Here is a 57,671-nt window from a genome sequence, read left to right as displayed (position 1 = left end):
AATTAAATAAATATTATTTTACTGTTATATATATATATATATATATATATATATATATATATATATATATATATATATATATATAAATTCTCTCTTGTATCATCTTCATAAATTATAGTAGTTTTGATAAGTTAATTATAAAGAAATTATTAATATTTTATTAATTTTTTTGTAATAAAAAATATTATTTAAATGTTGTAAGTTGTAAAATAACCTATAAAAAAAGACTTTTTATTTTAAAAGTCTTTTTTTATAGGTTAAGCTAACACCTTAATTATTGTTTTTCTTACAGTATCTTTGTTTGTATCAAATCTAGGTCCGTGAGCTTCATCAGCTAAAAATAAAGCAAACTCATCTTCTTTTAATTTAATAATATTATCTTCAAAATTAAGAATATCACCTTTATAAAAACCTACATCAGTTTGATCTGAATATTCTTGTTGAGCGGAAGTTAAGTGATCTTTCGCTAAATGAATGAATTTTTCAGTGTTATCACCTGCAAAATGAATATCAATGTATTTTTGATGAAGTTCAAAAACAAAGTTTTCCCTGTTTAAAGAAGACATTAGTTTATTAACAAAAAATACTTCTTTTTCCTTTATAGGAGTAATGCCTTCGGGTTGTTTTCTTCAATCGTTTTCTTCTAATCATTTAACAACAAGTTCTAATCTTGGATTAATTTTTGTATATTTATGAAGGTTTTTAATTTTGTCTATAATCATATTAAATTACACAAGCCTCGCATTCATCGTAGTTTTCTGAGTCTTCTAAAACCTCTTGTCTAATACGTACATAATAAATAGAACCACAACCTTTTTTAAATGCTCTAATGTAAGCTTTGTTTAAATCTCTAGTAGTTGCTGTGTCTTTTAAAAATAAAGTTAAAGAAATGGATTGGTCAATGTGCTTTTGAGCTTCTGCTGCAATGTCAATAATTGGATCAGGACCTAATTCATATGCACCTAATGAATAGAATTTCATATTTTCTTGATTCATTTTGTAAGCAGGAACATATACTCTACCAATTTTTCCTTCTTTTCTGGTTTCAACAGGAGCAACTACAGGTTGTAGGCTTGGTGTACAAGAAGAAAGGTAAGAAATTGAACCTGTTGGAGCAACAGCCATTAGATGTGAATTAGCAATACCAACTCTTTTAATGTTTTCAACTAATTCAATTCAGTCTTGTTTTGTCGGAATAGTAACTTGATATTTTTCAAACACTTCTTTAATTTTTTGTGTCTTTGGTTGATATTCTTTTTCAGATACTTTTGTATATTTGTCAAAATATGAACCATCAGCAAATTTGGATTCTTTAAAATGTTCAAAAGCACCAAATTTTTGCGCTAGAATAGAAGAAGATTTAAATGCGTGATATGCCATTGTGTAAAAGAAAATATTGGTAAAATCAAGCGCTTCTTTTGAATCATAGTAAATGTGATTAGTAGCTAAAAAACCATGTAAGTTCATAGCACCAAGACCAACAGCGTGGTTTTTGTTATTTCCATTTTCAATAGAAGGTGCTGAAGAAAGATCAGAGGTTCTAGAAACATGATCCAGAGAAACTATTGCTTGATAAACTAATTCACCAAATTCTTTTCCACTTTCCATTGCTTTATCAATATTTAATGAACCTAAATTACAACAAATATCTTCACCTTTTTTAGTAAAAGTTAAATCAGGAAGATATTCAGAAGGAGTTGAAGGTTGTACAATTTCTGAACATAAATTAGACATTACTATTCTATTTTTATGTGCATTTCTTCTATTAACTGTATCATCAAATAAAATATATGGATAACCACTTTCAAAATGCAATTCTGCTATAGTTGTAAAGAGTTTACGTGCATTTATAAAGTTTTTTTTAATGTTAGGATTTTCAAGCATTTTGTAATATTCTTGAGTGATTGAAATATCAGAAAAAGCTTTTTTGTATTCTCTTTCAACATCGTAGACACTAAATAAAGCCATATCTTTGTTATCTTTTGCTAATTCAAAAGTAATATCCGGGATAACAACACCAAGTGAGAGTGATTTAATTCTAATTTTTTCATCAGCATTTTCTCTTTTAGTATCTAGAAAACTTAAAATATCAGGGTGATGCACATTTAGATAAACAGCTCCAGCACCTTGTCTTTGACCTAGTTGATTAGCATATGAAAAAGAATCTTCAAGTATTTTCATAACAGGAATTACACCTGTTGCTTGATTTTCGATTTTTTTAATTGGTGCACCCATTTCTCTTAAGTTAGAAAGTAAAATAGAAACACCACCACCTCTTTTGCTAAGTTGTAAAGAAGTAGTAACTGCTCTAGAAATGGATTCCATATTATCTTCAATCCGAATTAAATAACAAGAAACGTATTCACCTCTATTTTTTTTACCAGCGTTTAAAAATGTAGGAGTAGCTGGTTGAAAACGACCTAGCATTATTTGTCTTAGAATGCTTGAAGCGCTTTCTGAGTTACCTTTTGCTAAAAACAAAGCATTTAAAAGAGCTCTTTCTTGAAAATGTTCTAAATATTCTTGCGAATCATTAGATTTAAGAGCATAACTTGAATAAAATTTAAGAGCCCCCATAAAAGAAGGAAAATGGTGTTTATATTTGTATGCTTCTTGAGTTAGTTTTTCAAGTTCTTCAAAAGTGTATTCATTAATTACTTTTTCATCATAATAATCATTTTCAATTAATCAAGTAATTCTTTCTCTTACTGAGTTGAATTTTCTATATCTAGGTTCAATATGATGTTTTATATAACTATCAGCTGCTTGTTGGTCAAATTTATAAGATTCTTTGTATTTTAAGAATAATTTTGACTTAGCGTTTAAAGTAATGTACTCTTCTGAAACACTTCCTGTTAAAGTGTTGTTATCTACTTGTTTTTTAGTCATAATACAAACCATTTCCTTCTTATATTTTTTAAATTTATCTTTATTTTGCTTGATTTTTTTATTAAATGGAAAAATTAGGAACTTTTATTTCAAAATTTCTTAATTATATTTTGAACATTTATTACATCTGTTTGAGTACCTAAGAGTTCAAATTGATATAGTAAAGGTACTTGTAATTTTTTAGATAAGATGGTGCCAGCGATTGCAAATGTATCACCAAAATTTGTATTACCTGAAGCAATAACACCACGGCAAAATTTTCTATTAGATTCATTGTTTAAAAATTGAATTACTTGTTTAGGAACAGCTCCTGATGTTTGATCTCCACCACCACTGTATGTTGGGCAAAACATTACATAATCACGATTAACATTAATTTTTTCTTCCATTTCAACTGGAATTCTTACGTTATCAAAACCTAGTTTTTGAATAAATCTATGAGTGTTGTTAGAAATAGATGAAAAATAAACTAAAAAAATTTCTCCTTCTGGTTTTTTAATTAATTTTTCATCTACTTCAATAATATCTTTGTGCATAATTTAAAAATCTCAATCTTCGTCTTCTGTTTCTTCACTTACACCCATAACATAAGATGAACCATTTCCTGAAAAAAAGTCGTGATTTTCATCTGCTCTTGCTGAAAGTTGGTTGAAAATTTCAGGTTCTATTCTTGTTTCTTCTTCTGTAAATGGAGAGTCATAACCTAGGTTTTGTAAGAATTTTCCTGCATTGTAAACACTAAATTTAATAGCTTCTTCTGCAAGTCCTACTTCTGAATAAAGTTCATTTAAATAAGTTTTTTCTAAATCAATTAATTCATAAAGTAAGTCAAAAACAAATTTTTTCATTTCTTCTTGTTTTTTAAGAGGTAGTTTTTCTACTTTCTTTTGATATTTATATCCTGAATAGTAGTTGTGAATAACTTTATCTCTTAAAATTAATCTGATGATATCTGATGTGTTAGGAAGTTTTGATCTAGCGGATAAATAAAATGGAAGATAAAAACCACCATAAAGTAAAAATCCTGGCATCATAGCTGCTGCAACTTTAGATTTTAAAGGATCTTTTCCTGTGTAATATGGAATTAATGCTTGTGCTCTAGCTTGTAAACTTTTTGTGTTGATTACTCATTCATGAGCTTCTTCTATTTCTTCACTGGTACATAAAGTGGAAAAAATTGTTCCATAAGATCTAGCGTGAACACCTACCATAAAAGCAAAGTTAGCATAAATTACTTGTTCATGATCGGTTTGTGAATAAGGAATCTGAGCTACATCTCCAATTGTTGCTTGAATAGTGTCTAAAAGAGTTAAACCAGTAAAAGTTCTAGTAATAACTCTTTTTCATGTTGGACTTAGAGTTCTTCAAGTTTCTAAATCATTGGAAACAGGAATTTTTTCAGGAAGTCAAAAATTTTGAACTACTCTGTTTCACACTTCAAGATCTTTGTTATCATTAATTACATTTCAATTTACTGAACGCATTTTGCCATTGAATTTGTTTAATGCAAATTCTAATGGTGATACAGACTCTTTGTAATATGCATTTTTTTGCTTTTTACTAGCTGCTTGCATTTTATTTCCTCCTTTTTAGCTAAAAATATATTAATTTGTGAATTATAAACTTTTAGTTTAGTGAATATATTTCACAAATTAATAATGTTTTTAAATATTACCAAAAAAAAGATTTTTATTGTTAAAAAATATTTAAAAAAAGTTAAAAAAATAATTTTATACAAATTTTATTTTTCTACCCCCAAATATATATAATAAAAAATAACTACTTCTAATAAAGGAATATAAAAATGAGACAGTATTTAGAGTTTTTAAGGCACATTTTACAAAAAGGAATTAAGAAAACCAATAGAACTATAGTAGATAGTATAAACACTTTTGGTTATCAAATGAGATTTGATTTATCTGAAGGTTTTCCTTTAGTAACTACTAAAAAAACAAATTTTGCTTCAATAGCACATGAGTTATTATGGTTTATTAAAGGTGATACTAATATCAAATATTTAGTCGATAACAATGTAAATATTTGAAATGAATGACCTTATGAAAATTATAAAAAAAGCAAAGAATTTCAAGGAGAAAGCTTAAAAGAATTTATTGTAAAAATTAAAGAAAATCCTTCATTTGCAAAGCAATTCGGTGAACTAGGTCCAGTTTATGGTAAACAATGAAGAAACTTTTTAGGCGTAGATCAACTTAAAAAAGTAATTCAAGAAATCAAAACAAATCCTAATTCAAGAAGATTAATTGTTTCTGCTTGAAATCCATTAGAAATTGATAGTATGCTTTTACCACCTTGTCATAGTTTATTCCAATTTTATGTTGCAAACAATAAACTTTCTTGTCAACTATATCAAAGAAGTGCTGATGCATTTTTGGGAGTTCCTTTTAATATTGCTTCATATTCCTTGCTAGTTTTTATGATTGCACAAGAATGTGAATTAGAAGTAGGTGAGTTTATTCATACAATTGGTGATGCTCATATTTATGTAAATCACATTGATCAAGTAAATTTGCAACTTACTAGAATACCACATAAATTACCAAAACTTAAGATAACAAAAAAACCTTTTTTTGATATTCAATTTGAAGATTTACAATTAATAGATTACGAACACGATTCATTTATTAAAGGAGAAGTAGCAGTATAATGATAATTTCAATTTGGGCGATGACAGAAGATGGTTTAATAGGCAAAGATAATTCAATGCCTTGGCACATAAAAGAAGAATTTGCACATTTTAGACAAACAACATTAGATAAAACTTTATTAATGGGTAAAAACACATTTTTATCTTTACCTAAAATTTTTGATAGAAGAAAAATGTATGTAATTAGTGATGATCCTGAGTTCAAAGTAGAACATCCTGAAGTTCATATAATCAATGATTATTCTTGATTAATCAAAGAATATCAAAGAAATCCAGATAAAGATTTGTATATAACAGGTGGCTTGATGATTTACACAGCTTTAATACCTGAATCAGATATTTTAATAGTGTCGTTTATCAAAGGAAAATATGTAGGAAATCGTTATTTAAAAAACATAAATTGAGATCTTTTTGATCTTGTATACGAAGAAGATAAAGGAAGTTTTGTGGTAAAAACCTTTAAGAAAAAAGTAAAATAAAAGCTTTTATCTTTCTTTAGTTAAAACAAGAATTTTTGAGCTTTAATTAGAATAATTAAAGTTGTATTTCATTTGTGCTCTTTGTAGAGTTCTTCTAAAAAAAAAAAAAAAAAGCGAAATAGTAGTAAAATATTGAAGAATTCAAGGGGGTTGCAATGAATTTTTTAAAGAAAACAAAAAAATTTCTCAAAAAATCTAAAAACCAACAAGTATTATTTTCTTTTGTAACTGTCTTAAGTGTTCCATCTGTTGTTGGAATCATTTATTATGTTGCATCAAAAAACACAGATTCTAAAGAAGATGTAAAAATTTTAGATAAGCTCAATGCTAACAGTGTAACCTTACAATCCATAGAAAATGCCGATACTAATAAGGCATTGGATGCTTTAAACGACAAAAATTTAAAACCTAATCCTAAACCTGAAGAGAAAAAACCTGATCCAGTGCCAACTCCTCCGGTTGTAGTTAATCCGCCAAAAACCCCGCCAAAAACTCCAAAACCAGAACCAGCTCCTGAACCTGAAACACCTCCAGTAGTAGAACCAGCTCCTGAACCTGAAACACCTCCAGTAGTAGAACCAGCTCCTTCAATACAACAAACTTTTAAAGATGATGAAACAGGTTATGTTACTTTAAAATGAGAAGGACACGATGTAAGAGCTTTAGTTCGTAAAAAACCAAATAGACAATATTCAACCTATGATAACCAAAATGGTCTAGCTAACAGAATTCCATATCAATCACAAGTAATAGATGAAATTATTAATATTGAAGTAACTCCAGAGATACAAGCACAAAACCTTAAAAATACAGCAACTGCATTAAAAAACTCAGTTCAAGGTTCTGCTTTTAGTATCTATGCAGATACAATTTCACAAGGTGATAAAGCAGTGGCTGCTGTAGTGGCTCAAAATTATGAAAATTACTACAAAAATATGTTTTCTAAATGACAGCAATTATTTGATAATGGAGATAAAGTTAGAGAGTTTTTAACAAAAGAGGGGTATGATTTATATCCAACTATCAAACAAACATATGAAAATGATCTTAAAAAAGCAAAAGAAGCAATAGAAAAAGCAAATCAAGAGATGGAACAATTGCAACGAGAACGTCCACCAAGAAATGGTTTTGATTCAAATGGTCGAGAAACTTTCACAGATGAAAATAAACTTAAATTAGAGAAATGACAAGTCAAATATAATGAGCAAAGTGATAAAGTAAAAGCAGCTAAACAATTAGAACAAGATGCTAAAAATGTTAAATATGCAAAACTTATTTATTACCTTGATTATAATAAATTAGTTAAAGGTTCAAAGGAAAACGAAGAATATCTGAAAAAAGGATTCACAATAAATCCAGATAATACTAATATTACTGTTGATGCTGATGGAACATTACATTCTTATTCTTGAAGCCCTATTTTAAATCAAGTAACATCTTTACTTCAAAGAGACAATGAAGAACGCCGTGCCTTTGGTTATTCTAGTTATTATGGAAGATCAGGGGGTGACATTTTAAACGGAACATATGAAGGTTGAACTAAAACAGATGTTACAAATGGAGAAGAATATAAAAAATATAATGTTTCTAAATCAGATGGAATTAATATTTCAAAACTAACTAAAAATGCAGATAACAAAGCAAAAACAAGCAGAAATGAAGGAATAGTTGTAACTGTAGATTTTTCAAATCCTTCTGGTTATGAAAGAGTTAGAAAATTAATTAAAGAATTAACAGCAGATCATAAAGAAATAACTTCATATAGATTTTTCCACATTGGTAAAAATGATGCTAATCAGAAATTTAAAGACATTTTAGCTGAGTTACCAACAAAACTTCCACAACTAGAACTCTTGATGGATTCTACTAACACCTCAGCTCTACTAGCTTTAGAAAATAAACAAATTGATGAGCTCTCTATTTATACAGAAGGTAACTCACTTTCTGATGATTGAGCAATAAATCCATGAGCTTTAAAAAATGTAGCTTGATATAATACGAATGATTACAATGTAAGTTTTGATTACGCGCCAGGAGCTAAAGTAGCTACAAGAGTAACCTTTAATTCACTTGCTTTTGATGATTCCGATTACACAGGAGGTCACGAACCAAAAGATTATAAAAGAATTAATGATGGTCTTCGTATGGCTTACTGAACAAGAAATAATGAAAAAGTATTTCAAGGTGGATGAGGACCTGGACTTCAACCAGATGTTAATGAATCAGAAAATTCATATCCAACTGGTTTAGATTTAACAAGAGTTACTAAAATGAAATCATTAAGAGGATTAAACTTTACTGATACTCAAAAATCCTCTAACTCAAAACCAAGAAAATTAACAAGAATTGGACTATATAACAATAGTAATACATTTGAAATCGATGTTGATGAATTAAATAATGCACATTTTGATGTTTTAGACACTTCAGTTCCAATGGCTCAGCCAAAACCAAAAATATTCTTTTCAAATGATGGTGCAACCAAAAGAATTAAAGTAGTGGCTAAAGGTTCAGTTCATACTCTAACATCAACAGGTGCCTCTAATTTAAATATTCTTTTAGAAAATGGAAGACAAAAACACGATGATACTAAATTGTTTACAAATAGATCTATTATTGTTGATAAATCAGATTCACAATTAATAAATTCATTAAAAAATCAAGGATTTAATGTTGATGAGTCAGGAACATCAAGTTTCCATTTCAACTAGGAGGTTATTATGAAAAAAAATCGCAAATCAAGAAATTTACTGTTAAAAAATTTACTAATATCATCAGCTTTTATTATGCCAATATTGGTAGTGTCTTGTAGTGATACAAGTAATAATCCAGCTAAATCAGAAACAAGTTCACAATCATCAGACAAAACAAATCCAGATACTTCTGATCCAAATACAACAACTCCTTCAATTTTGTTTAATGCAGATAAAACACCAAAAGAAATCACAACTATTAATTTAGAAAAATTACCTATTATTTTAAAAAGAGTCGATCATTTTTCAAATTATTCTAATTTATCTACAAACTCTATAAATACAAGTTTAGCTGATTTAAATAAACAATTAGAATTTGCTACAACAAACAAAGATGATAATGATCAAATTCAAATCCAAGTAGAAAATAAAAAATATTTAAACAATAATCCTGAAACTTCGCTTGAACAAGGTAAATTAATTTTTTCATTAAAAATATCATCTAAAAAAAATCCAAATATTTCAATTACAAAAGATGTTGAAGTTGGAGGATTTAGACAATCTAGAAGCTCAGAAATTAATTTGAACTGAGCAAATAGATTTGCTCCAGGCTCAGAAGATGAGTTCAAACAATATTTTGCAGAAAATAATTATCAAAGATACGAAACTGATGCAAAAAAATATTTCCAAGCTTTAAATGGTCAACTTTCACTAATTGAAGGAAAAAGTCCTTTTGATATTAATTCTTGAAGACCTGACGTAAAAAGAACTCCAGAAGAAGTTAAAAAATATGACGAACTAGCAAAACAACTTAAACTAGATACATATGATGATGCTCTAAAAAAAGGTTTTACAATGCCAGTTTATGATGATAAAGGAAATGTAGAAGGACTCAAACTTTATGATCCAGCTGAAATTCCTAAAGGTCCTGCTTGATGAGATGTAATTGGTAGAAATGAAAACCAAACAAATGGACTTGCTAGATATATTCCAAATGAAAAATATAAACAAGCTGCCTTACAAACTTATTCAATTCAATTAAGTCATCCAGCAAGAATAGATGAAATTAATCCTGATGAATTAAAAGCCTTTTTAGAAAGCCAAAAAGAAGGCAATAATCGACTGCAAAAAACTGCTCGTGGAACTATGTGAATTTTAGATTATGCAATTCCAACTGATGGTCACCAGCCAACAAAATGATATTTTGGAACAAATAATCACGTAGTTGAAGAGTATAAAAAAGATGCTACTGGTTTTAGCATGTCAGTACTTAAACCTAATGTTGCTATTAGAACAAAACTAAGAACAACAAAAGGTGCAACCGATGAATCTTATATCACAGCAAGTTTTTCTCGTGATGATTTAGTATCTGGTGCAAAAAATGATCACGCTGACAAAACAGCAGATTACATATCACCTGCAGATTATGGAATTCCAGGTATTAGAATAGTTTATCGGGCAACAGATTATTTAAATACCTCTCCTAAAGATTACCTTTCTAAAGTAGATCAAGAAAATGAAAAATACAAAAATGCAGAAGAATTTTTAGATTTTGCTGTTCTTGAAATAGATTTTAGTAAATTTAAAGTACCTGATGGGTACAGTTCAAGAGATGAGTTTATTAAAACGATAACAAATGATTATTATCATAATACTTCCCAACACATTAAATTCTTAAAAACCTCATATTTAAAAGATTATTCTAGAGCTGATACTCAATTAGCAAAAGAAGATACAAGTAAAAAATCAAATACTGATCAATTCTTTATTGTTGGTTATCCACAAGCAACTGGGGATTATTTCCTAGATCAATATCAAGATGCATATGACTATAAAAACAATAAAATAGGATATTCTCTTTGAATGAATTCAGAATCTTCTTTTTACAATAATTTAAGCAATGATGAAAACAATGCAAATAGTCCTGAAAACCAAAGAGCTAACAAAGGAAATTATTTTTCTTTAAACATTGGATATAGAAGTTTTGCTGACAAACCAGGATTAACAGATGCTTTTATTGCTACACCAAAAGTAGGAAAAAAGCTTCATAAATCAACAGTTATGTCTGATCCTATTCATACTAAAAAAGTTACAAAAGAAGTAGAAGAAAACGGTAAAAAAGTCACAAAAGAATTAGGTGAACTTCAAGTTGCCAATACAAAAAATTACATAGCTTTTGGACTTGAATACTTACCAAGACATTATGCACCTGTTGGAGGCGCTTCAGGATCATCTATACGTAATCAAAACAATGAATTAGTTGGTGTTTACTTTGCTTCTAATGAAACAGCCAAAACAGGTTTAGCTGTTGCCTTTAGATCTGAAGGTTTTGATTACAAAGGTTTATATGGTAAATATAATTTACCTCAATATGACTTAATTTACGGTGGTGGAAAAGAGCAAAAAACTTCATTTAGACAAGCATTAGAAACCATTTATGGTACTAATTTCAAAACCTCATTGTTTAAAAATGGAGTAAATCAAATTCCTGACGATTATAAATTTAAAAACACCGACATAACAACAAACACAAATCCTTCTACACAAAAAAAGTAGTAAATTAGCATAAAACAAACAAAAACAAGAAAGATTAAAATGATACTTTCCAAAAAATCTAAATCGAGCACAACTTTAGAACATAAAAAAATTTACGATGATAATGAACTGTTTAAACACAGAGATAACAAATTAAATATTATTTTAAAATATTCAATTTTATCTGTTTTGTTTATTTTAGTTTTTATCTCTTTAATCTTTAGTCCAATCACATTTTTTGGTGTAGATTCTAATACTTTAAAGTTTGTTTGAATTTATCAAAAAGACCTTCATATTTCTTTAAACTTTTTAAATATATGAAGGTTTTTGATACTTTCTTTTTGTATTATTTATCCTCTGGTCAAGAACTTTTTTAATATCTTTTTCCAAAAGGAATTAATTAAAAAATATACAGTTTTCTTTTTTATTTATTTGGCGATAAGTCTTAGCAGCTTTTTCTTATTTGTGTTTTATAATCCAGTTTATTATGATGTATTTGGTCAACAAAGTGAAACACAAAATGCCGCAATCATACATTCATCTTCAGTTTTTTATATTTCCATTTTATTATTATTTATTGTTTTAACCAATACTGCTTATCATTTGTTTTTATTTTACTTCAAAAGAAAAACAGAAACTCTAAAATTTAATAAAAAAAGTGTTTTAATAATTAATATTGTTTCACAATTTATCTTTGTGATTTTGTTTTTAATATTTATTTACAATATTACAAAAACACAACCAGCTAAATTTGATGACACAGGACAATTAATTGCAAATGAAGAATACATAGCAACTCAAAATTCTTGATATTTGTATATTAAAAACCTTTTTGAAGCAGATAATATAGGAAATATATTTATAATAATTATTTTAATCATCTTGATTTCTGTAATATTTTTTGGTTCAAATTTAATAAAAATTTTCTTTGTTTTTTCTAAAGAATATAATAGAACTTACTTTAAAAATCAAATTCAAGTACTCTTTGTAATTTTAGCTAGTTGTTTTCTTTGATATTTGATTATTTTAACAAGACTAGGAAATTTTTCTTCATTAGGAATATCTACTTTTAGTGCTTTACATTTTGTTCCTTTTGTAATTGTTTTATTAGCTATTTTAGCCGCGTATTTGTTTGTAAATCTTTATTCTAAAATAAAGATTCAAGGTAATGGATTCAATTTAGTAATGTTCATTGTTAGTCAATTATTAATTGTTTTTATTTTCTTGATAGCAACATTATTTTTAAGTAATGAGTTAAGTATTAGAATTATTTTCTTTCTTAGTTCATTAGTTTCTTGAATAATTACTACATTCTTTTTTGTTAGAAATAAAAAACCTAAATTAGTATCTATGCTTTTTATTTCTACATATTTAATTTTATTTGCACTAGCAATAGTGTTGCAAGGATGAGAAATACTATTGCTAAGTGTATATAACTTTGCTACTGTAGCGTTTACACCGGCTACTCATTTATCTTTAATTCAAATCATCTTTTTAATACAAGTAGCTTTATTATTAGCTTTAATGGTATATACAATTACAGATGTAGTTGTTGCAATGTTTAAAATTAATAAAATGAAACAACCAATTGATAAAGGGGTAAGTCATGAAAAATAAAATTTTAGAAATGTTTTCTTTATTTTCTTTTAAAAAGAAGAAAAATGAAGAAAAATTAGAAAAATCCAATCTGCAAGAATATTTAGTTTTTGACAATCAAACTAAGATTGAAGTTGTTGATTTATACAAAAATTACAAACTTAAAAGACAAACAACACACTTTGTATCATATGATCAGTTATATTCTTATGTTTTATTAAAAACACATCAAGGATTTCACTCAGAGTTATACAAAAAATACGAACAAAACTATAAAAATGCTTTAGCTAACAAGCGTAATTTAGAATTTAGTAATTTTGTTATTTCTTTTAATTTAGATCTTAAATACTCACAAAAATTATTAGTACCTATAGTGATTACTAAAGGTACTTCTAATGATTTAGCTATCAATTTTGTTTCATCTAGTAATTTACAAGAACAAACATTTTTTAATGTTTTAAATCAAGAAATTGTCAAACTATTAAATGCTTATAAAACCATAGAAATCTTTCCAGGTCTTTTACTTTTTAAAGGAAATGATGCAAGTGGTTCTTTAAAAACTCTTTTTAGTAAAGACTTTATTTCAGTAATTAAAAGGTAGAAAAATTTATGCACTTAAAAAAGGTTATACAAAAAAGAGATAATTTAAAAAAGATTCATTTAAAAGTAAATAGTGAAAAAAATATTTTACTTATTTCAATTATTAAACTTAATCAAACACTAAATTTTTACGTTGAAAATGTTTTATTAAATAAATATGCAATTATTAATTTATCTAATAAATTCCATATTAAAAATGAATTTATTAGTAAAGGTTTTCTAACTAATAATAAATTTTTGAACAAATTAGAAGACAAACTTTTTGCACAAAAAGAGTTATGAATTTATTTAAAAGAAGAACAAAAATACTCAACAGATAGTTATTCTAGATATGAAGATTTAATTTTAGAAAACAATAAAAAAACAAAATTAGATTTAATCACTATTGGTGAAAAAGCACAATCATTTGCTTTAAAAAACAAGCTAAATCTGATAAAACACTTTGATATTAACCAAAAAAACTTTTCAACTATTTTAGCTTCAGTAATCAAGCTTTTATACATACATAATAATTATAAAAAAGTAAAATTTGTTATTAATTCTAATAAAAATTTAAACAATACTTTTACTATCTTACCAATTGAAGATTTTGATGTGGATAGAATGCTAAATTATGATAAAAATACACATTTAAATAAATTACACGAATTTGCAATCATTCCAGACATTGATTCTTTTATTTCTACATCTATTGGAATTTATCTACAAAACTGTGTACAAGCAATGGTCAATGAATCTTCATTTTATGCAGCTAAAAATGGTTTAGTTAAAGTTAATAAAATTATTAAAGATTTAGATGAAACTATCTTAAAAGTATCAAGAAAAATTATTAAAATCAAACGTGAAAATGAAATTGAGGAAATAGTTTTATTAACTAAAAATAATTCAAGTCACACTGTGTTTGACAAAGGAGATCAATATGATAAATAAAAACATTTTTGGTCTTGAAATTCACTTTTTACACAATCAAACTTATGAAAGTAGAAAAGCAGAAGTTTTTATTAATATTGAAGATTCAGATGAGTGATTTAAGCCAAATGCCAAAACTATTGGTTCATATGAAAGAATATTAATTCATGTTAAGGATTTAATTACAAATCAAGATAGATATTTCTTTTTAAAAAACTGTAATATTTTGGTAAAAGATGAAGAAATTTTCATAAATTCGCTTAACAGAAAAAGAGTTTTTAGAAAATCTACCCACAAAACCATAGATTACAAAAAACAAATTCAAGAACTCAAACAAGATATTTTATACTTAACTTCTTTACAAAAAATTGGAATTGAAATAAATGAATATATTAAGTTAGAAAGACTAGAAGATGAATACTATATCTGAACATTATCTGACTTATTAAACTTAAAGGAGGATGAAAATGAGTAAAAAACGTATTAAAAGTCTTTTTCTTCTTTCTTTATCAGTTTCTTCTTTTGTTACCTTTTCAACAATTTTAAGTGTTGATCCCGAACCAGAAAATCCACCAGCAACGCCGCCAGAAAAACCAAAAGAAATTTCCAAGGATTTTGACACATTCAAAGATCAAGCAAATTCAGAATTTAAAAAAGCTCTAAAATCTTCTATTGAAAACACAATTGATAAATTCACTTCACAAATAAATCAATTAAATGAGAATAACAGCATATCTTTTGAAGAAAGAATCCAAAAACTTAATTATTTTTCACAAGTAATTCATTTTTTAACTTCTAATAAAGATAAAATACTAGAAAATCCCGAACAATTTGGAATGAACGCTGTATTTTTAAAAGCTCTTTCTAGAAACAAACAAAACAACAAAGGAACAATTACTTTTGAAGGTAAAGAATATTCTGATGTTATCTTTGGAAACGATGATGAAATTAGTTATAAAAATCAACTCTCCGACAAAGACAAAGTAGAAATTAAGAACAAAAATGAAGACAATTTTGTAACAAAAGAACAAATGCAAAAAGTACTTCAAGATTATTCAAAAAAATTATCTACTTCTTTTGCAGGCTTTTTATTTGAAAAAGATGAAGATATTCCTAAATTAACCAAAGATGATTTAAAACAGATTAGCACACCAAATGAATCTGGATTTACAATTAAACCTCCTGCTGGTTTTAAAACTTGAGACGAGTATTTAGAATCCAAAATAAAAAATAGATATACAAAATTTGACTTAGAACAAAACAAACCAGTAGATGACCAACAACAACCTCAAACTCCAAAACCTCCTCAAGTCACACCAACACCTCCTATCCCAGAAGATCCAACAAAATCAACACCGGATGTATCTAATAAATCACCAGTTTACAAACCTATTGATCTTATGACAAGGGTTCCGCCTTTAAAACCAGAAATTAAAGGAAAATATATTGGAAAAACAATGTCAGAAATCATAGAAGCTTTTAATTCTGATAATGAAAGTGATGAACAAGCAAAATCAGATGAATTTTTCTTTTTTAATAACCCAATTAACACTAGATACAAATATAGTGTTGTTAAAATGGAAGAACAAGCTGATGGAACTAATCCTGTAGAAATCAAAATTACAGATTTAGTAAAACCAGAAGTTAGTCGTCGTTATAAATTATTAAATATTTCAAACGATAATAAAACAGAAGGTTTCCAATATATTTATGAAAAATATATAAAAGAAGCTCAAGAACTTTTTAAAAAATTCTACGTTGCTTTAGGTATTGGGGAAAGAATGGAATTTGAAAAAATTCAAGATAATTATTTAAATACTTCTATCTTTACCTTGCTAACATCAGCTGTAAAAATTGTTTATAATCAAAACTTTTTAAAAGATCAATCACAAATTGTTTCAACATATGCAGACTCAGTTGATTCACTAACTAGTCCAAATATTGATACTCCAGTTCGTTTATTATTAACTCAAATTTTAAGCACACTAAAAAATTCTGAAGCAACTATTCAAATCCAAAATAAAATCAAAGTTGATTTATTCCAATTAATAACAGCAACAATTGAAGAAGGAAATTTTGGTTATGACAATGCTTTAATTAGCATTCAAAGAAGAATACAAAGTAAACAAAATGCTTTTGTACTTGAACAAATTAAAAGCAAATTTAACTATTATAATCAAGATTTTTCCATCGTTGAAAAACTTTATGATAAAACTAAAAAAGATGTATTTTTAGCTAAAGCATTAGCTAGTCAAAAAACTTTTAATTATATTAATTGATTTAATAAATTTACACAATTAATAGGTACGATCACAAAAGAATATAATCTTTGAAAAGCGCTTACTTCAAGCGACGATAATGCTTCAAAATATCTCTCTACTGCAGAAAGCACAGCTGAAGATACTTCAAACCCAACAACTCAACCATCTAATAACAATTCATCTGATAATCAAACAATTTCACAACAAACCGATGAACAAACTTCAGAGCAAAATAATAATGATAATACTTCAAAAACTGAAGAAAAAACAAGTGAAAACAAAGAAGAATTAAGCCCTGAAGAACAAGCAACTAAAAACTTTGCACAACAAATTCAAGAATACAAAGACATAATGTCAGAAGATCAAAAAGAACACAGTCCAATTATGTCGATTAGTGGAATAATTACAACAATTTTATCTCTTATTGGTCTTGGTTTTGCTTCATTTTTTAGATTTTTTAACAAATTTAGCAAACATAAAACAATTTCAAAATCAATGACTATACTTATAATTTTTACCGCTTTAATTCTTATTATGGGTATAGTGCTAATCGCACTAGGATTTACAGGAGGCATAATTTAAAATGACAAACCCTAAAATTACTGCAATATTTGACTATATAATAGAAGTTTCTGGAGTTTATCCATATAAACAAAGACAATTTTTTAGCGTTGTTGGCAAGCCCACAGTTAAAATGATTTTAATTTCTGCTACAGAAAATAAAGCATTTTTACTTGCTGATACAACAGATTTAAACAAATTAAAAATCAATGACGAACTCATAGAATTAGACATTCAAAGCAACATTGGAACTTCTTCTTTATTATTTTCAAAAATCATTAATATTGAAGCCAATCCAATATTTCCTAGAAAAGAAATAGTAGCTCAAGACAATAGAGTAAGATCCAAAATTTTTGGTGATGCACACAAACTCTTAACTGTTAAAACACTAAACACTCAACTCTACACTGGAATTATTCCAATTGATCTTCTTATTCCTATTGGTAAAGGACAAAGAGAATTAATAATTGGTGATCGTCAAACCGGAAAAACCCACATAGCAATTAATGCAATAATTAATAGTGCAAAAGCTGGAATTAAATGTATTTATGTTTCAATTGGACAAAAAAGAGAAGAACTTTCTTGAATTTATGAAACTCTAAAAGAGCACGGTGCATTAGCTAATACCATTATTATCGATGCTCCAGCAACTAGTGCTTATCAGCAATATTTAGCTCCTTACGTTGGTATGGCTCATGCTGAAAACCTTTCTTATTCATATGATGTTTTAATTATTTTTGATGATCTTACTAAACACGCTAATATTTTTAGAGAAATTGCTTTATTAACAGATAAACCAGTAGGAAAAGAAGCGATGCCAGGAGATATGTTCTTTGCTCATTCTTCTTTATTAGAAAGATCAGGAAGCTTTGTAAATAGAAAAACAATTACTGCTTTACCTATTATTAAAACAGTAGATGGAGATATCACAAGCTTGATTGCTTCAAATGTTATTTCAATTACAGATGGACAAATTGTTACAAATGCTGATTTATTCGCAAATGGTAAATTACCAGCTATTGATATTGACTTTTCAGTTTCTAGAACAGGATCTCAAGTTCAAAGCAGAACAATAACTAAAGTAGCTTCAGAAGTAGGAAAAATTTACAAAGCCTACAAAAGACATTTAAAACTTGCAATGCTTGATTATGAACTAAATAAAGAAACTTCTAGCTTGTTATATAAAGGAAAAATGGTTGAAAAAATGTTTAATCAAAGAGGCTTTTCTTTATATTCACAACGTTTTGTACTTCTGATGTCTAAAATAATAATGTGAGGACTTTTAAGACATGTGCAAGAAGAACAAAAAGCTATGGAATTTATTGATGCTTTTATTGAGTTAAATGAAGATGCTAAAAAATCCTTTACGCAAATTTTAAACAATGAACCATATGATGAAGAACTTGTAAAAGATTTCCTTGGTTTTGCTTTATTAGAGTATGCTAAAAAGTATAACTACAACTGAAAAATAGAAATCAATCACAATTTTGTTCCTTTAAATAATTCACAATTAGAACAAATAGCTCTAAAGTTAGGAGATAAATAATGACTGGTAAAATTATAAAATTCTGATCTGATGTAGTTGAAGTAAAATTTGATAGAGTTGATTTACCTTCATTAAATCATATTTTAACTTTACATAATAACACAACATTTTTACTTGTAAAAAGATTAGTAAATGAAACAACTATTAGAGCAATAATTATTTATTTATCTTCAGAAATCAAGATAAATGATGTTGTAACCAACACAAAAAGAAGCTTTGTTGTGCCTGTTGGTAAGAACTCTAAAAACAACATTTACAGTTTTGAAGGAAAACCTTTATTAACAAATAGAAATGCAAATTCTCCTTTATATGTTGAAGTAGATTCCACAATTAATAAATCTAGATTCTTTGATGTTCAAGCAGAAGTAATTCAAACAGGAATTAAAGCTATAGACTTTTTTATTCCAATTATTAAAGGATTTAAGTTAGGGATTTTTGGTGGAGCCGGAGTTGGTAAAACTGTGTTAATGAAAGAAATAATTTTTAATGTTAACAAAGATAAAAAATCTATTTCAAATATTTTCATAGGTTCTGGTGAACGTTCAAGAGAAGCGATTGAGCTTTTTAATGAGTTAGAATCATCTAATTTAATGAAGAATTCATCAATGTATATTTCCAAAATGAACGAATCTCCAGGTGCCAGAATGTCTATTGTGCCAATTGGAATTACTGCAGCTGAATATTTAAGAGATTACGAAAAAGAAGATGTTTTATTATTTATTGACAACATTTATCGTTTTGTTCAAGCTGAAAACGAGGTCTCAGCTTCATTAGGTAAAAAACCTTCAGTTGGTGGTTATCAATCAACATTAGATTCTGATGTTGCTTCAGTTCAAGAAAGATTATTTAAAAACCAAAATGGAGCAATTACTTCTTTTCAAACAATCTTTTTACCAATGGATGACTTATCAGATCCATCCGCAGTTGCTGTGTTTAATCACCTTGATGGAAAATTAGTTTTATCTAGAGAACAAAGTTCTAAAAACATTTTCCCAGCTTTTGATCCATTAGCTTCTTCATCAAATTCAGTTAATGAAAAAATTATAGGTAAAAAACATTTTAATGCCATAATCGAAGCTAAAAAAATACTTGCTAAATATAAAGAATTAGAAGATGTTATTTTAATTTTAGGATTTGATGAGTTGGATAAAGAAAGTAAAATTATTGTAAAAAAAGCTTTACAATTAGAAAACTTTTTCTCACAAAATTTCTTCATGACTGAACACTTTACAAAGGAAAAAGGAGTTTTTGTTTCTTTAGAAGATACAGTAGATTCAGTTATTAGAATTATTAATGGTGAATATATAAATCAAAGTCCAGAAATATTTTCTTACGTTGGTTCAAACTTGAATATTCCAACAGATGCAGAATTAGGGTTAAACAAAAAAGAGTAGATAAATTCTACTCTTTTTTATATTTGAAAATTGAATAATTTTTATTGTTCTTAGTTTTTATAGATTATTAGACAATTAGCAATATTATTTTTGACCAAAGCAAAAATAAAAAACCTCCTTTAAAGGAGGTTTCCAGACAAGGTGGCATATTTACAATATGCTTAAAACCCACATAGGCATCATCACTTATCCGTTTACATAGTAATTATATAAGAAAATTTTATTTTTCGTAAAAATTAATTTAATTTTTTTAAATCTTGTACTCTTTGGAAAATATCAAAATAATTGTATGTTTTTTCATAATTTATTTCATGAAAATCTTTATTTAAAAGAATTATACTTCTTCCTAAATCTTTTAAATACTCTTTATCTATAGTTAATAATTTTTGCCATAAATCTTTTATATTTGAAGGTAAAAACAACATCACAGGTTTATTTTGTTCATTCTTTACAACTATCATTTTGAGTCTATTATTTCATTGATCTTCATCTTTTATTGCATCAGCACTTAGAGTAAAAACATTGTAAGAAACTTTGTTATTTTGATCAATTACTGGTTCTACAAACAAAGAATTTAACATAAATTTGTTTTTAGGATGAGTTAATATGTATTTTTTAAGTTCAGGATTTAAAGATTCTCTTTGCGAAATATCTTCATTGTCATATTTTTGTTGAATTTTATCTTTTAAGTAATGTGAATCAAAAAATAAAGGAATATTGTTTAAAAGTTTTTGGTATTCTCAAACAGCTGGATTAGAAAATTGTTTTAAAATATCTTGCTTTAATACAGTAAATTTTACAATAGCTAAATCTACTCCAGATTCATAATTATATTCTCTTGTAACTTGAGTTTTATTGTTGACTTTTTTAACAACTTTATCAGTAATTGCCTTGATTTTGAAGCTTTCTCCTGATTGTTTGAAAAAAGTAATTGTATTATCTAATGGTGTGAATTGAACATTTGGATCACCATTTTTTAGAATATAAAAACTTAAAGAATTATTTTCAAAATTTTCTTTTATAGTTAATATCATTCCTATGTGGTTTTGTTCAGGAATATCTTTATTATTTCATTTTACTAAAAATGGAAAATCATTTTCAACTAATATTTTTTCAGAATTATCTTCAGTTTGGTTCTTTTTAAAGTAAAGATTATCTTTTTGTTTTTTGTCAAATAATTCTACTTGTTGACGTTCAAAAGTACTTTTGTTTATATTATTGTCAAAAACAGAAGAAGAAAGAACATGTGTATTTTTGATTTGAGTTTGATTATCATTGTCATCAAAAACATAAGTTTTATAAATTTGACTTAGTTGGAAAAGTTTATCTTCACGTTCAAGAGCTTGTTTCTTTTCTGTTGAAATTATTATGGTGCTAAATGTAATAATTGCCACAACTAAAGCAAAAATTGAAGCAATAAAATTTTTATTTTTAAAAAGTTTTTTTCTTCTTTTTTCTTTTTGTTCCATAAAATTCTCCATATTTTTGGTCTCTAATTTATTTTACTCCTAATTGTGTTTGAGTTTTAAATTTTTTCTCATTTTATTTTTTAATATTTCAAAATACAATAATTGTATTAATACTTTTTGAAAAATGAACTTTTTTAATTTAATAATTTTAAAATAAAGTAAAATCTACTCAGAATGAGAAATTATAATGCTAAAACATACAATAACGCTTTTAAAGCAAGATCAAAAAAAATAATTTTTTAGTCTTCTTTCTTCAATTATTGTTAAATGTACACAGTTTTTCTTATTCCTTTATTATTGATTTTATTAATAAACAAAATTTTATTAATAAACAAAATACAGTAAATAATTCAAATTTTATTTTATGAATTTTAATTGCTTGTTTTTCTTTTGTTTTCTTTATTATTTTTAGATTATTGTATGCTTTTCAAAGTAATAAAACCACTTTTATTATTTATCAAAAAAATGCAGATAGAGTTTCTAGAAACATTTTACAAAAATCATATGAAGAATTAGTCAAAAATAAAGATTCCTATATGTCTTACTATAACTTAAATTTAATGTTTGTTAATTCTCTAACAAGTACAATTTATTCAGATTTATTTTATGGAATAATTTCTATAGTTTTTCCTATTATATTTATATTATTGTTAAATATCCAATCATGAATTTTAATAGTACATTGTATAATTGGTTCTATTATTAGTGGAATTTTATTATTTAAATTTTCTCCAATACTTTACAAAGTACAAAGCAAAATTCAAGAACTTTTACAAAATTACATAAGCAAAGAAATTAAATTATTTGGTTTATTTAATTTATTTTATTTTTTTTAACAAAAGAAATTTTTTACAAAATATTTACAATCTCAATTATTACAAAAATACACACAGGAATACAAATTATTAAAATCATTTCAAATTATACCTGTTTTTTATTGTCTAAAATTTAGAAAATTAAAGTTGTTTAAATATATAAATGCTTCATTTTTAAAGCAAAATTTAACCTGTTAATACATCTTCAGAAAGATATTCATATTTATTGAATTTACTTTTTTCACTTGATCAAATCAAGATAGAAGAACTAATTCCTAATTGTCCAATAAACATAATTACAATCAGTAAAATTTTAGTATATATATTTAAGTGATTTAATATTCCTGTTGATAACCCAGTTGTTCCAAAGGCTGAATTTATTTCGAATAGTAAATGAAATAAATTAAAGGTTCGTGCTTTATTAATTTGGTTTAAAAATAAAGGATTTTCAACAGTTTTTGTACTTAAATTAGCAAAAGAGGAACTCCCAACTAATAAAGTAATTGTTACTAAAAATAAAGAAATGAAGAAAACAACAGAGGCTCTATCCGAGTTTTCAAAACTTATTGTTTTTTTGAAACTATGAATTGATTTTTTACCCAAAATCTTAGATCAAATTGATAAAATAATTATAGCAAGTGTTGTTGTTCTAATCCCCCCTCCAGTTGAAGATGGAGAAGAACCAATAAACATTAAAAGAGAAGAAATTATTAAACTCGGTTGACTCAAATCATAAGTATCAAAGATAGAAAATCCAGCAGATCTTGTAGAAAAAGTGTAGAAAATCAAAGCAAATACTTTGTTTGACTTTGTTCCGTAACTAAAAGCACTTTCATCTCCTCAAAACCCTTGTGATGAACTTGCTTTGTTTCAGAAAGAATCAGGATTTTGACTTTGTGTTTCAAAAATTAAAATAAGTGAAGCACCAACTATTGTAACAATTACATAAGTTAAAACAGAAATTTTAGAAAATAAAGAAAATTTCATTGCATATCTTTGATTTTTAAAAATTTTGCTTTTAATATAAAGATAAACATCATAAATAACTGGATAACCGATACCACCAATAACAAAAAGAATGATTAATCAAATTAAAATAAAATAATCTGAATAATAAGGCGCAAAAGAATATTTTCCAACTATATCAAAACCCGCATTATTTAAAGCAGTAATAGTATGAAAAATAGCATATCTAATAGAAATTGAAGCATTTTTATAAGGATTATTAAATTCAGGACTTTGTGCTGTTGATTTTAAAGGATCAAAATTTCCTTGTACATTATAAAAGTAAAAAGATAGTACAAATGAGGACAAAATTATTAAAATAATAAAAACAGTCAAACTTGAAATAATTACACCTTTGATGTCTCCAAATTTGTTGGCTCCACGTTCAGTTTTTAATAAAGTCTTTTGAAATAAAGACAATTTAAATCTAAAAATATAGTTAATAATGTAGATTTTTCAAGCAAAAAAACCAGCACCACCTATTAAGATTAAGATTGCTACTATTGCTTGACCAAATTGATTAAAAGTTGATGCTGTTGTTTTAACAACTAACCCTGTATCACTAAAAGCTGAAACTGAAGTAAATAAAGCTTCAAAAAAGGTGATTTCTTGTCCTTGTTGTAAGGAAATTTTAGAAGTTAAAAGTAATGCACCAAAAAAAATAATCAAAATATAAGTTAAGAAAATCCACTTTACTTTGTTAAATTTTAAAAAGTTATTAAACCTGTTTTTTAGAATTTCTCAAATGTTTTTAATTTTTATATCACTAAATTTCATATTTTTGAATAATAATTTTAAATTATTTTACAAATATAAAACCAATTTTTACTAAATAAAACTTTATTCTTTCTTTTTTCATAGTTTTTAATAGAATTTTAACAACTATGAAAAAAGAAAATATTTGTGTAATAGGAGCAGGTCGTTTGGGTAGAGCTACAATTACGCAACTACACAAATTAAATAAATCAGTTCTTGTAATAGATAAAGATGTTAAAAATTTAAATTCAATAAAAGATTACGCAAGTCACATAATTGAAGCAGATGCAGCAGATATCAATGCCTTAGAAGCAATAGGTTTTGAAAACATTGACACGGTTATAGTTGCACTAGCAGATAATATTGAAATCATTGCTGCTTTATTAGAATTAGAAGTTAAAAACATAATAGCAAGAGCAGTAAATAAAAGACATGCTCGGGTTTTAAAACAAATTGGAGTCAACTGAATTGTTAGCCCAGAAGAAGAAGCAGGAATTCGTCTTGCCCTTTTTTCAACTAATAATAACTTTTTTAAATATTCAGAGACTTTGCAAGAATTACCAGGAGGTTTTGTAATTGGTTCAACAACAATTACATCACCAAAATATATTGGAAAAACAATAAAAAATAGCAAATTTTCAAATTTACAAGTTTCTGTTGTTATAATTAAGCGAGAAACAACAACTATATTACCTTTTGGTGAGTTTGTTTTTAATAAGGATGATCTAGTAACATTTATTGGTCAAATTGATAATGTTATTAAGGTTTTTGAGTTAGTAAATCAACATAAAATAGTTGAAAACTAGCTAAAAAATAAAATTTTCAAAAAAAATAAAAAAAATATTTTGCATTTTTAAAAAATAGTGTAATATATTGTAAGAGCAACGATAGCAAAGGGGATCACCTGATACCATTCCGAACTCAGAAGTTAAGCCCTTTAACGCCGAAAATACTAGAGATAGGAAGATAGGAAGTTGCTTTTTTTATTGTCTTTTTTCTGATTTTTGAGTAATATATAATATAAATATGACTTTTACACAAGAAGTAAAACAAGAAATTTTATCTATAAAACATAATTTTCAAGATTTTGTTTCTTTTTTAAGTGGCATTATTTATTCTAGTGCTAAGAATGTTTTAGATGATAATCATTTAACTTATGATATTCACATTAATAAATTAACAATTTCTTCTTTAATAAAACAAAAATTAGATAAATTTAATATTAGTTACCAAAAAGATCTTAAAAATAAAAATTGAATTATTATTGATAAAAAAGATTTTAGTATTAATTTAAACCATTGTTTTTCTAAAACATTCTTAGCAGGAGTTTTTGTTGGAACTGGAACAATTTCTAAATTAGATTCCCATTCATATCATTTAGAAATTAAATTTTCACAAGAAGAAATATCAAGTAAAGTACAAAAAAATTTAGCAAAACATACTTTATTTTTCCTTGAATTAAAAAGAAACAAAAATGTTATTTTATATTTGAAAAAATCAGAACAAATTCTTGATTTTCTAGGTTTTATTGGTGCAATTAAAAGTTTCAAAAAACTAATTGATATTAAAATTCAAAGAGATTATGAATCAAATGCAAATAGATTAACAAATTTGGATATTTCAAATGCAAGAAGGTCAGGAATTGCTTCAGAAAAACACAATAAAAATTATGAATTTATAAAAAAAAGAAGATTATTACATTTATTCAGGCAAGAAGAAGTAATTTTTTTTGATTTAAAATCAAAAGAACCGAATTTATCTTTAACACAAATAGTTGAAGTCTTAGAAGAAAAATTTGGAATTAAAAAAACCAAATCTTCGCTAAATCATTGACTTATCAAGTTAAATAAAATAGTAAAAAAATATTCTTAATTTGTTATAATTATTTATTATGAATTTCTTCCAAAATGCTTTTAAAAAATCTTCTTTTGAGTTTGTTCATTCAGACGAAAAAAGACTTTCTAATAGACTTTTAAGTTATTCTCTAATGTGATTATCACTAGGGCTTTTGATAATTGCACTTTTTAGCTTTGCAATTTTAACCATTAATCCACTTAGAGAAGGTTATTTAAAATTAATTTTTATATCATTTAATAGCAGAGCTGCATCAATAGCTACAAATATAATTATGGTATTAGTGTCTGTTGGAATTATGTTTTACATAAGTAGCAAATCTAGAAGACAAAATAGTTCTCTAGGACTTTTATTAACCTTTTATATATTGTTTATACTTATTCAAGCTTTTTGAATCCCATTAGCTATTTATTCTTTTATTATTGTTAGATCAATTACTTATACAGATGAATTAATATCTGATGTATTAGCTAATGTTGATTACAAAACTATCTCATATATTTTAATTTCAATTTCAGCACCAGCTGGAATTATGGCAATTATTGGTGCATTAGGTTGATTCCAATTAATCAATTTTTCAAGATTTACAGTATTTATTTGAGCAGGTTTAGTAGCAGAATTTATTTTAATTTTAGTTTCTTATTTTGTTACAAATAGTGTTGTTAACACAGTTTATGTTGTTATTGTTTCATTAGTAACTTTTGCAATGATTGGTTATAATTTCTGATTAATGAAATTAGAAAGTCAAATTTTAATAAGTAATATGAAAAATGAACCAGAAGTTAAAAAAATATTTTTACGTGTAGGTTTAGCTTATGGAATGTTTTTATTAGTTTCTTATTTGAGATTAGTATATATTCTACTTAATATTTTTTCAAGAAAATAAAAGAAGGAAATTATGAAAAAAAATATAATAAATGTTGATATTGAAATCTCCTTAGGTTCAAACATAAAGTATGAATTTGATAGAAAAGCTAAAAAATTAGTAGTTGATAGAATTTTGAGAGCGCCTTTTGTTTATCCAGCAAATTATGGAGCTATTAAAAACACACTTGATTGAGATGGTGATGAATTAGATGTTTTAGTTTATTCTAAAGAGTCTTTTGTTCCAGGTGTACAACTCAAAGCCAGAGTTATTGGTGCAATGAAAATGGTAGATGACGGAGAAATTGATACAAAATTAATTGCTGTACATGAAGATGATTATAGATTATCTGAAATTCAAACTCTTAAAGATTTACCTTCATCTTGGTTATCAGAAGTAGAATATTTTTTTTCAAACTATAAAAACTGAAAACGTGCAGGAATCACTTCAGTAGATGGTTTTGAAGATGCAAAATGAGCTCTAGAAGAATTAGCAGAGTGTGAAAAATTATTCAGTAAATATTCTAAATTATCCAAAAAAGACTTTATTAAAAAAATGAAGGAAAAACATCCAGAAAAATATTTATAATAAAAATATTTTAAAATAATAAACAAACAACACTACAATTTTTATTGTAGTGTTGTTTCATTTACAAAACAAAAAGAAGGATTTTTATCAAAAAATGTTTAAATTAGTTTCAAATTTTCAACCAACAGGAGATCAACCAAAAGCAATTAAAGCTTTAGTGGATGGAATAAAAAATCACAAAGATCATCAAGTTCTTTTAGGTGTTACAGGTTCAGGGAAAACATTCACAATGGCCAATGTAATTGCACAATTAAATCGCCCTGTTTTAATACTTTCTCATACTAAAACTTTAGCTTCACAGTTATATACAGAGTTTAAAGAGTTTTTCCCTGAGAATAGAGTTGAATATTTTGTTTCATATTTTGATTTTTATCGTCCAGAAGCATATTTGCCAGCAAAAGATGTTTACATAGACAAAACAAGCCAAACAAACTGAGATTTAGAGGCAATGCGTATGTCAGCTCTTAATGCGCTTACTTTAAGAAGAGATACAATTGTTGTTTCTTCTGTAGCTGCTATTTATGGTTCTTATAATCCTAAAGAATATAAACAACAATTTCTTAATTTAGAACTAAATCAAGAACTAAAACCTTCTGATTTTGCAATTGAATTAGTTAAAATTCAATATTCAAGAAACCAAGTTGATACAGTTCCTGGTTCTTTTAGTGCTAAAGGTGATGTTTTTATTATTAGTCCTGCTTGAACTGATAAGTACTTAATAAAAATCGAATTTTTTGGAAATATTATCGAAAAAATTTCTAAAATCCATCCAGTGGATAAAAAAATAATTCAGACTTTTACAAGCTATACAATTTTTCCAGCTTCAGCTTATACTTTATCACCTAATACAACTCAAACTGCAATAAAAACTATTTTAACAGAATTAGATTTTCAACTAAATTACTTTGAAAAAGAAGGAAAGTTATTAGAAAAACAACGTTTGAATGAAAGAGTTTTGAATGATGTTGATTCACTAAATAATTTTGGTTTTTGCAAGGGAATTGAAAACTATGCAAGACACATAGACCAAAGAGAGGCAGGAGAACAACCTTATAGTTTATTAGACTATTTGCCTGAAGATGCACTTATTTTTATAGATGAATCTCATGAAATGATTACACAATTAAATAGAATGTATAAAGGTGATAGATCTAGAAAACTCAGTTTAGTAAATTATGGTTTTAGATTACCTTCTGCACTAGATAATCGACCTTTAAAATTTGAAGAATTTGAAAAATTTAAACAACCAAAAATTTATGTTTCAGCAACACCTTCAAATTATGAAATTGATAAAGCAGATGGCGAAGTAATTCATCAATTAATTAGACCTACAGGACTTTTAGATCCAGTTATTGAAGTTCGTCCAACACATTCACAAATTGATGAAATTTACGATCTTTTACAAGAACAAAAAAGTAAAAATGAAAGAACTATAATTCTAACAACAAGCAAAAGATCAGCTGAAGAATTAAGTAGATATCTAGAAAGTAAAAAACAAAAAGTTTATTATATTCATTCAACATTTACAACATTTGAAAGAGATGATATTTTAATTAAATTAAGAAAAGGTATTTATGATGCAATCATAGGGATTAATCTTCTTAGAGAAGGAATTGATCTACCAGAAGTTTCTTTAGTTATAGTTTTAAATGCTGATGAAGAGTCTTTTTTTAGATCTAAAACTTCATTGACTCAATTTGTTGGTAGAGCAGCTAGAAGTAATCATGGAAAGGCTATTTTCTTTGCAGACAAAATAAGTAAAAGCATGGCAGCCACAATTGCTGATAATCAAAGAAACAGAGCAATTCAACACCAATATAATCTAGATAATAACATAACCCCAAAGCCTGTTATCAGACCAATAATTCAACAAATTAGAGAAAAAGATCAAAACAAAATTATTTCTTTAATTCATAATAAAAACAAAGAAACTAAAGCAGAAAAAGACAAATTAATTGCTTCATTGAGAAAACAAATGAAAGACGCTGCTAGAGAAGAAAATTATGAATTAGCAATAGAACTTCAACAAGTAATCGTTGAATTAGAACATTCTTAAATCTTTTAAAATAATTAATAATAAAAAAACACTTGATAATTCAAGTGTTTTTTAATGAATATTTATTAATTGAAAGTTCTATCTAAATATTGAAATTGATCAGGAACATCAAATGTTTTATTTGTATTTAATATGGGTGAATTGTAATCTAATGTAAATACTTTAGTAAATTGTCTTCTTCAAGTTTTTGTTGATTGATCATATATTGGTTTAGGGAAAAGAACTGTTACTTCAAAACTAAAGAAATGAACAACTTCAGATCATAATAATCTTAAAGACATATTAGACAGTGGCTTGAAGAATACTTTTGGTTGTGTTTGATCAGTTACTCCTGAAATATTGAAAAATCTTTTTGCTAATCCAAGTTTTCCAAAGTCAAAATCAAGTCTTCCACCTTTAATTTCTACTGGTCCAAAAGCACGTCCTTCTTTTAGTGGTACAGAAATTGTTCAAAAGTTTGTTCTTCTAAATGAGTCTCTAACTTCTTTTAACAATCTTCCATTTACTTTATTTCAACTGAATTTAACTGATTTAAAAGCATCATCTTCTGTTTTATTATTTTGATTATAAATTCATAAAGGAATTGAATTGTCTTCATCTTCGATTATAACTTCTTTTAATTCGTTTTGTTCTTGAGCATATTGGTAGTAAAGTAAATCACTTGCTGAGTTTCAGTTTCCTGCTACTTTTCTATATTGAGAAGCAATTGAAGCAAAAGCTCCTGGTGTTTCATAAGCTACTCTAAATTCAACTGTTGTTGTATAAGAAAAGTTTGCAAATTTTCCATTTCTTTTTGTTGTTAATCTAACTCTATCTGGTGAATCTCCACTAGCTATATAAGAGAATTTGAATTGATCATTTGCTCTGAAATTTACATAATCTCAAAGAATATTGTTTTTAACTAATGAGTTATAAATTGGATAAGGACTATTGTATTGTAAAACAACATTTGTAGGAATAATATCTTTAATTGGTATTCAATCCCATCTAAAATCTGAAGTAAAAATTAAACGATTTACATACACAAATGAAGTTGCTTTAATTCTGTTGTTATATAGTAAATCAAAGAAAGGAGATTCAGAAAATCCTTCTTTTACAAAGACACTTCTAAAAATTAAAGCATTAACAAAAGGTAATAAAGTTTTATCAATTACTTTTCTAACTGAATTTGGATTTATAGTGGATGAATCATTGTATAAACTATTAAAAATATCCCAAATCACATTTGGTGCTTTTGAATCATTATTAAAACCAACTAGAGCTTTTGTTACAGTAATAAATGTGTGTTTGTATGATGTTCCTAAAACTTCTAAAAATGGTTTTGTGTTTCAGTCATTTCTAAATAATGCAACAACTAATCTTACTAAAGCTTCAGATAATTTATTGTTAGCAAATTTTCTTATATGTTCGTCCAAATGATTTAGAAGATATTGTGATAAACCAAATAAAGGTTCATTTGTTTGTTCAGAAATTAATAAAATTTCTTTAAAAGTGTTAAAACCTTGAGGTATTTGACTAACAACATTTTTTAGTTTTGTGTAATATTGACTTCAGTTTCGAGTTGTATCTTTTTCTTTTCTAACTTTTTCAAGTTCTCCAAATCATTTTTTCTCATATTCACTACCTTGTTTCTTGTAAATACTAATTAAACTACTTAAAACAGATTCTCTATATTCTGAACCAACATAACCTGAAGAAATAATGTAGCTAACTAAACCAAAATCTTGAGAATTAATAGCTCCTGATGTACTTAAAAAATCAGCAATTGATCTGTATCTGGTTTTAATAATATCTCTAGCTGATTTGTTATTTAAAATATCAGTAAAAATTTCTTTAAATCTTCAAGCAGTATTGAGAAAATTCATATTACTTGCATCAATGTATTTTTGAAGATTTTGCTTCATTTTTTCTTGATTTAGATGCTCAAAATCATCTTTAAATGAAGTTTTTTGAACATTTTGAATTTGTTGTAATTGTTGGCTATTATTTTGTGAATGAGGAGAAGTTATTGCGCTTGCTAATTGAACAGCAGTAGCAAGGGTTTTTAATGTTGTTTTCATAATTTTTTCTTCCTTTTAACGTATTTTCGGACAAATTATAACACTTCTTTGATTCTTTTTAATAATAACTTATTAAAAGCCAATTTTGTAATATAATTGTATTGCCATTGAAACAATAACCTTGTAACCTGGTCAGGATAGAAATAGAGCAGCCATATCGAGAAGTGTTGTGTTCAGTGGTTTTTTGTTTTCTTATTTTTTAAAAACTTTTATAATTTAATAACAATTTTTATAGATAAGAACTAATTTTAATTTTATGAAAGAAGAAATGAACACATCCCAAAACTATAATAAAACTTCTTTAAAAGAAAAAATAAGAAAATTAAAAACCAAAATTAGTACCGATATTAATAATGAAATTTTTTCTCTAAATAGTAAACCAGTTACTTTTAAAAATTTTTTAAGACAAAAACGTTGAAGCATTTTTATAATGCTAATTGCTTCATTTTTGTTTACTGTTGGAGTTCACATTTTTATACAAAAAGCCAAAGTGGTTCCTACAGGAATTGCTGCTTTGCCTGTTTTAATTAATTTAATTTGACCGAGCACAGTTAAATTTTTTTCACTTTTGTATTTAGCTTTTAATATTCCTTTGATAATTATTACTTATAAATATGTTCGAAAATCCTTCATTTTCTTGACAGTTCTTGGAATGTTGTTTCAAAATTTATGAACTTTAGTATTTGAAATAGATGTTATTAAAAAATGAATAGATGCAACCATAAGCCTTCGTAATTTAGCTAATAAACCACAAGATACTTGAGAAATTATTTTTTATACATTAGTTGGTGGAATAATTTCTGGATATGGAATCGGATTGGGTTGAAAATTTGGAGGCTCAACAGGTGGAACTGACTTCATAACAAACTATATTTCAGGAAAATATAAAAAATCAATTGGAAAAATGAGTTTCATTCTTTCTATTAGTTTTGCTGTTTTCTCAATTGTCATAATTTCTTTAATGAAACACTATAACTCTAATTATGGTGACCCTTTTACTTTTCTTCAAATAATAGGAACATTTATTTATTTACTAATAACAACAACTTTCTTAAATAAAATTTATCCTAAATACAAAAAATGATGTTAACTATTTATACAACACATGCAGAAAAAATTTTTAAATATCTAAAAGAAACAAAATACTGACATTCATTTCATTTATGAAAAGGAATTTCAGGATATACACAAAAAGAAGTACAAAAAATTGAAACCATTGTTTTTTATATAGAAATTAAAGCTATATTGCAAGAAGTAGCTAAAATTGATCCCGTTTTTTGATTCTCAATTTCTCCAATTTTAACTACATCCACAAGAATTGATACTTCTAAAATAGACTAAATAAAATGACTAAAAAATATAAACAAAGTGTACTGATAAATAATGATTCAAAAAAACAATTATTAAACTACTTTTTGAAGCACAAATTTTTCAAAGATTACGATGAAATCAAAAATGAGAATGATAATGAAATAACACTCGTTTATTCTTCTTGTTTACTTTCATTAAAATTTTGTCAAATAACACAAAATTTCTTCATTTTTCTTCATTTTTCTAAATCAGATAAAAGTGCTAGTTTGTTTAAAATACACATTTTAAGATTTTTTAAAAAACTAAAAAAATACAGTAAAGTTTTTTTGCTTACAACAGATACACTTGTTGGTTTGGGAACATTTTTGAAAAATCCAAATCTCAAACAAATTTATCTTCTAAAAAAAAGACCTCTGATTAAAAAAATAATAATTTTAATAGGAAAAATTGAACAATTAAATTCCTTCATTTCAAAAGAAAATTATCAGAAGTATCAAAAAGAATTTCAACAACATTGACCAGGTTCAACAACTTTAATAATTGAAAAACAAGGTTTTAGAATTCCTAATAATTTAGCTATTCAAGAATTATTAATTAAAGAAGGTCCAGCTTTTGTAACTAGTGCAAATATCTCAAATGAAAAAAATTTAACTTTAGAACAAGCAAGAAAAAAATTTTTTTGTATTTTTAATGTTTATAATTTAACTATTGGAAATGGAATAGCTTCCAAAATTATAGATTTAGATAATAATAAAGTATTGAGGTAGATATGAGTACACAACAAGATAACAAAATTATAAAAATAGCTTTTGCTTCAGATCATGCTGGATTTAAATTAAAAGATGAATTACTTGAGTATTTAAAAAGCAAAGGTTATCAAACAATTGATCTTGGTCCAGACACAGATCAGCAACCATCTTCTTATGCATTTTATGGTAAAAAATTAGCACATCAACTTTTAGATAACCAAGCAGATTTGGGAATTGGAGTTTGTGGTACAGGGCTTGGCATTTCATATGCACTTAACAGATTCAAACACATTAGAGCTGCTAGAGTTGTAAATGAAAATGATGCTTATTTAGCTAAATTACACAACGATGCAAATGCAATTGCACTATCAGGAAGATTTACTTCTTTTGAAGAAGCAAAAAGGTTAGTTGACACTTTTTTAGCTACTAAATACGAAGGTGGAAGACATCAAACCAGAATTAATGAATTGGATACAGATTAATGCCAGAATTACCAGAAGTTGTTACAGTTGTTAATCAACTAAATGAAAAAATTATCAATAAAAAAGTAGTTTCTGTCAAACTTTATAAAGAAAAATTACTAAAAAATTCCACAGTTGAGCAATTAGAAAACTGATTTGTAAATGAGAAAATTTTAAGTGTAAAAAACAAAGGAAAATTCATTGTTTTTTATTTTAGTAATGACAAAATTCTAATTTCTCATTTAAGGATGAATGGGAAATATTTTTTTAATAACTCATCTAAAAAAGAACCACACAATCATTTGATGATTCAATTTGATGATAATACTTTTTTACATTACAATGACACAAGGATGTTTGGTACTTTTCATATTAAAACAACAAAAGATTATTTAAACACAACTCCTTTATCTAATGTTGGACCAACTCCAATGGAAATTAGTGAAGAAGAATTATTTAATAAATTACAAAAAAGTAAAAGATCTATTAAACCAACTTTACTAGATCAACAAATTGTTTCTGGTTTGGGAAATATTTATGTTGATGAAGTTCTTTTTGCTTGTTCAATTCATCCCCTAACTAAAGCGTTTTTGATAAACAAAAATGAATTAAAATTAATTAAAAAATTCGCCACTTCAATATTATTAAAATCAATAGAACTAGGTGGTTCGACAATTAATTCATATTCCTCCTTAAATATGCAAGAGGGTAATTTTCAAAATTTTTTACAAGTTCATACTAAAAAAGGTTTTGCTTGTTCAAGATGTAATAATATAATAGAGAAAATTACAGTAGGAGGAAGAGGAACATATATTTGTTCCAATTGTCAAAATGAAAAAAAACAAAGTAAACTATAAAGAAAACTTAGAAGAAAAAGCAAAACAAATTTTAGAAAGTTTTGCAAATTTTAACTCATCATCTAAAGTTGCATATAACCATTCAATTGAAGATCAATCTTATGATTTGCATGGTCTAGATACTCAAGAAGCAGTTGCTAAAATTATGAGTATACTAAAGGATTTAGAACATAAATCCAGTGTCAAAATAGTTACAGGAAATGGATCTGGTGCATTAATATCAGAGTTATTATCTATTATTAAAGAACAAGATTTAAAATATAAACCTTGTCATAACCAACCCAAATCTTGTTATATTATTTGAAAAAAATTTTAAATTTTTAAAAATATGGTATTATATGCGAGTATTGATAAAACAATATTAATAATTATGATTATGAAATTTAGAAATTTTGAAAATAAGAAAACCAAATTTACTAACAATATTCTTATGGCAAATATTGCATTTTTTGTTTTGAAAATTTTTGAATAATATTAGAAAAGTTAATTTAAATAAAAAGCTTGTATTGTTCAAAATACAAGCTTTTTTAGTGATAAAAAAGAAAGGAGACTATATGTTAAAAAAGAAAAAATTACTATTAGGTTCATTAGTTTCAGTAATTCCCATTAGTTTTTTAGTTTCTTGCGGTGTGACTCCGATGTGACAAAAACATGAATTACTATCAAATGTTAATGCACCAGATAGTTCTTTTTATGCTTTTTATGGCTTTTCTGATTTTGCAGGTTCACCTAGTACCGAAAGTGATTATTTAACTAATGGTCCATATTTGGTTCAAACTATTTACGAAGGTGATACTGTTATGGACAAAGTAGCAAAACCAGATAAAATAGAAAAGGGAGTTACTATAAAATCTTATCAATACAATTATGTATCCCCTTCTTATAAATATTTCGCTTTAGCTGTTGCTAAAAAATTTATAGTTACAGTTGAGGATGAAAACCATAAAGATCAAGTTTATGTTTTTGATAATGATAAACATGAATTAGGAAAATTAACTGCAGGTGAAAAACCAACTCAATCAATTTATACTCTTACTTCTAACGATCCAAAGTCTATAAATTCAAAATTTTTCCGTGATACTTTATCAAAAGCAAAAAACTTACAAATTGAAATTAAAGAGAATGTTCCTTGAGTGGATTATCAAGGAAAACCAACTAAATATACAGTAAAACCAGAAGACTTTTTTTATTCTTGAAAACTAAAAAATTTATTAGATCAAACATATAGAAAATCTCATGGGGGAAGCGATAAAATTGATGAAACAGCAAAAGCAGCTATAAAAAATTTAAATCCCCAAAGTACAAGATTTGCATCTGATTTAGAAAATGATTATTTATTTAAAGTTTTTGGAATAGATAAAAGCAAATTACTAAATGAAGATACTTTTTTAACAAATTACGAAGGTAAAAAAGTATTAACCTTCACACCATTGCAAACTCCAGGACTTCAAGCTAACTATTTCCAAATGTTGCAGAAAATAATTTTTGATTCTTATTTCTTTGCACCAGTTCCTTCTGACTTTATTAATGAAAGAGTTAAACAACAAACAAAAGAAGTATCAGTTCTAAAAGAAGTAAAAGAACAATCCGGAAAACCCATAACAGTAAGAGTTAAAGAAGAACAAGGATTATATGGTGAAACAGGCGAAGCTTTAAAATATGGTTTCTACTGATATGGTCAAGATTATGATAAAGATTTACTTTATGCATCACCTTGAATTATTAACTATGGAGACAAAAATAAAATTGTATATATAAGAAATCCATATTATCCAAGAACAGGATGAAAAGAAGCAGAACCTAGTTCAGTGAAAAAAATAACTGTTAAATACTCTCAATATCCAAATGCATCAACATATACATCAGCTCAATTTAATAACTTTAAAGAACAAACTATTCCATCAGTTTCATTCTCAGGTTTATCCGAAAATGATAAAAAATATGCATTAACTCATTTTAAAGAACTAGGTGGTAGATATGGTTTAGGAAAAGCTTTAGATTCTATTGTTTGAAGAACTTATGCATCTTTATTACCAGGTTCAATGAATCAAGTAATTTCCTCAAGCAATAATTCAGATGTTAAATATACTGATCCAACAAAACTTTATAAATTTAATGATGCATTTTCAAGACTTTACTTTGGATATTCATTAGCTGAAATTGCACAAGGTGGAGCTAAAGTTGTTCCATATGTTTTTGGTGGAAGAGGACTTCAATTTAGAAGTATTATTTATTCAGCTTGAAATCTTTACACAATTAGTAGAATTATATCTAATACTTCTCTTCCTTGATACTCATTTGTTTCTCCTGATAATATTTTGGCTAAAGATAAAACTGCAAGACAACTTTATGACAAAGTATCAACCATTTTTGCTATAGACGAAAACGGAAATAGATTCTATACCAAAACTCCAGAAGAAGAAAAGAAACAAAATATAAACAATCCATCAAGTAACGCAATTCAAAGAGAAGCACCGAACTTTAAAGTTCTACAACAAAAAATGAAAAAACTTTTAGATGATTTCTATGCAGAACAAAAATTAGATCCAAAAACTAAAATTCAATGAACATTAGCAACAAGATATATAAATTCTTCAAATAAAGAAATTTCAGCATATCAAGAAGCTGCAAAAGCAATAGAATCTCTTGATCCAAGATTAAGTATTGATACAACATCAGAGGTTCCTGTAACTAAAGATAATTATTTAAACTTCTTAATTAGAGGAACAGGTCCATATCACTATGTGGGATGAAGTTATGACTACAATGGTGCAGGAACAGCTATAGATGGATTAACACAAAACGCTGGAACTGGATTAGCAGCAGCTAGTTATTTTGCTTCTTTAGATTCAAATTCTAATCTTGTCAAATCATTCCCAATGTTCTACAAATATTCAAAAGCACTAGAAGCTTTCTTCACAAAAGATGAATATAAAGGAAAAATAAGACCATTTGCTGAATGAAAAGATGCTCCAAATTCACCAAATTTTGGACTTAGAGACTTAAAAGATCCAAATGATAAAAACAGAGATGAAAAACCAGATGTATCAAAATGAATTACAAATCACATTGTTGAGGAAAAGGATCCAACAACTAACAAAACAGTGAAAAAATTCAAAAAATATGATGCAGAATTTTCATTAAATGAAGAAACTGGATTGTTCAATAACCAATTCCAATTAGCTCATAGCGATGATGAAGTTGCTGAACTTCTTTCAGAAATTACTTCATTATATAGTTTACAACCATTTACACTAGGACTTACTACAATTGGAAGCACACCAAGTGTTTTCTTTTTAAATCCTAACTTGCAAAGACCTGATACAGATAATTCTTTTCTACCACCTGACCAAATCGTTATTAAACCATTTCTTAAAAAAGAAGGAGAACAATAATGCTGACTAAATACATTTTAAAAAGATTATTACTCGCAATTGTAACTTTTATAGTAATTTACGTTATTGTTTATTTAATAATGGCTAAATTTGGTAACAACCCTTTTGTTAATACGGTTGATGCTATAAAATCCAAATCAACAGATGCAAGTGAACAATTAATTAAATTGCAAAAAGAAAATGGTTTTGATAAACCAGCAGTTGTTAGATTATGAGATTACACAGTTGGAATTTTCCACGGAGATTATGGAAAAATTTACAAATCCAGTGAAACTTCAATTCCGGCTTTATTCTTTAAACCATTAAGATACACAATTTTAGTTTCACTTCCTTCATTTATCATCAGTGTAATTTTAGGAGTTATTTTAGGAACTATTTCAGCTTACAAAAGAGGTAAATGACAAGATGCTTCAATAACATCTTTTGCTACAGTTTTTGTTGCTTTACCTTCATTCGTTTTAGCTCCTTTTATAATTTTAATAGCTCTAAAAGTAAATTTACCTTTTGAATTTAAGGATGCCGAAGATTATTCAGTAGGAACAATGATTACTTCATTAATTCCGCCAATTGTTGTTTTCGTGCTTTCTTCTATAGCAGGATATACCTTCTTAGTAAGGAACTGAGTTGTTACAACATTGTCTTCACATCAAGTATTAATTGCAAAAGCAAAAGGATTATCAAAATTCAAAATTTTTACAAAACATGTCTTCAGAAATGCTTCAATTCCTTTAGTAAGAACACTAATTTTCTCATATTTAGCTCTACTATCAGGATCAATTATTTTAGAACAATTTTTCAGAATTCCAGGTTCATCAACAATAATAGTTAATGCAATCCAAGATGGAGAAATAAATGTTTCAATGTTTTCTTTAATTTTCTTTACTTCACTTTCATTAGTTACTGATATTGTTGCCGATCTTTCATACGTATTTATGGATCCAAGAATTTCAATAGCTTCAAAATCAGAAAGAAATTACTGAGTAGAATTTAAAAAATGAAGATCAAGAAAACAAAGCAAAGAAAAATTAGAACAAGGAGAAATGAGTAATGTCTAATTCATCACAAGAATTTAACTTAAAATATCGCTTAACACAAGAAGATCTTAAGTTACTAAAAGTTTCTCCAAATCATTTCAATTCTTTTCAAATTACAGGTAAAGTTTCTGAACTTTGAAAAGATACATTAAAAAACTTTTTCAAAACTCCACTTGCTTTAATTGCAACAATAGTCTTCATTTTGCTTCTTTTAACAGCAATTTTTACAGCTGCTTTTTCTCCATTTGATACAACAAAACCAATTTCTGGAGTAGATAATGAACTTGTGTTTTCACAAAAACCAGGTACTTGAGGTGTGTTTGAAAACAATATCTCACAAGATCTTTTAGACAAAATTTTGAGTAAGTCAACACCACAACATCCATTAATTCACGGTGTTGTAGAAGAAATAGTTCCGGGAAGATATTTAGCTAATTTCAATCCATATGAAGTAATTTCAGTATTAGCAAATAAACAAATTTTTTCTATTGTAGGAACAGATGAATTTGGTCGTGATATCTGATTAAGAACTTGAGTTGGAACACTTAATGCTTTAGGAATATCAGCAATTATAGCTGTTATAGAAAGTGTAATCGGTGTTCTTTTAGGTACTTATTTAGGTTACCACATAGGAAAATGAATTGACAATATCTTCTTAAGAATAATCGATGTGTTTAACTCAATTCCTTGAATAGTTATCTTTGTTATATTTATAGGAATTTTTGGACCAAAAACAATAGTAATTATAATTCTGTTAACAGCAACAGGATGAACTGGTCCAACTTATTTAGCTAGATCTTATACAATTATTATTAAAGATGAAGAATACATTCAAGCTGCAAAAGCTGTTGGTGCTTCAAAATTAAGACAAATTTATTCACACATACTTCCAAATATTTTAGGAAAACTCCTTTCTGGTTTTGTATCTAGACTATTATCAGCTATCTCAATTATTGCTGGACTTGCTTTCTTGGGATTTTTAAAAGAAAGCGCTGATTCACCAGCTAATTTAGGATTAATTATTAACTCTTCAAGACAACTAGCAGATTCAAATATTTGAGCTTTATTATTCCCATCCTTTATATTGGTTATATTAGCTTTAAGTACAAGATTTATAGCAAACGGAATTCACGACGCACTTGATCCAAGAATTGGAGGTAGAAAATAATGTCAAATTCAGAAGTAAAAATCAACTTAGAAGATAAAGTTTTAGATTTAAAAAACTTAAAAGTTGCCTTCAAAATCAAGGGTAAAAAGTACGTTGAAATAGTAAGAGGTGTTGATTTATCTATTAGACGAGGACAAATTGTTGGTCTTGTTGGAGAATCAGGATCTGGTAAATCTGTTACTTCAAAAGCGTTATTAGGTGTTAATGAATTTGCTAAAACAACAGCTGATAAAATGTTAATTAGTGGTATTGATGTTGCTAAATTTACAAAAGATAAACAATGATTACAAGTTAGAGGAAAAAAAGTAGGATACATTCCACAAGATCCTTTAGTTGCTTTAAATCCAACTAGAACTATTGGAAAACAATTGCTTGATGTTCTTGAAAAATCAGATAGATTTAAAACAAAAGAAGAAAAACAAGAATACTTGATTTCTCTTCTTGAATCCTTTGGATTTGAACGTGCAAGAGAAAGATTTAACTCTTATCCACATACACTATCAGGTGGTATGAAACAAAGAATTATTATTGCAATGACTGTTGCCGCAAATCCAGATTTAATTATTGCTGATGAGCCAACAACTGCTCTTGATCCAACAGTTCAAGCGTCTGTTCTTGCTTTGTTTAACCAAATTAGATTAGAGTATGGAATTTCAATTATTTTCATTTCTCATAACATTTCAGTTATTGCAAAATTCTGTGATTATATTTACATAATGTATGCTGGAAAAATCATTGAAAAAGGAACAAGAAAAGACATTTTTACTGATCCAAGACATCCATATACTTGAGCTTTAATTTCAGCAATTCCTGAAGATAGAGATGAAAAACTTTATACCATTCAAGGTTCACCTCCAGATATGAAAAATCTTCCAGCTGGTGATCCATTTGCTCCAAGAAATGATTATGCGTTAGCTTTAGATTTTGAAAAAGAACCACCATTAATTTCTATATCTAAAACACATGCTGCAGCTACTTGATTATTACATCCAGATGCACCAAAAGTTGAACTAACTAAAGAGCTACAATCCAGATTAAAACTATTTAAAGAGGTATTAAAATAATGCAAGTTAAACCAACATTAAAAGTTCAAAGCTTAAAAAAATATTTTTCCAATAAATTTGGTGTTGTCAAAGCTGTTGATAACGTAAATTTTAGTATCCAACAAGGAAAAATTTTAGGTTTAATTGGTGAATCTGGATCAGGTAAAACAACAGTTGGTAGATCTTTGATTAGATTATATGAATCTTACGGTGGTCAAGTTACTTTATTAGATGAAGTTATTTCTGGAAACAAATTAACAAAAAAACAAAATCTATTTTTAAGAAAAAATATTCAAATGATTTTCCAAGATCCATATTCTTCTTTAAATGGACAAAAAAATATTTATTCTATTTTAAAAGAACCATTGATTGTTAATGGGATTTTAAAAGAAAAAATGAGGGAACTTTTTCAAGATTGAAAAGAAGTTGTTAAAAACTTTAAATATACATTTTTGGATAAATATTTAGAAATTGATATTCAAAATGTACACGATTACAATAAAAAACTTACTAATTTTTTAGAAGAATTTGAAGTAAAAGTTAATCTTTGAAAACCTCAATTTGAAAATTTAAGTCTTGAAAATAAAAAAGAAATTGAAGAATTTTTTAACTCATATTTTACTTTTTTAGATAAAAAACAATTAATCCTTACACAAAATTTCAATGATGTTTATAAAAGAGCTGGAATTTTATATAAATTCTATTTTGAGATGCAAGAAAAATACCGTAAAGGTGAAATTTCTTTTGATGAAGTAGATGTTAAAAATACAGCAAATCAGCTCAAAGAAATTCGTGAAAAAATTAAAGATATTTCTCACTTTGTCAGAGTCAAAGAAGATCCAACCCACTTAGATCAAATATCACAAGATTGAGAAAATTGAACAAAGTACAATAACTCCAAAAACTTACTAAATTCTTATGTGTCACAATACAAATATGAGTACAAAATGAATTTGAATAATGCTTTAATAACAGAAGATGTTCAAAAATATTCATATTACAAAAAACTTTCAGTTGTTAATTACGAAATTTATAGTTATTTAAGTTTGCATTTTAAAAAATTTACTAATTTAACTTTTTCTAAAATTGAAAGTTTCATTAGTCGCTTTGAAGAGTTAAAAGAAACATTTTTATTAGAAAAACAAAATGTTTTAATAGTTAATCAAAAAAGCGAAAAATTTGAATCAGTTACAAATTTCAGACATGAATTCATTGATAGATTATCTAATTTAAATGTTGATGAATTTGTTGAAGATTCAGATTATAACGGAAGTCTTCATTACAAAAATAAACCAACAATTTTATTTGAATCTGTATTTAGTAAATATAATGTTAGTTTTCCTAAAAAAGATAAACAACTAAAATCTTATTTAGAAGAAGAGCTCAAAAAAGTTGGTGAAGCTCATGAACAAGCTAAAAAAGTCTTTGATGAAGAAACAAGAAAATTTATTGAAGAATTCTCCTTAGTTCAAAAAGCAAAAGAAGAAGAATTAGCTTTATTTACTTCACAAAATAAAGAATTAAAAGAAAAAATAGTTAAGTTAGAAAAAGAAGTTGTTGAACTTCACAATAAATTTTTGACACTAATTGCAAAAGATAAAGATCTTTACAATAGCTTTAAAAATAGATTTAAAGAAAAACAAGAAGTTATAAAATCCTTTTCTATTGAAAACAAAAACATTTTCAAAGTTTATAAAAATATTAGATTATTTTTCGGTATTGAAAGTTCAGCTTCATATACTCTTCTAAAAAGAAGAATTAAAAAGTTTATTACTAGTGAATTAATTTATGAAGCTCTAGAAAGTGTTGGATTACTCAGACAATTTGCTTATAGATATCCACATGAATTCTCTGGTGGACAAAGACAAAGAATTGTTATTGCTAGAGCTTTAATTGTAGAGCCTAAAGTGTTAATTGCGGATGAACCAATTGCATCACTTGATATTTCTATTCAAGCGCAAGTTGTTAACCTTCTTAAAAAATTAGTTGAAGAAAAAAATCTTTGCTTGATTTTCATTGCGCACGATTTATCTATTGTTGAATATTTAGTGGATGAAGTTATAATCTTACATTCAGGAAAAATTGTTGAAAGAGGAAAAACTCACTTAGTTTATAATAATCCAATTCACCCTTATACAAAAAACTTGCTTGAGTCAGTTCCTAAAATGTCTAATGCACATATTCCTTTCAAACCTTTACCATTTGTTAATGCTTACTTAGCAGAACAAGAGTTTCCAAATAAAATAGTTTCACAAAAAGTAGAACAACATCATTATGTTTTTGGAACACAAAAACAAATTAATGAATGACTCAAAAAAGCATAATTAACATATAATTAAATTATGTCGAAAGAAAAAGTAGTTTCATTTTTTAGAAAAAAAATTCTAAGAGATTTTAATAAAGCATCTCTTTTCTGAATTGTTTTTTGAACTTTAGTTTCAATTATTTTGTATTTAGTTTTAGTATACGTTAGAAAAAGTACTTGATATGATGCACAATCAGTTGTTGGACTTTTATTAATTTGTATGAGTACATTTGCTACAGTGCTTAGATTTGGATTTTTTAATAACTATTCTAAAAGCTATAAAAATTGAAGAATATCTTCAGAAAACAAAATGAGAAGAGAAAATCATTTAGAAGAACTAGAGTTTGTAAATGATGACAAACTAAAAAGTGAAAGAAAAAGAAAATCATTAATCCCTATTTTATTAGGATTTATAACCGGAATATTATTAATATTGATTACATTGCCATACTTAAATTTTGCAAAATAATTTTAATAAAAAATATTCAAGCTTTGTGCTTGAATATTTTATTTTTCCTTTAAAAATAAAACTTTTATAATTTAAATATTTTAGAGTAATTTTGGATTCTATTAATAAATTTTTTAATTTCTTGTATTTTCATTTCCTTTTTTAAGTTATCAGTTAGCATTTGTTCAATTTGGCTTAAACTATAAAGAGAAGAAATAAAAATTTTCTTATTTTCCTTGATTCTACTATCTAAAACAGGATTTAAAACTTGTTCAATAAATCAAGAAACATCATTAGAACTAACAAAATCTTCAATTAAAAGATAATCAGCATTTTTAAGTTGATTAATTATTTCAAATGCAAGACCTTTTTTTGAAATTGAATTTGAATATAAATTAACTAAATCAAGAAAATTGGTATAAACAACAGATTTTTGCTTAGAGACAATACTTCATGAAAGAATTTTAAAAAATACAGTTTTACCAGATAAAGAGGGTCCAAAAATAAAACATCATTTTTTACTTTTAGGTACTTCTTTTCATAAATTATAAACATTACGTTTTACTTCATTATTTATTTGCTTTAAAAAGTTTTCTTTAAAACTATCTGATAAATGTGCAGCAGAAAGTTGTGAAATTTCTTTTAGAAAAATATACTTTTCTAAAATTTCAGATTTATCTTTTTGTGATTCTACTAGTTTGATTTTTAAAGCATTTGTTATTGGGTCTCTAATAATTATTTTTAAAAATTTAGCATTTGGTTCTTGATCTAAAAAATTTAAAAATACATCAATATTATCTGTTAACTCTTCTTTAGAAACATTTAAGTTCTTAATAATTTTTTGAACTTCAGGATCAGCATTTATTTTTTCTAGGAAAAATTCTTTTATTTTTTCCAAATCTTCTTGATTATTTTCTATTGACACATCACTTAATGAGATTTTATTAGTCTTCATTTTATCATTCCGTTTCTTCTACTTCTTTTAAAAAATCATCTATTACATTTGTATTGTTTATTTCTTCTGTATCATTTTGTAAAGTTTCATATGGATCAAATAAGGGCTTAGATTTTGAATTAATTTTTTGTTTGTATTCAAATTTTTCTAAAAGTTCTTGATAAACCTCATGATGTAAAATAATTTTTTTATTAAATAAATCTTTTGCTATTTTTTCAAAATATTGAAAATTAATTTTATTATTAATTTTATAACAGTAATCTAAAATTTCATTTAATGCATGAAAAGAAAAACCAAGTTGGTGATAATGTTCTACTTTCTTTTCAAGACTAGGAATAGGAAGTCTGTGAGTTAAATATTCAATATATCTTTTACTATTTAAAACTTGTTTTGCTTCAATGTTGCTTTTTATATCATTGATATGAACTTCATCTTTAACATCATCTGAAATAAAGATTTGAAAAAAGTTAGTTGATACTTCAGAAAATCCTTCTTTTTTATAGTCTTTTTCAGAAAATCTTTCAATTAACTCATTAAATTTGTTTTGACCTATTTTTTTAATAAGTAATTCTGAAAAATAATGATTTTTTAAAATCTGATTAATAGTTGAAGGTTTTTTTAATTCAATAAGTACAACTTTTTTTTCTTCATTATAAAAGGTTCTGATTAAACCAATAGCTTCTAGAATCTTTTTGTTTTTTTCAAAAACTACTTGATCCATTTTGAAAATGGATTCTAAATCATTTAGATTCAAAAATTCTTTTTTCTCGTTAAAAAATTCAAAATCATAAAAATAATTAAATAAAATATAAGCTTCTTTTTCTATTATAGGCAAATAAAAAAATCTTATTAATCTAAAATCTTCTTTACCAATATTTTTTGTTCCAAAAATTAAATATTTTTTATTCATAAAATCTCCCAATTTATTTGTTGATTTAATTTTATAAATTTTTATTTAATTCTGAAAAAAATTTAGGAAAAAAGTCTTCATTTTTCCACTCTGAATTAGAGATATTAACATCCACTTTGTGACAAAATCCTTTATTTAAGAAGTCATTTAAGCTAGAAATCGAGTTATTAACATTTTTATTAACAATATTTTTAACACGTTGTTCCTCAGAAGAAAAAATACGGATTACTTTATCGAAATAAACAGCAAAGTTTGCATTTTTAGAATATAAATTAGGAATTTCCACAAAATCATATTTATTATTTTTTAAATGTTCTTCTAAAAAAGGATAAACAAGTTTTTCAATGATATTAATATTATCTGGATTACTTCTAATAAATTCTCTTAATTTTTCTTTATTTACCTTCATGTCTTTAACAAATGCAGGATTGTAGTTTTTTAAAGCAAGATAACAAGGATTGTCTTTTAAATAGCACATTTGAAAAAATTCATCAGAAAATAAAATTTTTTGTTCTTTTTTTAATACTTTTTTACTATATTCTTGAAGTAAATTTAAAAATGTTGTTTTTCCTACAGCATATTTTCCAATCACTGCATAAGTTTTGTGTTTATTTTCCATTTAATCCGATTCTTTTCTTAAGATTTTTGCTACACCAGCGGGTTTTGATTTAGGTCCGATTTTATTGGCTATTTTTTTTAAGTTCTTTGATCCTGATTTTAATGCTATAAGTGTACCTACAATGTTTTTTGTAGAAGCATCATTCATAGAATCACCTATATGAATTGTATTTTCTAAATCAAAATTTTCTAAATTTGCAATAAATTTTACCACTTCTCCTTTAGTTGCATTTTTATTAGTGATTTCTATTGCTCTTCCTTTAGCTACTAATGCTAAAGAAACAACTCCTTTGTATTTTTTCTTTATTTCGTAAAAAGTCTTCACAATTTTCTTTTTCGAAATAGACATTATTAAAATTTTGTGTGCATTTTCTGTTTTAAAATCTTGATATTGAAAAGATTTGAAACTAGTAATAAAAGCCAAGATTTGGTTTTGTAAACCTTGACCAAAAAGATGTTTTGCATTATCAGTTGAAAAAGAAATTTTTTGTTTTTGTGCAATTTTAAATATATCTTTTACTAAATAATTCTGGATTATTTCTTCTTTTAAAATTTGATTATTTATAGGATTTAAAATGTAAGAACCATTTAAACAAGCAACATATTTTGCTTGTGTTTTTTTAGCAATTTCTTCAACTTTTTTTGAATATTTTCTTCCAGTTGAAATCACAATTATGTTCTTTTGTGAAGCTTCTACAACTGCTTTTTCATTTTTTTTACTCATACTAGCAGAAATACCAAATCCAACATCAAGGAGTGTTCCATCTAAATCAATGAAAAAAATTTTTTTCTTCAACATATTGTTTATAATTATATAAAGATAGAAATAAAAATTAAAAAATTAGGAGCAAAATGAATTTTTGATCACATGACTATTCAGCATATATAGTAATGATTGTTGTATGAGCAGTAGTTTTTGTAGTTTTCTTGTTGGTTGAATTTTTTACAACAGGTGTTTGATCAGGTTTAATTTCAGTTTCTGCAGTTATTCCATTTATTTTAGCAATCACAACTAATGGTCAAATTTGATCAATAACATTACAAATCATTCTATTCATTTTATTGTTCTTAATTCTTTATTTTTCTTTATTTAAGTTCTTAAAACGTCTTTTTAATAAAACAGAATATGAAGGACCAATTTTAGAATTATTAGATTTAGATCCTATTCCTTTAACACATTCAAGTTCAGAAAAAGGATTTGAAGAAACTAAATATGGACAAATCAATATTCACGGAAAAATTTATCGTACTTTATCTGATAAAGGTCAAGGTTTTATTTCTGAGGGAACATTTGTTAAAGTTGTTCGTATTGAAGGTACTACACTAATAGTTCAAAGAGCAAAAATGCAAGAAGACACAATAAAAGGAGAATAACAATGACAACAGCAGGTTTAGTAATTTTAATTATTTTTATAATAATTGTTATTATATTAGCAGTACTTTTAATTTCCAGAATTAAAATTATTCCGCAATCACATTTTTATATAATCGAAAGACTTGGAAAATATCACAGAACAATTCAAAATGGACTTCACTTTATTTGGCCATTTATTGAAAAAATTGGTTTAAAAGATAACTGAAAAGAAAAAGTGTTTGACTTTCCAGCACAAGATATCATTACAAAAGATAATGCTAATATTAAAGTTGATTCAGTTATATTTTTACAAATAACAGATCCAAAACTCTTTGCATATGGAGCAGAAAGACCAATTAAAGCAATCGAAAATCTATCAGCTACAACACTTAGAAATTTATTAGGAGATCTTGAGCTTGATCAGACATTAACTTCAAGAGATACAATTAATTTAAAATTAACTCAGATATTAGACACTGCATCAGATTCTTGAGGAATTAAAGTTCATAGAGTAGAAATTAAAAATATAATTCCTCCAAGAGAAATTCAAAATGCAATGGAAAAACAAATGAGAGCTGAAAGAGAAAAAAGAGCAAATGTTTTAGAAGCTGAAGGATCTAAAACAGCAAAAATTCTTGAAGCTGAAGCATTTAAACAGTCTTCTATTCTTGAAGCAGAAGGTAAAAAACAAGCAGCTATCTTAGCAGCTGAAGCTGAAAGAGAATCACAAATTTTAAAAGCATCAGGAACCAAAGAAGCTATCGAATTATTAAATAGCGCAAGAGTATCAAAAGAAGTACTTGTTTTAAGATCAATTGATCAGTTAGGAACATTAGCTAACGGGACAGCAACAAAAATTATTATCCCACCTAACTTATCAAATGTAGCTTCTACAATGGCTACAGTTTCAGAATTATTTAAAGAAGAAAAAACAAGCGAAAACAAATAATTTTTTCAAAAGACTTAAAGAAGCGAATTTAAGTCTTTTGTTTTTTATTTGTTTGTTATGCTTTAAATTTTGCAAAAATTTAGTAAAATTTTAAAACTAAATAATTTTAGAAAAAGAGAAAGAATATGAGTAAATTGAATTTATTACAAAAAATTGCTCGTCTTAATTCCAAAGAAAAAAACAACCAACCAAAAAATAAAAAATCAAAAAAACCTGTTTCTAAAAAAAGAAAAGTGGTTTATTCTATTATTGGAGTCGGTGCTTTTGCTTTGATTTTAGGATTGGGAATTGGTGTTCCAGTTGGTGCTTCAAAAACTTCTGGAGCTTTAGTTCAACAAAGAGATAAAAACGATATTTTAGTAAGTATTAGTACTCCTACAGGAGATCAAAATATTTCTACTTCACAACTTTTAAGTGCAATTAAAACCACAGGTGAACAACAAAATGAAGAACTAAAACTTGCAAAGAAAAAAATTGTTGAATATCTTTATGATCAAGAAGTAGAAAATGCTGAATTATTCCAAAAAGCTTGAAATGATACAAACTCAGATAAAACTTCTAACAACGGAAAAACATTTACTATCAAATCAAAAGAAGATGTTAGAAAAGAAGAAGAAAATAAATTAAAAGATGAAAGAACCAAATTCCAAAAGAACTTTGGATTTAACAACTGAGAAACAGAGTTCAATAAAGAATTAGCAACTGAAAAATACGGAAATGCTAAAAGTTTTGATGAGGCAGTTGACTATCTAACTTTCCAAGCTCTAATTCCTGTTGCTTTTGCTCGTTTTAAATTTGAATTAAATACTTCTTTTACAAACTCAGATGTTACAAATAGAATCCTTAAAAATGATATTAAAAATAAATCAGGACAAGTAGTTTTTCACAAAGGAGATCGTCTCTTTAAAAACATTATTAATTTAGCAACAAAAGATGGTGAAGATTTTGTTAATGGATTCTTGCCTAACATTAAAAATCCAAAAGATGAAAATAAAACACCTGAAGAGATAGAAAAAAGTAAAGAAGATCAAAAAGTTGCTGCTTTTTTAAGTAAATCATTTGTTAAAGATTATATGTATCCAAAAAAACTCTTTAACGAAATCTATTTTAATGATGGAGCTGTTTTAAAAAATAACTTTCATTTATTTGATATGTCTAAAATAGTTGTAAATGTAAAAACAGATGATAAAAATTCACAATCACCTTGAAAAATAGCTAAAGCAGATCTTGAAGAATTATTGACTTATTTTTTAGTTGAAGTAGAACCAAATGTTCTTAAAGCAAAAGTAGTAAGAAATGGTTTAGATTCTCTAGAATCCTTCAAAAAAGAAGCAGAAAGTTATAAAACTAATCAAGAAGATAAGGTTTTATTAACAGTAATAAATCCTTCAACAAATAAAACTCTTGCTAATTCATATGGAAAATTACCATTACAAAATCTAAGTCAAATTTTTGAAAACAATTCAGTACAATTTGGACTTTCCTTTTTAGACAAACTCTACAAACCAAAATCAACAACTCAACTCCTTTCTAAAACTTTATTTGAAAATATTAAATCTGAAGTATTTAAAAATAATAAAAACTTACTTCCTGATTCAAGTTCTTTAGTAGGTAAAACTGTAGCAGAAATAAAAGAAATTAATCGTCGTTTAAAAGACTATATAGAAAAACTAAGTGATACAGAATTAAACAAAGCAGGTGAAGCACTTAAGAAAACTTTTGGTGAAGAAAAAGATAATTTTAGAATTAGTAATAGTTATTCTCTAACTGACAATCCAAATATAAGAATCGTTTTTGATGACAAAGGTATGTCAATTTTAAAAGTTTCACAAATTAAATCTTGAGAAGAATTTGAAAAAATAATTGACAAAGAATTACAACTAAAAGCTAATAACCAATTTGATAATAAAATAAATTCTAACATTGACCTTTCATCTTTATTATCTGAACTTCAAAATGATGATTTTGCTTTATATTCTTCAATAAAAGATCAAAAATTTAAAGATGTTTTATTAGCAGATAAAAACAGAACTGAAGCAGAAAAACAAAAATATTTAGACGACATAACTCAACTTTCTAATAATTTTTTAGTCTCATTTGTAATTAATAAAGTTTTAAAAATTAATTCAAATGTACAAACTTATCTCAAAAAAGAACTAGAAACAAGACTAATTAATGATTATGAATTTAACCAAAACAAAAAAATCTGAGTAATTAAAACACAACCGGATAAAACAGCTTCACAAGCAATACTAGATGAATTACAAAGTTTGTTTAAAGTAGGAACTAATTAGGAGAAATGATGAAAAAAATTAGAAAATCACTTTGAGTTTTAGCTCCTGTTTTAGGTTTATCAGCAATTAGTTTAATTTCATGTAGCTACAATGTTGAAAGTCCACAAAGAATAGAAGAGAATAAAAAACTACAAGACAAAATTGTTGCAAGATATGTAGATAATGCTTTTGTAGAAACAATTTTGGCACAAAAAGTTTATAAATTCAAACCAAGCGATATAAAAGCTAACTTCAATGATACAAATTCAGCCTTCTTTAAAGAGGCACAACAAGCTTTTAATTTCTATCAAAATTACCAATTAAAACAAGATCAAAACTTTACATACACAACATATTCCAAATTATTAAAAGATCAAGTTTTAAATTCAAATGATTTGAAAGTTCTTCAAAAAGATTTAGGTTCTGGAAGCAAATTTGAAATTCCTGCATTTAAAATTTTATATAATAATTTAGAGACAGGAATCGCTGAAATTGTTAATAAATTATTATTAGTTAAATTCTTTTTATTAAATCAAGATAGTAAAGACATTAAAGATTCTAAAATTTACAAAGACGGAACAAGTGATAAAGCTTCATACACAACCAAAAATATTTTAGAAAGCTTAGATACAAATGAAAAAGATTTCTTCTTAATGAAGCTTTTATTAGAAAAACAACCAGCACAAGTTTGAAAATTTGAATCAACAAATACTATTGATTTAGCAACATTTGCAGCAACTCAAATTAATGATGCAGATTCTTTTAACGCAATAGTTCTAGCTGATGCTGCACTGGATTCAAAAACTACACAAAAAGAAGAAAATTTTGAATTTTTAAATGCAAATGATTCAATAGATTTACACAACTTATATGGTTATCAAGGAATTTTATACAATCAAGGTGTTAGCTCAAGAAACGATTTAGATTATTCTTTAACACATTTAAAAAATGATTTTAAAATCAGATCAGGATTTTTAGATGATTCAAATAGAATATTTAGCCAAGACCAATTAAGTTTATATAGCAAATGAAATCAAGTAAAATTAGCTCCAATAAAACTGAAATCAACTTTTGATACTAACAAAGAAAAAGAAGCGCTTTTAGCTACAGATATTGACATTGAAGCTGATTCTAATTCACTTCAAAATGCTACTTATTCTGTAGAAAAAATTTATCCTTCTTTAATTACTTCTAATAAAAAAAGTGCAGATGTTGTTGTAAAAATTACTATTAAATCAGATAATCAAAAAATAAAAGATAATAGCTATTTTTACAAAGTTATGATTGATTGAAATAACAAAGATAACATCACTTACACTCCACAAATAAACAAAGATGGAGAAAAATTACCTCAAGAGGTTCCAGCAAGTATTGTTTCACTTTCTTCCGATGCTTCAAAAATTAGTATTAGTTATGTAAACAAAATCGTTCCTTTATTTGATAAAGTTGTAACTGATGAAAAAACCAAAGAAACTAAGAGATATTTTTCTTTAGATAACACACCTTGATCTTCTTTAGAACAACAAGAAATCCTTGCTTTTTCTTTATTTTTAGCAGATCAAAACTTAATTTTTAATGATGTTAAATCCTATTTTGAAAACATGGGATACAAAATAAATGTTAAAGATTCAGTAATTAAATTAGATGATACAAAAGATGAGAAAAAATAAATAAAATAATTTAGTTTTTATATAATTTTAATTATGAACAATTGACAAGAAGAATTATTTTTAAAAATTATCAAAAGAGAAGAACCAGCAACCATTTTGTATGAAGATGATAAGGTCATAGCTTTTTTAGATAAATACGCACATACAAAAGGTCACTTTTTAGTAGTGCCAAAAAATTATTCAAGAAATTTATTTTCTATATCTGATGAAGATTTATCATATTTAATTGTAAAAGCAAGGGAATTTGCCTTACAAGAGATTAAAAAATTAGGTGCTACTGGATTTAAATTATTAATTAACAATGAACCAGATGCAGAACAATCAATTTTTCATACACATGTACACATAATTCCTTATTATAAAAAATAAAAATTTAAAAAGTAATGTAAAAATTTAATTTACATTACTTTTTTTGTATAATTATTTCAACAGGGGTGCTGTAAAAGGCTGAGAAATACTCTATAAGTTGATCTAGATAATGCTAGCGTAACGAGTTGTTTTTTATTTACAAATTTTTAAAGCTATCTCTGTCACAAAAATTAATTAAGGAGGTAGCTTTTTTGCTCAAAAAATTTAAAAATTTTATTCTATTTTCATCTATATTTTCGCCAATAGCATTTGCTATATCATGTTCTAATACAGGAGTAGTCAAGCAAGAGGATGTATCAGTTAGTCAAGGTCAATGAGATAAAAGTATAACATTTGGTGTTTCAGAAGCTTGGTTAAACAAGAAAAAAGGAGATAAAGAAGTTAACAAAGAAGTTATTAATACATTTTTAGAAAATTTCAAAAAAGAATTTAATAAACTCAAAAATGCAAATGATAAAACCAAAAACTTCGATGACGTTGATTTTAAAGTAACTCCAATTCAAGACTCTACTGTGTTGTTAAACAATTTATCTACTGACAATCCTGAATTAGATTTTGGAATTAATGCTTCAGGAAAATTGGTAGAATTTCTAAAAAATAATCCTGGTATAATAACTCCTGCATTAGAAACAACAACTAATTCTTTTGTATTTGACAAAGAAAAAGATAAATTTTATGTTGATGGTACAGATTCAGATCCACTTGTAAAAATTGCTAAAGAAATTAATAAAATTTTTGTTGAAACTCCATATGCAAGTTGAACTGATGAAAATCATAAGTGAAATGGTAATGTTTATCAAAGTGTTTACGATCCAACTGTTCAAGCTAATTTTTATAGAGGAATGATTTGAATAAAAGGTAATGATGAAACTCTAGCTAAAATTAAAAAAGCTTGAAATGATAAAGATTGAAATACATTTAGAAATTTTGGAATTTTACACGGTAAAGATAATTCTTCTTCTAAATTCAAGTTAGAAGAAACTATATTAAAAAACCACTTTCAAAATAAATTTACAACACTAAATGAAGACAGAAGCGCACATCCAAACGCATATAAACAAAAATCTGCAGATACATTGGGAACTTTAGATGATTTCCATATTGCTTTTTCAGAAGAAGGTTCTTTTGCTTGAACACATAACAAATCAGCAACAAAACCTTTTGAAACTAAAGCAAATGAAAAGATGGAAGCACTTATAGTAACTAATCCAATTCCGTATGATGTTGGAGTGTTTAGAAAAAGTGTTAACCAATTAGAACAAAATTTAATTGTTCAAACATTCATTAATTTAGCTAAAAATAAACAAGATACATATGGTCCACTTTTAGGGTATAATGGTTATAAAAAAATTGACAATTTCCAAAAAGAGATTGTAGAAGTTTATGAAAAAGCCATTAAATAAATTAGAAATAAAAAATTTAACATTTAAAAATAAAAATGATGATTACATAATTTTAAAGAACCTAAACTTAGATATAGATTCTGATAAAGTTTTGTTTTTATTAGGTTCATCAGGCCAAGGAAAAAGTTCTTTATTAAAAACAATTTTAAAACAAACTGATGTAATTGAAGGAACAATCCTTTTTAATAAACAAGATATTTTTCAATTAAACAAAAAAGAATGAAAATCCTTCTTAAAAGAAGTAAGTTTCTTAAATCAGACAACCACTTCAATCCCTTTTGAAACAGTTTTTACCAATATAGTAAGATCACTTCAAGATTATAAAAATTTATTTTATAACATATTTAATTTAGTGAGTAAATCTCAAAAAGAAGAAATTACTTCTGTTTTAAAAGAGTTAAATATTTTGGACAAAATTTACCACAGAGTTGATTCACTTTCTGGAGGACAACAACAAAGAGTAGAAATTGCTAAATTAATGATGCAAAAACCCAAAATTATTATAGCAGATGAACCTACAAATTTCCTCGACCCTAATATTTCTAAAAATATTATTGAATTAATTATTAAAATGGCTAAAAAATTTAACTCAATTTTGATAATAGTTACTCACAATGTTAATTTAATTCATGAATTTGATTCTTCTATTTTACTAATTAAAAATCAAGAATATCATTTTTATAAATCAAATAAAGAAATAAATTCAAATATTTTAGACCAGGTTTTTAAAAATGATTAAAGAAAATTTATTTTTTGAATGAGTAGATAAAAACAATAAAAAACTAAAATTAAAATGAAAAATTTTAATTTTATTGCTTTCCCTTTTATTATTTATTTTCTCCTTTTATTCCTTATTTCAACCAATTAATTATGGTTCTACAAGAATTTTTACAAAAAATTTAAAAGAATTATTTACTTTTTCAAATTATTCTAAAAAATATCCAAGTTGAACTCTGTGACAATTAAGTTGGTATTACATGTTTTTAACTATTCGTTATTGTGCCTTGGGTACAACTTTAGGCTTTATTTTCGCTTTTTTTACTTCTTTTGTAAGTTCTAATTTTCAAAAATATAAATTTATAAGATACATTATTAATATAATAATTATTTTTTTCAAAGCATTTCCAATTTCATTATTTGTTTATTTTTTTTCTATAGGTTTTGACAAAGAATTAGCAGCAACTTTAATTTTATTTTGATTTAGTTGATTGTGAATGCATAAGTATTTTCTAGATTTTTTAAATAATCTAGATAAAACTAATTACAAAATTATGCATATGAAAACTAATGAAAATTTTGCTTCTTTTAGAAAAACTTTGTTCCCTTATATAGTTAATAAATATTTTATGTTTTTTGTTTATTCATTAGAAAGCAACATTCGCTGAACCACAATAATAAATGCTGCTGGAGTAATTGGGATTGGATTGCTCTTAAATGATGCAAGAGATTTTTCATTAGGTTGATCTGTTGTTGGTATACCTTTGTTAGTAATTTTAGTAACCATTATATTTTTTGAATTTCTAACTCTTTTTTTAAATAAAGTTATCTTAAATATAAAAAATATAAATTATCAAAACACTTCTTTTTTATGAATAAAATTAAATTTTAGAAGAATTTTTAAATGATTTTTTGTCTTATTTTTTGTTGGATTGAACATATATTCAATTATAAAAATTTCTTCCTTTACACTGTATCCAAACTATATTAAAAACTTTTGAAATCATTTTTTTAGCTTTCAAAATGAAGTATTTTCACATAATAAAGAAAATAATCCGTTTTACTGAATTTTAATATTAATTTATCAGTGTATAGTTTCTATTACAATAATTGCAATAATTTCTTTGGTATTTTCCATTTTAGGAAATGAAAAATTAAATAATGTGACACAATGAATTCCGCTTCGTTTTTTAAATACATTATTTAGAATAATTCCAACAATCATTTTTATTTATTTATTTTCTATCTTTTGAATAGGAACTAATATATTTTTATTAGTAGCAGTGATAACTGCATTACGTAAATCCACTAGTTTAGTTAAACAATTAAATGAAAGTATTAATTCAATTAATTGAGAAATATATAAGACTTTAGAAATTCAAGGTAAAAGTAAATTTCAAAGAATTATCAAATTTGTTTTTCCATCTATAAAAAAAGATTATTTATCATTTTTACTATTTTACTTTGAAAATCAAGTTCAAACATTAATTTTATTAGGTTCAGTTGGCGGGTCTTTATTAGGTTCAAAAATAAGTATTGTAGGCCAAGCAGGAGAAAGAACAGAAAACATCTTGGAGTTGATGACTTACTCTTGAATTAGTTGAGTTTTTATAGCAATTATTCAACTCTTGCAATTCTATTTTAATCTAATAGTTCAAAATAAAAAAATTAGCCAACTTTATCTAATTAAAAATTTAAATACTTATTTTACAAAAATTAAAGTAATATTTAAAAATAAATTTAGTTCAGATCAATAATAAAAAAACAACAAGAATTACTTGAGGTGATACCCTTTTCTTGAAAAAATTTTTGAGTGTTTTAATTAATTATAATTTGAAATGAATGTTTCCCTAAATTTAATGGGAGACATTCATTTATTTTATCTTTAATTCGTTTGTAATTGTAATAATAAATATAATTTGCAATTGCTTTGTGAAATTGTTTAAAAGTTAAAAATTCTTTTTCGCGACCATAAAAACATTCTCTTTTTAATGTCCCAAAAAATGATTCAATGATGCTATTATCTAAACAATTTCCTTTTCGAAACATGGACTGAGTTATTCCTTTTTGTTTTAATTTTTCTGAA

Annotated in this window: 48 protein-coding genes, 1 rRNA gene, 1 other RNA gene, 1 pseudogene and 1 riboswitch; of the genes and pseudogenes, 39 read left to right on the top strand and 12 right to left on the bottom strand. The window is 25.9% G+C overall.

Annotated features, from left to right (window positions below):
- Window positions 1-257 precede the first annotated feature (257 nt).
- The 4 genes from F801_RS0100250 to nrdF form a co-directional block, all read right to left on the bottom strand.
- Window positions 258-722 carry a NanQ anomerase/TabA/YiaL family protein gene (locus F801_RS0100250; RefSeq protein ID WP_014335771.1) on the bottom strand — a complete coding sequence of 155 codons (465 nt, stop codon included), beginning with the start codon at window positions 720-722 and terminating at the stop codon, window positions 258-260.
- A 1-nt stretch (window position 723) separates the two neighbouring features.
- Window positions 724-2,889, bottom strand: a complete 2,166-nt coding sequence (nrdE, locus tag F801_RS0100245; protein WP_020104454.1) for a class 1b ribonucleoside-diphosphate reductase subunit alpha — start codon at window positions 2,887-2,889, stop codon at window positions 724-726.
- A gap of 74 nt (window positions 2,890-2,963) precedes the next feature.
- The gene (gene nrdI / locus F801_RS0100240; RefSeq protein WP_013302476.1) at window positions 2,964-3,425 is read right to left on the bottom strand and encodes a class Ib ribonucleoside-diphosphate reductase assembly flavoprotein NrdI; all 462 of its coding nucleotides are present in this window, start codon (window positions 3,423-3,425) and stop codon (window positions 2,964-2,966) included.
- Between the two features lie 3 nt (window positions 3,426-3,428).
- The gene (nrdF, locus tag F801_RS0100235; protein WP_013302475.1) at window positions 3,429-4,463 is read right to left on the bottom strand and encodes a class 1b ribonucleoside-diphosphate reductase subunit beta; all 1,035 of its coding nucleotides are present in this window, start codon (window positions 4,461-4,463) and stop codon (window positions 3,429-3,431) included.
- Window positions 4,464-4,693: 230 nt separating this feature from the next.
- Between nrdF and thyA the strand changes: the two genes are divergently transcribed.
- The 11 genes from thyA to F801_RS0100180 all read left to right on the top strand — a co-directional run bounded on the left by thyA (window position 4,694) and on the right by F801_RS0100180 (window position 20,128).
- Window positions 4,694-5,554: a thymidylate synthase gene (gene thyA, locus F801_RS0100230; protein WP_013302474.1), complete on the top strand. Its 861-nt coding sequence runs from the start codon at window positions 4,694-4,696 to the stop codon at window positions 5,552-5,554.
- On the top strand, window positions 5,554-6,033 hold the full coding sequence (locus F801_RS0100225) for a dihydrofolate reductase (RefSeq protein WP_015084331.1): 480 nt from the start codon (window positions 5,554-5,556) through the stop codon (window positions 6,031-6,033). The genes thyA and F801_RS0100225 overlap by 1 nt, the downstream gene beginning before the upstream one ends.
- Window positions 6,034-6,188: 155 nt before the next feature.
- A complete protein-coding gene (locus F801_RS0100220; protein ID WP_014335769.1) occupies window positions 6,189-8,744 on the top strand; it encodes a putative immunoglobulin-blocking virulence protein in 2,556 nt (851 codons plus the stop codon).
- A gap of 9 nt (window positions 8,745-8,753) precedes the next feature.
- The gene (gene mip / locus F801_RS0100215) at window positions 8,754-11,282 is read left to right on the top strand and encodes an Ig-specific serine endopeptidase MIP (protein WP_015084330.1); all 2,529 of its coding nucleotides are present in this window, start codon (window positions 8,754-8,756) and stop codon (window positions 11,280-11,282) included.
- Window positions 11,283-11,321: 39 nt separating this feature from the next.
- Window positions 11,322-12,878 carry an MSC_0624 family F1-like ATPase-associated membrane protein gene (locus F801_RS0100210; RefSeq protein ID WP_014335767.1) on the top strand — a complete coding sequence of 519 codons (1,557 nt, stop codon included), beginning with the start codon at window positions 11,322-11,324 and terminating at the stop codon, window positions 12,876-12,878.
- Window positions 12,868-13,458: a DUF2714 domain-containing protein gene (locus F801_RS0100205; RefSeq protein WP_020104453.1), complete on the top strand. Its 591-nt coding sequence runs from the start codon at window positions 12,868-12,870 to the stop codon at window positions 13,456-13,458. The genes F801_RS0100210 and F801_RS0100205 overlap by 11 nt, the downstream gene beginning before the upstream one ends.
- An 8-nt stretch (window positions 13,459-13,466) precedes the next feature.
- Window positions 13,467-14,387, top strand: coding sequence for an MSC_0622 family F1-like ATPase gamma subunit (locus F801_RS0100200; protein ID WP_013302469.1), 921 nt, complete (start codon window positions 13,467-13,469; stop codon window positions 14,385-14,387).
- Window positions 14,377-14,841, top strand: a complete 465-nt coding sequence (locus F801_RS0100195; RefSeq protein WP_014335765.1) for an MSC_0621 family F1-like ATPase epsilon subunit — start codon at window positions 14,377-14,379, stop codon at window positions 14,839-14,841. The genes F801_RS0100200 and F801_RS0100195 overlap by 11 nt, the downstream gene beginning before the upstream one ends.
- Window positions 14,834-17,209, top strand: coding sequence for an MSC_0620 family F1-like ATPase-associated subunit (locus tag F801_RS0100190; protein ID WP_020104452.1), 2,376 nt, complete (start codon window positions 14,834-14,836; stop codon window positions 17,207-17,209). Before F801_RS0100195 ends, F801_RS0100190 begins: the two co-directional genes overlap by 8 nt.
- A 1-nt stretch (window position 17,210) precedes the next feature.
- Entirely contained in the window at window positions 17,211-18,734 is a 1,524-nt protein-coding gene (locus F801_RS0100185) for an MSC_0619 family F1-like ATPase alpha subunit (RefSeq protein ID WP_020104451.1), read from the top strand.
- The gene (locus tag F801_RS0100180; RefSeq protein ID WP_014335763.1) at window positions 18,734-20,128 is read left to right on the top strand and encodes an MSC_0618 family F1-like ATPase beta subunit; all 1,395 of its coding nucleotides are present in this window, start codon (window positions 18,734-18,736) and stop codon (window positions 20,126-20,128) included. The genes F801_RS0100185 and F801_RS0100180 overlap by 1 nt, the downstream gene beginning before the upstream one ends.
- A 236-nt stretch (window positions 20,129-20,364) precedes the next feature.
- On the opposite strand, the gene F801_RS0100175 is transcribed toward F801_RS0100180, so the two are convergent.
- Entirely contained in the window at window positions 20,365-21,597 is a 1,233-nt protein-coding gene (locus tag F801_RS0100175; RefSeq protein WP_014335762.1) for a hypothetical protein, read from the bottom strand.
- 260 nt (window positions 21,598-21,857) lie between these two features.
- Between F801_RS0100175 and F801_RS03980 the strand changes: the two genes are divergently transcribed.
- Window positions 21,858-22,433 (top strand): ABC transporter ATP-binding protein, encoded by a 576-nt coding sequence (locus F801_RS03980; protein WP_230493923.1) that lies wholly within the window; start codon window positions 21,858-21,860, stop codon window positions 22,431-22,433.
- A gap of 165 nt (window positions 22,434-22,598) precedes the next feature.
- Here F801_RS03980 and F801_RS0100165 read toward each other — a convergent pair whose 3' ends face one another.
- On the bottom strand, window positions 22,599-24,194 hold the full coding sequence (locus tag F801_RS0100165) for a potassium transporter TrkG (protein WP_020104450.1): 1,596 nt from the start codon (window positions 24,192-24,194) through the stop codon (window positions 22,599-22,601).
- Between the two features lie 107 nt (window positions 24,195-24,301).
- On the opposite strand from F801_RS0100165, the gene F801_RS0100160 reads away from it, so the two are divergent.
- The 6 genes from F801_RS0100160 (at window position 24,302) to uvrB (ending at window position 29,536) form a co-directional block, all read left to right on the top strand.
- The gene (locus tag F801_RS0100160; RefSeq protein ID WP_013302462.1) at window positions 24,302-24,979 is read left to right on the top strand and encodes a potassium channel family protein; all 678 of its coding nucleotides are present in this window, start codon (window positions 24,302-24,304) and stop codon (window positions 24,977-24,979) included.
- A 71-nt stretch (window positions 24,980-25,050) separates the two neighbouring features.
- Window positions 25,051-25,156: ribosomal RNA gene (rrf, locus tag F801_RS0100155) — 5S ribosomal RNA — on the top strand.
- Between the two features lie 43 nt (window positions 25,157-25,199).
- Window positions 25,200-26,045, top strand: a complete 846-nt coding sequence (gene whiA, locus F801_RS0100150; protein ID WP_013302461.1) for a DNA-binding protein WhiA — start codon at window positions 25,200-25,202, stop codon at window positions 26,043-26,045.
- 19 nt (window positions 26,046-26,064) lie between these two features.
- Complete coding sequence (locus tag F801_RS0100145) at window positions 26,065-26,913, top strand: MAG0110 family membrane protein (protein WP_013302460.1); 849 nt, start codon at window positions 26,065-26,067, stop codon at window positions 26,911-26,913.
- Window positions 26,914-26,925: 12 nt separating this feature from the next.
- The gene (locus F801_RS0100140) at window positions 26,926-27,480 is read left to right on the top strand and encodes an inorganic diphosphatase (protein WP_014335760.1); all 555 of its coding nucleotides are present in this window, start codon (window positions 26,926-26,928) and stop codon (window positions 27,478-27,480) included.
- 94 nt (window positions 27,481-27,574) lie between these two features.
- On the top strand, window positions 27,575-29,536 hold the full coding sequence (uvrB, locus tag F801_RS0100135; RefSeq protein ID WP_020104449.1) for an excinuclease ABC subunit UvrB: 1,962 nt from the start codon (window positions 27,575-27,577) through the stop codon (window positions 29,534-29,536).
- Between the two features lie 65 nt (window positions 29,537-29,601).
- Here the strand turns inward: uvrB and F801_RS0100130 are convergent, their stop codons facing one another.
- Entirely contained in the window at window positions 29,602-31,596 is a 1,995-nt protein-coding gene (locus F801_RS0100130) for a hypothetical protein (RefSeq protein ID WP_020104448.1), read from the bottom strand.
- Window positions 31,597-31,692: 96 nt separating this feature from the next.
- Here F801_RS0100130 and ffs point away from each other — a divergent pair.
- The 13 genes from ffs (at window position 31,693) to F801_RS0100070 (ending at window position 44,388) form a co-directional block, all read left to right on the top strand.
- An RNA gene (ffs, locus tag F801_RS04185) (signal recognition particle sRNA small type) lies at window positions 31,693-31,789 on the top strand.
- 75 nt (window positions 31,790-31,864) lie between these two features.
- Window positions 31,865-32,686 (top strand): YitT family protein, encoded by an 822-nt coding sequence (locus tag F801_RS03975; RefSeq protein WP_230493922.1) that lies wholly within the window; start codon window positions 31,865-31,867, stop codon window positions 32,684-32,686.
- Window positions 32,677-32,937 (top strand): DUF2179 domain-containing protein, encoded by a 261-nt coding sequence (locus tag F801_RS04400; RefSeq protein WP_230493921.1) that lies wholly within the window; start codon window positions 32,677-32,679, stop codon window positions 32,935-32,937. The genes F801_RS03975 and F801_RS04400 overlap by 10 nt, the downstream gene beginning before the upstream one ends.
- A 5-nt stretch (window positions 32,938-32,942) precedes the next feature.
- On the top strand, window positions 32,943-33,674 hold the full coding sequence (locus tag F801_RS0100120; RefSeq protein WP_014335757.1) for a Sua5/YciO/YrdC/YwlC family protein: 732 nt from the start codon (window positions 32,943-32,945) through the stop codon (window positions 33,672-33,674).
- Between the two features lie 2 nt (window positions 33,675-33,676).
- Window positions 33,677-34,138 (top strand): RpiB/LacA/LacB family sugar-phosphate isomerase, encoded by a 462-nt coding sequence (locus F801_RS0100115; protein WP_014335756.1) that lies wholly within the window; start codon window positions 33,677-33,679, stop codon window positions 34,136-34,138.
- Entirely contained in the window at window positions 34,138-34,974 is an 837-nt protein-coding gene (mutM, locus tag F801_RS0100110; RefSeq protein ID WP_014335755.1) for a DNA-formamidopyrimidine glycosylase, read from the top strand. The genes F801_RS0100115 and mutM overlap by 1 nt, the downstream gene beginning before the upstream one ends.
- Entirely contained in the window at window positions 34,949-35,290 is a 342-nt protein-coding gene (locus F801_RS0100105; RefSeq protein WP_014335754.1) for a Smr/MutS family protein, read from the top strand. Before mutM ends, F801_RS0100105 begins: the two co-directional genes overlap by 26 nt.
- Before the next feature lie 238 nt (window positions 35,291-35,528).
- The gene (locus F801_RS0100095) at window positions 35,529-38,369 is read left to right on the top strand and encodes an OppA family ABC transporter substrate-binding lipoprotein (protein ID WP_020104446.1); all 2,841 of its coding nucleotides are present in this window, start codon (window positions 35,529-35,531) and stop codon (window positions 38,367-38,369) included.
- Entirely contained in the window at window positions 38,369-39,424 is a 1,056-nt protein-coding gene (locus tag F801_RS0100090) for an ABC transporter permease (RefSeq protein WP_013302451.1), read from the top strand. Before F801_RS0100095 ends, F801_RS0100090 begins: the two co-directional genes overlap by 1 nt.
- The gene (locus tag F801_RS0100085) at window positions 39,417-40,571 is read left to right on the top strand and encodes an ABC transporter permease (RefSeq protein WP_013302450.1); all 1,155 of its coding nucleotides are present in this window, start codon (window positions 39,417-39,419) and stop codon (window positions 40,569-40,571) included. The genes F801_RS0100090 and F801_RS0100085 overlap by 8 nt, the downstream gene beginning before the upstream one ends.
- The gene (locus F801_RS0100080) at window positions 40,571-41,635 is read left to right on the top strand and encodes an ABC transporter ATP-binding protein (RefSeq protein ID WP_013302449.1); all 1,065 of its coding nucleotides are present in this window, start codon (window positions 40,571-40,573) and stop codon (window positions 41,633-41,635) included. The genes F801_RS0100085 and F801_RS0100080 overlap by 1 nt, the downstream gene beginning before the upstream one ends.
- Entirely contained in the window at window positions 41,635-43,938 is a 2,304-nt protein-coding gene (locus tag F801_RS0100075; protein ID WP_013302448.1) for an ATP-binding cassette domain-containing protein, read from the top strand. Before F801_RS0100080 ends, F801_RS0100075 begins: the two co-directional genes overlap by 1 nt.
- Window positions 43,939-43,956: 18 nt before the next feature.
- Entirely contained in the window at window positions 43,957-44,388 is a 432-nt protein-coding gene (locus F801_RS0100070) for a DUF3899 domain-containing protein (protein ID WP_013302447.1), read from the top strand.
- A 64-nt stretch (window positions 44,389-44,452) separates the two neighbouring features.
- Here the strand turns inward: F801_RS0100070 and F801_RS0100065 are convergent, their stop codons facing one another.
- Genes F801_RS0100065 through F801_RS0100050 form a run of 4 tightly spaced genes read right to left on the bottom strand, consistent with a single transcriptional unit; the run spans window position 44,453 to window position 47,649 of the window.
- Window positions 44,453-45,322: a P-loop NTPase family protein gene (locus F801_RS0100065; RefSeq protein WP_014335750.1), complete on the bottom strand. Its 870-nt coding sequence runs from the start codon at window positions 45,320-45,322 to the stop codon at window positions 44,453-44,455.
- A gap of 1 nt (window position 45,323) precedes the next feature.
- A complete protein-coding gene (locus tag F801_RS0100060) occupies window positions 45,324-46,232 on the bottom strand; it encodes a DnaD domain protein (RefSeq protein WP_014335749.1) in 909 nt (302 codons plus the stop codon).
- 31 nt (window positions 46,233-46,263) lie between these two features.
- Window positions 46,264-46,851: a nucleoside/nucleotide kinase family protein gene (locus F801_RS0100055; RefSeq protein ID WP_020104445.1), complete on the bottom strand. Its 588-nt coding sequence runs from the start codon at window positions 46,849-46,851 to the stop codon at window positions 46,264-46,266.
- Window positions 46,852-47,649: an HAD-IIB family hydrolase gene (locus F801_RS0100050; protein WP_014335747.1), complete on the bottom strand. Its 798-nt coding sequence runs from the start codon at window positions 47,647-47,649 to the stop codon at window positions 46,852-46,854.
- 53 nt (window positions 47,650-47,702) lie between these two features.
- Between F801_RS0100050 and F801_RS0100045 the strand changes: the two genes are divergently transcribed.
- The 8 genes from F801_RS0100045 to F801_RS0100010 all read left to right on the top strand — a co-directional run bounded on the left by F801_RS0100045 (window position 47,703) and on the right by F801_RS0100010 (window position 57,342).
- The gene (locus F801_RS0100045; protein ID WP_014335746.1) at window positions 47,703-48,224 is read left to right on the top strand and encodes an NfeD family protein; all 522 of its coding nucleotides are present in this window, start codon (window positions 47,703-47,705) and stop codon (window positions 48,222-48,224) included.
- A 2-nt stretch (window positions 48,225-48,226) separates the two neighbouring features.
- A complete protein-coding gene (locus F801_RS0100040; protein ID WP_014335745.1) occupies window positions 48,227-49,153 on the top strand; it encodes an SPFH domain-containing protein in 927 nt (308 codons plus the stop codon).
- Between the two features lie 125 nt (window positions 49,154-49,278).
- Window positions 49,279-51,447 (top strand): HinT-interacting membrane complex protein P80, encoded by a 2,169-nt coding sequence (locus tag F801_RS0100035; protein WP_020104443.1) that lies wholly within the window; start codon window positions 49,279-49,281, stop codon window positions 51,445-51,447.
- Window positions 51,448-51,455: 8 nt separating this feature from the next.
- Entirely contained in the window at window positions 51,456-53,096 is a 1,641-nt protein-coding gene (locus F801_RS0100030; RefSeq protein ID WP_015084310.1) for a HinT-interacting membrane complex lipoprotein P60, read from the top strand.
- Between the two features lie 33 nt (window positions 53,097-53,129).
- Complete coding sequence (gene hinT / locus F801_RS0100025; protein ID WP_013302440.1) at window positions 53,130-53,465, top strand: histidine triad protein HinT; 336 nt, start codon at window positions 53,130-53,132, stop codon at window positions 53,463-53,465.
- 51 nt (window positions 53,466-53,516) lie between these two features.
- A riboswitch (TPP riboswitch) is annotated at window positions 53,517-53,606 on the top strand.
- Between the two features lie 50 nt (window positions 53,607-53,656).
- The gene (gene cypl, locus F801_RS0100020; protein WP_015084309.1) at window positions 53,657-54,868 is read left to right on the top strand and encodes an ABC transporter thiamine pyrophosphate-binding lipoprotein p37/Cypl; all 1,212 of its coding nucleotides are present in this window, start codon (window positions 53,657-53,659) and stop codon (window positions 54,866-54,868) included.
- Window positions 54,849-55,607: an ATP-binding cassette domain-containing protein gene (locus tag F801_RS0100015; protein WP_020104442.1), complete on the top strand. Its 759-nt coding sequence runs from the start codon at window positions 54,849-54,851 to the stop codon at window positions 55,605-55,607. The genes cypl and F801_RS0100015 overlap by 20 nt, the downstream gene beginning before the upstream one ends.
- 238 nt (window positions 55,608-55,845) lie before the next feature.
- Window positions 55,846-57,342, top strand: coding sequence for an ABC transporter permease (locus tag F801_RS0100010; protein ID WP_227861713.1), 1,497 nt, complete (start codon window positions 55,846-55,848; stop codon window positions 57,340-57,342).
- Window positions 57,343-57,407: 65 nt separating this feature from the next.
- On the opposite strand, the pseudogene F801_RS03970 reads toward F801_RS0100010, so the two are convergent.
- Window positions 57,408-57,671: pseudogene (locus F801_RS03970) on the bottom strand (IS3 family transposase); the annotation flags it as partial.

The organism is Mesomycoplasma hyorhinis ATCC 17981 (assembly GCF_000383515.1).
GTDB classification, from domain to species: domain Bacteria; phylum Bacillota_I; class Bacilli_A; order Mycoplasmatales; family Metamycoplasmataceae; genus Mesomycoplasma; species Mesomycoplasma hyorhinis.
Note: the sequence above shows the minus strand (reverse complement) of the source record. Positions and strands in the feature narration are given on the sequence as shown.